This is a genomic window from Cohaesibacter celericrescens (assembly GCF_002866925.1).
Lineage (GTDB): Bacteria > Pseudomonadota > Alphaproteobacteria > Rhizobiales > Cohaesibacteraceae > Cohaesibacter > Cohaesibacter celericrescens.
Window position 1 is genome coordinate 57,672 of the sequence record NZ_PKUQ01000031.1, and the last position, 57,671, is coordinate 115,342.

Consider the following 57,671-nt stretch of genomic DNA (forward strand, 5'->3'; position numbering starts at 1 on the left):
ACAGGCGCAAGTTCGGGAACTGCTCTTTGAGCATCGGCCGCAGGCGGGGCAACAAAAAGGGGCCTACAGTGGGAATAACACCCATATGTAAGTCGCCGGACATCGGCTCGGAAGCTTGTGCGGCCAATTGCACCAGTTCGTTTGCATCCGCAAGCAGATGGCGTGCTCGTTCTACAATTTTTTTGCCCAGCGGGGTCATGATCACCGTCCGCTTGGAACGCTCGGCCAATGACACACCGAGGATGGTTTCCAGCTCTTTGAGACCGGCGCTCAAGGTGGATTGGGTGACGTTGCAGCGCTTTGCCGCATTGCTGAAATGCAACTCGTCAGCAAGAGCAACCAGAAAGGTCAATTGGCGGAGGGATGGACTCATCTTCTAATCGCTTTTTTCGATTATTATCTCAAAAATAACTCATTTTACCAATTATTATCGCGCTGCTAGGGTGCCGTCAACTGATTTAACCATGTCAATTTCTATGGAGATCCAAGATGACAGATAGTGTTTCCGCTCCCGTTGCAGCCCAGGCTTTCCCGCGCCTGAACCAGCGTGCCCCTGAATTTTGCGCACCCACGACTGCAGGTCAAAAGAGCCTGAGAGATTATGAAGGAAAATGGCTCATCTTATTCTCGCATCCCGCCGATTTCACGCCGGTCTGCACCACTGAATTTATGGCCTTTGCCAAACGACAGGAAGAATTCAAGTCGCTCAACACTGAGCTGCTCGGCCTGTCCATCGATAGCCACTATGCCCATATTGCATGGATACGATCAATCAAAGATAATTTTGGCGTCGATATCAAGTTTCCGATCATTGCCGATCTGTCCATGGAAGTTGCCAACGCTTATGGCATGATCCAGCCCGGTGCGTCAGACACATCGGCGGTTCGGGCAACCTTTGTGATCGATCCGAAGGGCATTTTGCGGGCAATGGTCTATTACCCCATGTCCAATGGCCGTTCGATTGATGAGTTTTTACGGTTGATCAAAGCCCTGCAAACATCAGACGCCAACGGTGTCGCGACTCCAGAAGCATGGCAACCCGGTGACAAGGTGATCGTCCCCCCCCCTGCCACAACAGAAGCCGCTGAAAGCCGCGCGTCTGAAGGATATGAGACGATTGACTGGTATTTTTCCCGCAAGGAACTTTAACGCACCGTCAGCCACTACAAACAAAAGGCACTGCACATTTGCCGTGCCTTTTGGCTTTAAGGACCTTTGCGTGTTTGGCAACTTACTCGATGCTCAACGCATTGCCTTTGGGTATGCGGATTTCAAAATGGGCGCCGGGAGCGCGATCAAGCAAGCAGATGGAGCCACCGTGGGCGCGGACCAGTTCGGCGGAAATAGCTAGCCCCAAGCCGGTGCCACCCTGGCGAACCGAGCCTTGGAACGGCATGAATAACGCTTCTTTGGCCATTTTAGGCACGCCGGGCCCTGTATCTGAAATGCCAATAACTGTCTCGGTCTTGTTGTTGCTGGCGGTCAGTTCCAAACGGCGAATCACGGCATCTTCGGTCTCATTTTGCATCACCTGAACCGCGTTGCGACACAGATTCATCAAAACACGAAAGAGCTGGCCCGGATCGGCATAGACCTCGAGCTGATCAGGAATCTGGTTGATGAAGCTTACTTGCGACCCATCACCCAGATCAAGAAAATCGCTGACTTCATCACCCAATTGATGCAGCATCAACAGTCGCTTTTGTGGAGGAGCTTCCTGCGCCTTGCCATAGGAAAGGACCGCGCTGGAATAATCGACAGCTCGATCCAACGCACCCATAATTTTGGGCACCACCCTTTGCACTGTTGGATCTTCCAACATGGACAAGCGATCCGAAAACAACTGGGCTGAGGCAAGGATATTGCGCAAATCATGGTTGATCTTGGACACCGCCAAGCCTAGGTCTGCCAACCGGCGCTGTTTTTGCAGGGTTTTGGCGAGAATCATTTCCATCACCGAAAGCTGCTCTTCGGTCATCCCGATTTCATCGCGTCGACCAGATGGTTTGATCACCGCACTTGCATCCTCGGGATTGGACGTAAATCCCGCCATATTATGCAACAATCGCAGGATTGGACGAACGAGCAAAGCGCGCAAAGAGAGATAAACCAGACCTGCAGTGATAGCGGAAATAACGATAGACAGCAGCAAAATATTGACCGAGAAAGAAACCATCGCCTGACGCAACGGGGTTTCTTCAAATACCAATTCGATCACGCCGAGATCGTTTTGCGATTGACCCACCACGCGAATGGTTCGCCCCTCTCCCCAAAGCAACGTATCGAAAGCAGCCATGATTGATTGGCTGGGGCTCATAGCACGAATGTCGTCATCGCGGGCGATTTGACCGGGCATGTCGACCATAGCCAGCAACCTCCGGCTGCCCTCGGTCCGCAGCGCCAAGGTTTGCACCGCAAGGCGCTCGAGCAATTCATCCTCCAGCGCTTCATCCATCAGATCGTTGGACGATTTGGTGTAGATGAGGGCTGCCACTTCGGCCAGTTCGAGTTTGCGGCTCAGCCAGTCAGCTCGAAATTTCGAAATAGAGGGCACAAAGATCAGCACCTCACTGAGCATGACAAACAAAACAGTCAGCAAGAGCAACTTTGACGACAGGCCAAAGGACGGGTGCGTGGCTTTGCTTTTCGCATCGGCTGTGGATTGGGGTGTCTCGATTACCCCGTTGGGTTCCTTGCTCTGCCTATCCTCATACATTCAGGGCTGCCTTCCGTTTGATTGCCCCAGTCAAAAGTATTTCAGCACTCTGACCTTGGTCTATTCCTATCCTGTTCCTATGTATGCGATGGCAGGTGAGCGTTGGCAAGACCTATCGGGCAAGGCGCCTTTCAAGCTACCTCGCCCAGCGGCTTTGCCGTCGGACATGGTTTTTTCATATTTGTATGACATCTTTCTTGCCCTGCCACTTGGTGTTGCATGCCAACATGAGCCAAAACAAACAAAACAATATAAGAACGGAACCTACATGCAGACCGAATTGCCATATGGCAACAATTCGCTTGTCAGCTTTTCTGAGATTGATAACTGGATCTTCGATCTCGACAATACGCTCTATCCACGTCACATCGATCTGTTCAAGCAGATGGAGGTGAAGATGAGTGCTTATGTGTCGCGTTTGCTGGACATTCCAGAAGAAGAAGCAACCATACTCCGCAAGGGTTATTATAAACAGCATGGCACCACATTGCGGGGCCTGATGATCGAGCATAACATTCAACCAGATGAATTTCTGGAATATGTGCATGATATTGATCACAGCGGGGTCAAGCCAGATCCGCAACTGGCTCAGGCTATCTGTGCCCTACCCGGTAAGCGCTACATATATACCAACGGTACCAATGATCACGCGATGAAAGTCGCCAAGCATCTAGGCATTACGGATTTGTTTGACGATATTTTTGATATCGTCTGGGCCGGTCTCGACCCAAAGCCAAACAGAGCGCCCTATGAAAAATTGCTGGCGCATACCGGCATCAACCCCAAACGCACTGCGATGTTTGAAGATTTGGCGCGCAATCTCAAAGTTCCGCATGATATGGGCATGAAAACAGTTCTGGTTGTTCCCAACCGCACGCGCGAGGTCTTCCATGACAGTTGGGAAGCAAAGGGTGCCGAATCCCCTCATGTTGGCTATGTAACCGAAGATATCGGTGGGTTCCTAAAAGATATGCTGCACGCCATTGGCAGGCAGCCCCAAATGGAAGCCTGCGCAACATGCCCACCTCAAACGGCCCTTCCCAATAGTGAATAAAGCTGTGATTGCCGAGGCTGGACCCCATCAATAAGGCGTATTTCATCCCCGCCTGTCATGCTAAAGGCTTGCGCAGCAGCGGGGCCTCGGCTAGCCATAGAGGCTGAAATGTCTTTTATGGTGCCACCAGGAGGTCTTGATGGCTTATGATACAATCATCGTGGATAGCCGCGATGGGGTCGGACTGATAACACTCAACCGCCCCAAAGCGCTCAACGCTCTTTCGTCAACACTGATTGCGGAAGTTTCCAAAGCTCTCGACGGGTTTGAAGCCGATGAAAAAATCGGGGCCATTGTCATCACCGGTTCAGAGAAAGCCTTTGCTGCCGGTGCCGACATTAAGGAAATGTCTTCTCTGAGCTATATGGATGCCTATCTGGGTGATTTTATCACCCCATGGGATCGCGTGGCGCAATGCCGCAAACCGGTGATAGCCGCCGTTGCTGGCTACGCGCTGGGTGGGGGCTGCGAGCTTGCCATGATGTGCGATTTTATTCTGGCAGCAGACACGGCCAAATTCGGCCAACCGGAGATCACCTTGGGCGTGATGCCCGGCGCCGGAGGGTCTCAACGTCTGACCCGTTTTGTCGGCAAATCCAAAGCCATGGAGATGTGCTTGACCGGTCGCATGATGGATGCCGAAGAGGCCGAACGCAGCGGCTTGGTTTCACGCATTATTCCGGCCGAAGATCTGATCGATGAGGCGATGAAAACTGCCAAAAAGATCGCAGACTTCTCTTTGCCGATTGTCATGATGACCAAAGAAAGCGTCAATCGGTCTTATGAAACCACGCTCAAAGAAGGGCTGTTGTTTGAGCGACGCCTGTTCCATTCGATGTTTGCCACCGACGACCAAAAAGAGGGTATGGCTGCTTTTGTTGAAAAGCGCACAGCCCAGTTTAGCAATAAATGACAGCAGATTTGCCAACACAGGGCGCGCCAAGGTGCGCCTTGCTTGAAATATCACTGCCAATTTAGCATTATATAAAGCAACTAAGCCGCTTTATTGGTGTGGCGGGGCCAATAGGCTTAGGTCTATTGACGCTTGGCCAAAGTTTGACTATAAGCCCCCATTAACAGGCGGCCCAGATGGTGCCGCCTTTTGCTGTCGACACAGTCGCTTGAGTTTCCATGCTTTTGTTTTGGGCATTTTGAGCAGTGTGTCGCATGATGAGAAAAGCAAAACGCAACTCCGTTTTGTCAGGTTTTGCTGCTCGTCCTTCTTGGCCTGTTCAGATTTGAGGGCTGTTGTGATGTAGCGGCGTGAGCGGACCATGATGGTTCCGCATGGATAGATAAGGATAGGCTCAATGGCCAATACCACCTCCGCCAAAAAAGCGGCCCGTAAAATGGTTCGCAAGACAGCTGTCAACAAAGCGCGTCGTACCCGTGTACGCAACACCATTCGCGTCGTTGAAGAAGCAATTGTTGCTGGTGATCAAGCTGTTGCTGCAGAAGCTCTGCGCAAAGCCCAGTCGGAAATGATGACTGCGGTTTCTAAAGGCGTCTTCCATAAGAACACCGCTTCTCGCAAGATTTCTCGCCTGTCCAAGCGCGTGAAAGCAATCGCTGCTTGATTTGTGATATTTTGCATCACGAAAGCCCGGTTTTTTAGCCGGGCTTTTTTGTGACCAAATTTAAGTGTCATAAAACTGTAACTTTCCTTAAGGGGAAGTACGCCTCCACATTGCCAATGTTCACTCTTTGATCTAGACATGAATTGTTGAATCATTTCAACGTCTTAAAAGGTGGATAACTTTTAAGACGTTGTGGAAAGCGATTCTTGGCCGGTCAAGATGGTTGGACGTGAAAAAAAATTGAATCCAATTTTCTGTGACTGAACATGACATCTTGCTGACAGAATCTGAGGAGTCGCAAGGAGATAAGCCCCGTCAAGATCATAGTAAAAAAAGTGCAGAAATTTATTTGTGGCACCAGAGTCAAAGAATCTGGCTTTGGTCTTCTTGCACGCTTTTCACAGGCTGTGTATGGTCACTTCCACTGCGAAGAAAACGGTTGCTGCCAATCCATGAAAGACGCTCTATGTGCGCTTTCAAAACAAACAGGGGCAACCTAATCGAGTAGACTGATTTTATCACCAAACCCGATGCATAGTTGGGTGAACGTGACTTGTGGGCAGCAAGGGGTCAGTCGTTATGTTCGGGCTTTGTTGACTTTATGCATGGATCGCTTCGGCATTCGTGCATCCGCTGCCCATATACAACATGTGTTTAATCTCTTTGAAAGGGTGTGCTTTTTGGGTCCGCCTTGTGGGAGTGTTTGTCTTTGACCGATCCGGATTCCTATGCAGGCGATAAAGAGGTGCTCGAGGCTTGGCATCTTTTGACGCAGAATCCCAATGCCGTGCTCATCGATGTACGGACACATGCTGAATGGTCTTACGTCGGCGTACCGATGTTCGAAGATCCAGCGAGAGACGTCATTCTGGTTGAATGGCTTTCCTACCCTGCGATGCAGGTCAATGCCGACTTTGGGGAGCGGCTGAAGAAAGAGCTCGACGAACGCAATATTTTGCCTGACGCACCTTTGTTTTTCCTTTGCCGATCTGGGGTTCGATCCCTGCATGCGGCTATTGAGATAACCAAAAGCTGGCAGGGGCCGTGTTACAATATCGCTTCTGGCTTTGAAGGAGATATGGATTCCAAGTTGCAACGGGGGCATTGCAACGGTTGGAAGCAGGCAGGCTTGCCTTGGCGACAGTTCTAGAGCGACAATTTTGAGAATCTCAATTGCCGAATGAGGCAGCTTGGGTTAGAAGATGCAACTTGGTCACATTGAAGAGAGCGAGAAAAGATCTCGCCGACATTGCGACTTATCAAGGAATAAGCTGTGTTATGCAGCTATTAGGCTTAGGCTAGAAAAATAATGACAATGCAGCAGACGGCCACAAAGGGAAATGCTAATTTGGAGATGGGTTCGGCGGCTCATCAAACTTTTCCCGGGGCTGACTCCCCAAAAGAGGAGCCTCTAGTGAAAGTGGGCAAAGAAGAATGGGATCGTGTAAAAAAACGGTTGCGGACAGAACTGGGCGAAGACGTTTATTCCAGCTGGTTTGCGGGCGTTGATTTAGAAGATGAACAGAATGGCTTGATCATTCTGTCAGTCTCGACCCGCTTTCTAAAATCTTGGATCCAGTCCCATTACGGGGAACTGTTGATGGCGCTTTGGCGTGAGGAATGCGAGCAAGTGCGCCGCATCGATCTCTATGTGCGTGGTGCTGTTCGCCCTAAACCGGTTCAAAATAAGCCACAAGCACAAGCCGCCAATGCGGCTGGCAAGGAAGGTGGCTTTACAAGGCATCAGTCCTCCATGTCCATGGGACAGGACCATGATCACCTTGGCGGTTCTCCGCTTGATCCGCGTCTGACCTTTGATACCTTCGTGATCGGTCAATCCAACACGCTTGCGCACGCTGCAGCCAAGCAGGTCGCCATGGCACAGCCAGGACAGCCTGTTTCCTTCAATCCTTTGTTTCTTCATGCTTCGGTCGGTTTGGGCAAAACCCATTTGTTGCAAGCAATTGCTTGGGAAGCAAAAAAATCCAACTCCACGGCTAAAGTCCTGTATTTGACCGCTGAGCGCTTCATGTACAGCTTTGTGCAGGCACTTAAGAGCCAGTCGGCCCTCGATTTCAAAGACACATTACGCGATATTGACATCCTGTTGATTGACGACTTGCAATTCCTGCAAGGCAAATCCATTCAGCAGGAATTCTGTCACACGCTCAACAGCCTGATTGATGGCGCCCGCCAGGTGGTTGTCGCAGCTGACCGTCCTCCTGTTGAACTGGAAAGTCTCGATGAGCGCGTGCGTTCGCGCTTGGCTGGTGGTTTGGTGAGCGAATTACAGCCTCTTGAAAAAGAATTGCGTCGTTCGATTCTTGCCGATCGCGCGTCTCAAGCCTCACGTCGGGATCCAAACCTTGCGATTCCCGAGCTGGTGCTTGACCATGTAGCCGGTATTATCCGCTCCAATGGACGTGATCTTGATGGGGCGTTCAACCGTCTGATGGCGCATAATCAGCTGACCGGCGCTCCCATTTCGATTGAAATGGCCGAGCAGGCACTGAAAGATTTGATCCGCTCCAAAGAACCGCGCCGCATTCGTATTGAAGACATTCAGCGCGTTGTGTCCAAGCATTATAATGTCTCGCGCTCAGACCTGCTTTCCTCGCGCCGGACAAGGACCATCGTTCGGCCGCGTCAAATCGCTATGTATTTGGCGAAAATGCTGACACCACGCTCGTTGCCTGAAATCGGTCGTCGCTTTGGCGGCAGGGATCACACCACGGTATTGCACGCGGTGCGCAAGATTGAAGAGTTGGCATCATCCGATAATACATTGCAGCAGGAAATTGAAATGTTGAAACGGAACATTTCCGATTAGGCACCTGCCTGCTTGAAAAATGGTTTGCGCTTCAGCGCTGCCTGAAAACAAGTCCCGCTAATACCAAAAGAAAAATGAGGGGATCGAGCCAGATTTGGCACGATCCCCTTGCCATATGGACCCTTTCGGGGCAAAGTTGCAGCCCCGCCCCTTGAAGGTCTTGGCTAGGGCACGCGTATTATTTGTAAAGAAGTAGGGAAATCTGGGATATGAAAGTCACTCTCGAGCGGGCAACCCTTTTGAAGTCGCTGAACCATGTCCACCGGGTCGTCGAACGGCGCAACACCATTCCGATCCTGTCGAACATTATGCTGCGAGCAGAAGGTGGCGATCTGGTTTTCAAAGCCACCGATCTAGACTTGGAAGTATTGGAAACCGCACCCGCGATGGTCGAAGTCGGCGGCGCGACCACAGTTCCGGCTCATATGCTTTATGACATTGTCCGCAAATTGCCGGACGGGTCTGAAGTCACGTTGGAGACCAACGAAGACCAGACGTCTATGGCGATTGTTGCGGGCAGATCCCGTTTCACCTTACAGATTTTGCCGGTTACCGACTTCCCCGATATCACAGCGGGCGAATTTACCCATCGATTTTCGATTCCGGCGATGGATCTCAAACGCCTGATCGATCACACCCAGTTTGCCATCTCAACTGAAGAGACCCGTTATTATCTCAACGGTATTTATGTGCATAGTCTGGAGCTGGATGGGCAGTCCACTTTGCGCGCCGTTGCTACAGACGGTCATCGCCTGGCGCAGGCACAATTGGCCGCACCAGAAGGCGCTTCCGGCATGCCCGGTGTAATCGTGCCACGTAAAACCGTGTCCGAAGTGCAAAAGCTGATTGAAGATCCAGAAGCCAACATCGCTGTGGAATTGTCCGAGACCAAAATTCGCCTGACAATCGGCCCGGTTGTGCTGACCTCCAAGTTGATTGACGGCACCTTCCCCGACTATGAGAAAGTCATTCCCAAGGGCAATGATAAAATCATGAAAGTGGAAAATAGCCTATTTGCTCAAGCTGTTGATCGTGTTTCTACCGTCTCCAACGAACGCGGGCGGGCGGTTAAATTGAGCCTTGAGCAGGGTCGCCTTGTGCTGTCCGTGTCGAACCCCGATTCGGGCACTGCGACTGATGAGCTGGCCGTTGAGTATGATGCTGAAGGAATGGAAATCGGCTTCAATGCACGCTATTTGCTCGACATCACAAATCAATTGGAAAGCGATAGCGCCTTGTTCCGCTTGGCTGATTCCGGCTCACCGACACTCATTCAGGACGAAGGCGATATCAATACGCTTTATGTCTTGATGCCGATGCGGGTTTAGGCCGAACACATATCCGAAAGAAGGGCGCATCATGCGCCCTTTTTGACTCAATGACAGGACGACGGCTTTCATGACTGAGGCAGACCACCCGGCACCGACCGCGCAGGATGTTGCTCATCCGGTCGACAAGGTCTCGGTTTCGTCCGTCTCTCTATCAGATTTCCGCAATTATACCTCGCTCACCCTGCCCTTGTCCGGACGCCATGTTGTGCTGACAGGGGCCAATGGATCTGGCAAGACCAATTTGCTGGAGGCTATCTCCTTTCTCTCCCCGGGTCGAGGCTTGAGGCGGGTTGCCTATCCAGAGATTGCCCGCGAGGGCGCAACCGGCGCCTGGGCCGTTTCGGTCAATCTCGACACCCCCTATGGCGACGTGAAGCTCGGCACAGGGCTGCAACCGGGCCCTGACGGCACGCTACAGCGGCGCATCCGCATCAATGGGGCCTCTGCGAAATCAGCAGAAAGCCTATCTGATCATATCGCGGTTCTTTGGCTTACTCCGATGATGGACAGCATGTTCACCGGTGCCGCCTCGGAGCGCCGCAAATGGTTGGATCGCATGGTTCTAGCCATCGACAAAAGCCATGGCACACGGGTCAATGCTTTTGAAAAAGCCATGCGCCAGCGTAATCGTCTGTTGGAAGACGCCCCTCAAGAAGCGGTATGGCTGGATGGCATCGAAGCGCAAATGGCAGAGTATGGCTCGGCCATTGCGACAGCGCGAGCAGAAATGGTTTCACTGCTCAATCGGTCTTTGGCTATTCTCCATGGCGAGGCAGGCACATCCGCTTTCCCCAACGCACTGCTCGATCTTGATGGAATGTTGGAGAAAGAGGCGTTTGTGCGCCCTGCGGTGGAGAGTGAAGAACATTATCGCAGTGTGTTGGTACAGATGCGCCGCCGGGACCGGGCAGCAGGTCGTACATTAGAAGGCCCCCATCGGTCCGACCTCATTGTCCGACATGCGCCCAAAAACATGCCAGCGTCAAAATGCTCAACCGGCGAGCAAAAAGCCTTGTTGCTCGGAATTGTGCTCGCGCATGCCCATTTGGTATCCGAACGGCGCGAACGAACCCCTTTGGTGCTGCTGGATGAAGTTGCGGCACATTTGGATGAAAGCCGCAGGCTTGGGCTGTTCGATTTGTTGGATCGGCTTGGCTGCCAGGCATGGGTCACCGGCACTGATGATGCTGTTTTTGCACCGCTACAAGCGCGCGCAGAGCGGTTTCACGTGGACAATGGCATGATAACGGCAATCGCGTCAGCAGAAAAGGGATAGGGCATGGCCAGATCGAATCGCAAAATCCGATTCGCGAAATCGAAAAATAGCGTGCTTATTTTGGTTCTGTCTATTTCGTCCTTGTTGTTGCTGCTTTCCAACGGGGGCAAGATTGGGGGCAGTGACGATAATGTGCTCAAACGTGGCCTTGATAGTGCACAAATTCGGCGCGACGGCATGAAACTCTATATCGGTAATTGTCTCAGTTGCCACGGGGTTCATGGGCGAGGAACCAGCTTTGGCCCTCCCCTTGTCCATCGCTCCTATGGTGCATCGGAGTTATCCGATCAGGCCTTTGCCCAAGCCGTTCATTATGGCGCCCCCGAGCGCCTTTGGCACTTTGGTGAGATGAAGCCTCTCAAGGAGCTTAGCCAAGTTCAGGTTGCGCAAATTCTCGCCTATGTCCGCGCCCAACAAACTGACGCGGAAATTCGTTGATTTTCGTGCTATTTAGGGCACAATTTTGCGCATCCAGAGGGCTTTTCTCAAACTCTCCACAATACGGACGCAGATAGCCCGACTTGTCACCTAGGCGTGGTTGAATGCATTGAAAAACCGCGTATAAGTGTGTGGTTAGCCGCAGATTAAGGATGACTGATTCGCATGAGCGATACCGATGACATTGCCGCAGGCGCAGAGTATGGCGCCGACTCCATTAAAGTCCTAAAAGGCCTGGATGCCGTTCGCAAACGCCCGGGCATGTATATCGGGGATACCGACGATGGGTCGGGCCTGCATCACATGGTTTATGAGGTGGTGGACAACGCCATCGATGAAGCCTTGGCAGGTCACGCTGATCTGGTCACGGTAACGCTCAATGCTGATGGCTCTGTCACTGTCACGGATAACGGACGTGGCATACCGACGGATATACATACCGAAGAGGGTGTTTCTGCAGCCGAAGTGATCATGACGCAGTTGCATGCGGGTGGTAAATTCGACCAAAATAGCTATAAGGTTTCTGGCGGTTTGCACGGCGTTGGCGTTTCGGTGGTAAATGCGCTATCGACCTCGCTCAAATTGCGCATCTGGCGGCAAGGCAAAGAACATGAGATCGAGTTTGCACACGGTGAAGCGGTCTCTCCTCTCAAGACACTTGGCGACGCAAACGGCAAAAAGGGCACCGAGGTTACATTTCTGCCCAGCCCCGAAACATTCACCCACATCGAATTTAAGTTTGCAACGCTCGAGCATCGCCTGCGTGAGCTGGCCTTTCTTAATTCCGGTGTCCGCATATTGTTGACCGATCTGCGCAGCGCCGATCCGGTTACAACAGAATTGCTGTATGACGGCGGCTTGGAAGCCTTTGTTACGTGGCTGGATCGCGCCAAAAAACCGATGATCGAAAAGCCCGTTTCTCTGATTGCCGAAAAAGATGGCATCACCGTCGAAGCCGCGCTTTGGTGGAATGATAGCTATCATGAAAATGTGCTGTGCTTTACCAACAATATCCCTCAACGCGATGGCGGCACCCATTTGGCCGGTTTCCGCGCGGCGTTGACCCGTCAGGTCACTGGTTATGCCGAAAGCTCGGGGCTGCTGAAACGTGAGAAAGTCAATCCAAGTGGCGATGATTGCCGCGAAGGCCTGACTTGCGTGCTGTCGGTTAAAGTGCCGGATCCCAAGTTCTCGTCCCAGACCAAAGATAAATTGGTCTCAAGCGAAGTGCGACCCGTGGTGGAGAATCTGGTCAACACTGCTCTCAAAGAATGGCTGGAAGAAAACCCGGCCGAGGGCAAGGTGATCGTGTCCAAAGTGGTGGAAGCTGCTGCAGCCCGCGAAGCCGCACGCAAAGCTCGTGAGCTGACCCGACGCAAAGGTGCGCTGGATATTGCTTCGCTGCCCGGGAAATTGGCTGACTGTCAGGAACGTGATCCTGCCAAGTCAGAATTGTTCCTTGTGGAAGGGGACTCAGCCGGCGGATCTGCAAAACAGGGCCGCTCTCGCTCCAATCAAGCCATTTTGCCATTGCGCGGTAAAATCCTTAATGTGGAACGCGCCCGTTTTGACAAGATGCTATCGAGCCAAGAGATTGGCACGCTGATCACCGCTCTGGGGACCGGCATCGGCAAGGAAGAATTCAACGCCGAGAAACTGCGTTATCATAAAATCATCATCATGACCGATGCTGACGTCGACGGCGCTCACATCCGGACCTTGTTGTTGACCTTCTTTTTCCGGCAAATGCCAGAATTGGTCGAATCTGGGTATTTGTATATCGCCCAGCCGCCGCTCTATAAAGTCAAACGCGGCCAATCAGAGCAATATTTGAAAGACGAACGCGCCTTTGAAGATTATTTGATCGATGCAGGCATAGATGAAGCCGTTTTGGCAACCGGTGCCGGTTCCGAACGTGCCGGACCCGATTTGCGGGCCCTGCTGGATGAAGCCCGCAATTTCGCGGCCAGTCTAGACGGTTTGCATTCGCGTTACACCCGTTCGGTGGTTGAACAAGCTGCAATCAGCGGATTGTTTGATCGAACCTTGATGGACGACAGTGCTGACGCACAAGCCGAGGCACTAGCCCGTGTGGCGCGCCGTTTGGATCGGATCGCAGAGGAAACCGAGCGCGGCTGGACAGGCAAAGTGCAAGATGACGGTAGCTTTCTGTTTGAACGTGAAGTGCGCGGCGTGAGAGAAGTGGCCTTGCTTGATATTGCATTGTTACACTCAGCGGATGCCATCAAATTGAACAGACTGGGTGGCGAGTTAAGAGATGGGTTTGACAAAGGCACCATCATGCGTCGGCGCGAAAAAGAATATGTCATTCACGGACCAAGTGCTCTTTTGGATCAGGTGTATGAGTTGGGTCGCAAAGGCATTTCGATGCAGCGCTATAAAGGGCTGGGCGAAATGAACGCCGAGCAACTTTGGGAAACCACACTGGATCCTGAAGCCCGTACTCTGTTGCAAGTTCGCGTTCAAGAAGCTGATGATGCGGATGACATTTTCTCCAAATTGATGGGTGATGACGTCGAGCCGCGGCGCAATTTTATTCAAGACAACGCTTTGAACGTCGCTAATCTGGACGTGTAGTAAGACCGACATGACAAATTGGGGCCAGAGCTGTATAGTAGGCCCCAATAAACAATTCACTTGCCTATCTGTGCAGGCCTTAACCGAAGCAATTTGTTTTGGTAGAGGACCGACTGCCAAGCAAGCCAAAGGGGGAATTTTATGAATGTCATAGTGACCCTCCAGGCCACCGACATCTAGCTAGATGTTAAGAGTGCCTGGATCATCCGGTCTTGCCGAAAGGTTTGCACCGAAAGTTTCTTGCCTTCTAAAGGCAAGTCAATGACATCTTTTGAAGATTTTTTGGGTAAAGCACCTGAAACCAAAACGGGCTGGACCCTGTCCACTCTAGGCTTTACACCCTATTTTTCCAACCAACTCGATATTGAGGACCTTGAAACCCTAACACCCTATCGCATTTTTGAGATTCAACGCTCAATCGTGATTGGAATGGGTGAAAATGGTTCACGACCGCTTCGCACGCCGCACAAAGTTCCAACCTCGAATTATGGCGTTGGTGACTGGGTGATGGCAGACCACACCGACCAAATCGTCAAACGGTTAACACCCAAAAGCGTGTTGAAACGACGCGCTGCTGGCTCAGATGTTTCTGAACAGATCATGGCTACCAATGTAGACGTTCTGTTCATTGTGTCCTCATGCAACGATGATTTTAATCTAGCTCGTCTAGAGCGTTTTTTGGCGCTTGCCAAAGACGCGGAGGTCATACCCGTCATCCTGTTGACCAAAATTGATCTCTGTGAAGACGCTGAACAGTTTGTGGATCAGGCAAAAGAGTTGATGGGTGACCTAGAGGTACTAGGACTAAATGCCAAGGACCCAGACGTCGTATCCCAATTGATCCCTTGGTGCGGCAAAGGGCAAACCGTTGCGATGGTTGGCTCATCAGGTGTAGGGAAAACCACGTTGCTGAATGCATTGGCAGGTCGTGACGATGCAACCAAGAGCATTCGCGAGGGCGATTCCAAAGGACGGCATACAACCACCTTCCGGTCACTGCATCAAACTGTTCACGGGGCTTGGCTGGTTGATACGCCCGGCATTCGTGCCTTGCGTTTGCATGAAAAAAGCACCGGTATCGAACAAGTGTTCGATGACATTGTTGATCTCGCAAAACAGTGTAAGTTCAATGATTGCAAGCACGTTTCGGAACCGAAATGTGCTGTCCAAGCCGCCATCAAAAAGGGCAATCTAGACCCGCTACGCCTCGAACGTTGGCGGAAATTACAAACGGAAGACAATCGCAATTCTCAAACAATTGCTGTGAGCCGCCGGCGCGCGCGAGAGTTTGGAAAAATGATCAAAAGTGCCACCAAGGAAGCGGACAAATTAAAGGGCCGCGATCGGGACGACTGACATAAAGAGCTTGAGCGTCTTTAAGAAAAGGGTGCTGATTGCACCCATTTTAAAACGAGCAATAAGAGGGAGAGCAACAAGCTCCTCCCTCGATCGTCCCCAAGTCAAACCTAACTGTTTAGTATCGAGCATCTCCATTATGTCACGAAGCAGGCATTGGAACAGAGCAAAGCAACTCGTTACTTAAGTATTTTCATCGGCATGACTTGAAGCAACGCTTTTTGTGTGAAGCGATCACGGGAATTTTAGGGTATCAAAACCAAGGACCCTGTGGTCTTGCGTCCAGAAAGATCAATATGCGCTTGGGCAGCATCTGCCAAGGCATACTCAATCGGTGCTCCAATTTTAACGCCTCCAGAGGACATGACAGCAAAAAAATCATTGCTCGCATTCTCCAAGGCCTCACGTGTCGCAACAAAATGTGCGAGAGTGGGGCGGGTGACCATCAAAGACCCTTTGGCCGCTAAAATGCCCAGGTTGACACCCTCCACTGGGCCTGACGCATTGCCAAAACTGATCATCAAACCCCGTTGGCGTAAGCAATCAAGACTGCCTTCAAAAGTATCCTTGCCTACTCCATCAAAGACAACCGGGACTTTTGCACCACCGGTGATTTCCAAAACTCGTTCCGGAACCGACTCGGTACGATAATTGATGACATGATCACAGCCCAAGTTGCGCACCAGATCAGCTTTTTCTTCTGACCCGACAGTGCCGATGACCGTCGCGCCAAGCGCCTTGAGCCATTGCACGGCAATGGATCCAACTCCCCCTGCCGCAGCGTGGAACAAAACGGTTTCGCCCGCTTGAACCGGATAGATCTGGCGAATGAGATATTGCACCGTAAGCCCCTTGAGCATGGATGCCGCCGCTTTTTTGGCTGAAATACTGGTGGGCAAGAGAATCAGAGTATCAGCGGATACGACATTGTGGGACGCGTAGGCACCAATTGGCCCTGAGCAATAGGCAACCCTGTCACCAACAGCCATATGATCCACGCCCTCACCGATGGCTTCGACAATGCCAGCGGCTTCACCACCCAGCCCTGAGGGGAACGATGGCAAGGGATACAGGCCCGTGCGCATGTATGTGTCAATAAAGTTTACGCCGATGGCCTCGTGCCGAACCAGAACTTGCCCGGCAAGCAAATCAGGAATGTCCCGCTCGACCAGTTTCATATTTTCCGGGCCACCATGGGCTTCGATTTCGATGCGGGTCATTTTGCTCATTGGTTTCTCCATCGTTACTGTTTCAGAGCGGAAATCCAAGTTAGGCCAAATGCAGCAAATTGCAATGCCTTACCGGGGCCGCATTTACTATCTTGGTATCAGTTGTTCATTGGAAAGAATTTGGTGACGGCCTCGTGTTAAAAGAAACAATCGCAACAGCCGGACCAAGCTATGCCAAAGCCCGATTTTAACACTGCGCCCAAACACAAAAAGCGATCTTCACGTTCGTTGCCGTTGATTATGTCTGCCGGTTTTTTGGCATTGGCGACAGGTGCCTTTGCGCTGACGCTGTCCGGGCTATGGATTTGGCTCGGTGCCTTGGCTTGGGCTTTTGCTGGCCTTTTGTTGGCGACGGGGCTCATTCGTTCTGTTTCAAATCCCACGCCACAGCTGGACAAGATGGATGCCATGCGGTCTCAACTGCGGCGATTGGATCATGCATGCGAGAATTTGCAGGATCAGAATTGGGAACTAAGAGAGGCCGAACAAAAATACAGAGCCTTGCTCAACCGGCAAGGGGACATCATTTTACATTTGAGTGATGACGGCAGCGTGCACTACGCCAACAGTGCTTTTGACATGTATTTTGATGCCAGCCAAATCGGGACCCCCTTTCTGCCAGATGCCGGATGTATCGATGGGGAGACACTGGACCCCGTCAATGTTGGCACCGACCCCATGTGGGAACGCCAAATCGACACCCTGCAAGGACCTCGCTGGTTCCGCTGGACAGAAACCCTGATGAGGTCGACACAAAAAGACAAAGGCTTACGGTTGCTCATCGCGCGCGACATTACCGCGTTCAAAAAGGTCGAGGCAGCAAGCAAGGCCAAATCCCGTTTTCTTGCGACCATTTCTCATGAAATGCGCACACCGCTAAATGGCATTATCGGCATGGCTACTTTGCTGGAATCCACACAATTGACGGCCGAACAAGGCAGTTACAGCCAAGCCTTGCGTCAGTCAAGTACAGCCCTTTTGGCGTTGGTCAATGATGTGCTTGATCTGTCGCGCATCGAAGCGGGCAAGTTCACCCTGAGCCATGAATGGGCATCTCCGGCACGTCTGATGGAGGATGTGGTTGAACTACTGGCTCCTGACGCACAGGAAAAGGGACTGTCCGTTGCCTCTTGGATTGGGCAAGACGTGCCAGCCAAATTGCTGATTGATGCTGTGCGCGTGCGCCAAATACTGGTCAATCTCTTGGGAAATGCGATTAAATTCACCCAAACTGGCGCGATCAATCTGTCCCTAGATTGCAAGTCTGCGCCCGAGGATGGGGAAATGGCTACTATTTTGCTGTCTGTTCGGGATACAGGGCCGGGCATTGCCGATGATTTACAGGACCTGCTTTTCGAAGAGTTTGAACAAGCCGATACCACCAGAACCCGCCACCATGAAGGCACGGGACTGGGGCTTGCTATTTCCCGTCGTCTGGCAAGAATGATGAATGGTGACATTCTATTGTCGAGCGTTGAAGGCAAAGGATCAACCTTCACGCTTGAATTGTCCGCGTCTTGGATTAATGAGGAAAATAAAGGTATAGAGGCATTGACTGGAGACAGTCAGGCATCAATCGGTGACATGCTGGTTGGTATCGATCTGACGGAAGCAGATCGGCGCGCCCTTTATTCGTATTGCCAAGACTGGAGCATTGAGTTCCGAGCCTATACCTTGGCGCAGTGGCAGGAAGTTGGGCAAGCGATCGCCCCTGACCACCTGCTCATCAATGGTGCAAATCCGGATAAGGCTGCCAAAATCATTGCCGGCTTCGATCCCTTTCGTGGCGGCAGCCTCACACGCCCCCTTCCCCAGAGCCGCATCATTCTTCTGGAGCCGGGAGAGCGGCATGTGATTGCGCAGATGCGCGATTGTGGCATCAGTGCCTATCTGGTCAAACCCATGCGGCAAGCGTCCTTGCGTTTGGCGCTCTTGGGTCACCCCTCAGGCAGATCAGCCGATGATTCGGTTGCTCTCGATCAGACGGTGCTTAATGAAAAGATGCATGCGGCCACTCCCGTTGTTGCAATATCCCCAATCCTTGAAACCGAACGTCATGATGCAAAGCGCATTCTTTTGGTCGAGGACAATGAAATCAACGCGCTTCTTGCCCGCAAAGTCCTACTAAAAGCCGGCATGGATGTCAGTCTGGCACAATCTGGCACCGAGGCCTTGGCGCTGTATGAAACCGGCCCTGCATTTGATCTTGCGCTGCTGGATCTTCATATGCCGGATATGGATGGCATGACCTTATTCGATGCATTGGAACAGCTTGACACCAGCCTGCAACGGATGGTGCCCAAACTTGCTTTTACTGCGGATGCTCTGGAAGAAACGAGGCAATCTTGTCTTGATCATGGGTTCAGCGCCTTCATTGTCAAACCGGTCGAACCACAGAGCTTGGTGAATATTATCGAGGAAACTCTTCGTAAGACCAAGTAACGTCATAAATCTGTACAAATAGGAAGCTATCGCTCCTTTGAACAACGACATTTGGTCTCTAGCCTGCTGAATATCGATAAATAAAAAGCAAGTTCAGTGGTGTATTGACACTTAAACCACTTGATTGTTGGCTCAAATGATCGCCGATTGGATCTGAAGACCGCCACAGTTTCATCTTATGGCTTGCGACAAGATCAGGAACAGGCCAAAATTGTATAAACAGCGGGCGCACGCTGGAACACCTCATTTAAAGGTGTGGGAAAAAGGGGACGGAAAAGATGGCAATGCTCGACAAGGACTCCGCTGCTTCCATGCAGAAGGACACTTTTAGCGTCACCCCTGTCATCAAACCCAATCTGCCCAAAAAAATCCTCACTGCACTGCGCCGGAACAGACTAAGAGATGGTCGCCCAATCAGTTCCACTCCAATCACGCTGGGACGTGTCGGCTCCCTTGAGATTCGCCTTGCCCAAACAGAGCGCGAAATCCGCAAGGCCCAACGCTTGCGCTACAAAGTGTTTTACAAGGAAATGGCTGCCAAACCGGATAGTCACACCAAATTCACTCGGCGCGATGCCGATGCTTTTGATGCAATCTGCGACCATCTTTTGGTGCTGGATCACGATTCACCCAAGAAGAAATTCCGCCGTCGCGAGCCGCGTATTGTGGGCACCTATCGTTTTTTACGGCAAGAAATGGCCAACCTATATGGCGGCTTCTATTCTGCTTCCGAGTTTGATATTCAACCGCTTTTGGATGCCCATCCAGATCGCCGGTTCCTTGAGTTGGGTCGATCATGTGTACTCAAAGACTATCGCACCAAACGCACAATCGAACTTTTGTGGCAGGGCATTTGGGCCTATGTGCAAATTCACAAAATCGACGTCATGATCGGCTGTGCCTCCTTGCCCGGAACTGATCCGGAAGAGCTGGCAGAACCTCTGGCTTTCCTGGCAAAGCAAGGCAAAGCGCCAGAGGACTGGCGAGTTGATGCATGGCCGGACATCCGCGTACCACTCGAGCAGATGGCACCCAAAGACGTCAATGACAAAAAAGCACTGCGTCAATTGCCCCCTTTGCTTAAAGCCTATTTACGCATTGGCTGTTATTTTGGCGACAGTGCAATGGTGGACTATCAGTTTGGAACCACTGACGTTTTCATCATCATGCCGGTGGACAAAATAGATCCGAAATATGTCCAGCATTATAGCACCAGCAATGTAAAAGAGGCTGTCGCCCGACATAATTAGGCACCTCCTGACATTTTGCAAAAGCAAACGCACCATTTGTAGTTTTATCGTCGGGTGAAAGATGCCAACAGAACCGCCAACTCGGCCTGTCGGTGTGTGCCGGTTTTTTTCAGAATGTCTTTGAACTGTTGCCGAACCGTATGCAAACTGACACCGCGACGGGTTGCGATCTGTTCCAAGGGTATCCCGTTCACAAACCAGGCCGCAACATCGGCTTCTGCGGCCGTCATGCCAAACCCGTCCATATAAAGGGATCGCTCCAGTTCGGTTGCCTCGGTGGTGTCGTGTATCACGACCAAAACCAGCCCTTTTGCTGCACCCAAAAATTGCTCTCTTTTAGGCAAAGGCGAGACCATAATAATATAGGCAGGAAGACCGGACGGGCGCGGGGCAGCCAAGATACCACCACCCGTAGGCAGGCTATTGCGTGCTGCGCCTCCAGCTAATTTCAATAGATTGGAAAATTTCACCCTACTTTTTCTGTCTTGCAAAACAAGCTCATTGCGTAAGGTCGATATTCCGTCTGCCTTTTGCAGAATTGGGTCGATCAGATTATTACTCAGTACGATGCCAGCATCGGGATCAACAACAAGCGCGGCACTCCGGCTACGGGCTAGATTGTCGATCAATAGCTTTTCCGAAGACAGACTCTCTCCCATCGCCAAAGCGACATGTGCCGACAGACGCAAAGGCTCGATAACCGGTTTGAGTTTTTCAAAATCCCGCCGTGTGGCATGCCCTCGTTTTTTATCCCAAATCAAAACCATAGCGCGAGAAATTGACTCGTGGTTGATCAGACGGATAGCCAAACGATAGCGAATATCAAATTGCGCGAAGGTCTTGTAGAACGCACTGTTATCCATCCCCGCTTCATCGATAAAATCATAGTCGGTGATTGTGCTCCAATTGGGATTGGCCGCGGCATGGAGGACCGGTTCGCTGGTAGGACCAAACTTTATGAACTCTTCATCAACGCCCTTTAGGGTCGTCCGACTCCAGATGGCGTTATCCTGACTGTGATCAATGCTGGATAGCTGACTGCCAATCGTATTCATGTGTTTGTTGAGTAAAAGTTGCAAATCAGCCCACGCTTCTGGCCTTAGCGCGGCTTGTCTTATTGCTTGCTGTATCGCTTCCATATTGGCACCACCCCCCAATCGTGCCCCGTCTCTCAACGGTTGTGAAAGATTGTCGCACAGGTGCGACGTTGTATACAAGCCCGCAATGAAAGGAAGCGGACATGGCTTACTTTTCAAAAAAAGAGCCATCTGAAAAGATGGCTCTTTATGGATCGTTAGGCGCTTGGTCCCTGGCACCAGATCGCGGTGATCATGAACCCAGATTATATGCGGCCAATGCTGCCATATTGACAATATCGACGTCCCTTGCGCCGAGTGGCAAAATTTGCACAGGCTTATCGAGACCGACAAGCAACGGCCCCATGATGGTGGCTCCGCCCAGTTCTTGCAGCATTTTGGTGGAAATGGACGCAGCATGGAACGCTGGCATCACCAACACATTGGCTGCACCTGACAAACGGCAGAAGGGGTAAGCGGCCATGAGGTCGGGGTTCAAAGCCACATCGGCAGCCATTTCCCCGTCATATTCAAAATCAACCCGACGACGTCCCAGAATGCCGACAGCCTCTCGCAGACGGTCGGAACGCTCACCTTCAGGATGTCCAAAGGTTGAATAGGCCAACATAGCGACCCTTGGCTCGATACCCAGTTTGCGAGCAACACCCGAGGCTTCCTCTGCAATATCGGCCAATTGTTCGGCGCTGGGCATATCATGTACGGCCGTATCAGCGACCAAGACAGTACGGTCCTTGCAAAGCGCGATGGTCACGCCGATTACCCGATGGCCCGGATGGGGATCAATGACCTTCTGGACATCTTCCAGAACGATGGAGTAATTACGGGTCACACCCGAAATCATCGCATCAGCATCCCCCATTGCAACCATGGAGGCCGCGAAGATATTGCGGTCATTGTTCACCATGCGCAAACAGTCGCGATAAAGATGCCCTTTGCGTTGCAAGCGACGGAACAAATATTCGGCATATTCATCGCCACGCTCGGACAGACGTGCATTGACCACTTCGATGCCGGGGCGATCAAGGTCGATGCCAGCCTCTTCTGCAGTCTTGCGAATCAAGCGATCACGCCCGACCAGTATCGCAGTCCCCAATTCTTCGTTGACGAAGGATATTGCGGCACGCATGACGTGCTCTTCTTCTCCCTCGGCAAAGACCACACGCTTTGGATTGCGACGCACTTTGTCATAAATCCGCTGCAACGTGTTGGCCAATGGGTTCCGACGGGCATTCAATTGATTGGCATAGGTGTGCAGATCAACAATGGGCCGGCGTGCAACTCCGCTCTCCATCGCAGCTTTGGCCACGGCAGGCGGAATGGCGCTAATCAGGCGTGGATCAAACGGCACCGGAATGATATATTCGGGACCAAATTTGGGTCTGTTGCCCTGATAGGCGCTGGCCACTTCGTCAGGCACATCCTCGCGGGCCAACTCGGCCAGGGCATGGGCCGCCGCGATTTTCATGTGATCGTTGATTTCAGTCGCACGCACATCAAGCGCCCCACGGAACATATAGGGGAAACACAAGACATTGTTGACCTGGTTGGGATAATCAGAGCGCCCTGTCGCAATGATGGCGTCATCGCGAACGGTTTGAACTTCTTCCGGCGTGATTTCAGGATCGGGGTTGGCCATGGCAAAAATGATCGGCTGAGGAGCCATTACGCTGACCATTGCAGGTGTCAGAGCTCCTTTGGCAGACACACCAATGAACACATCAGCACCCGTCAGCGCATCTTTCAATGAGCGTGCCTTGGTAGATACCGCGTGGGCGGATTTCCACTGGTTCATACCCTCTAGGCGCCCCTGATAAATGGCACCTTTTGTATCGCACAGGATAACATTTTCATGGGGAACGCCCATGGCCTTGAACAGTTCGATACAAGCGATACCCGCAGCGCCTGCTCCGTTGCAGACAACTTTGGTATCTTTGATATCGCGCCCTGTCAGATGCAATGAATTGATAAGACCGGCAGCGGCAATGATGGCGGTGCCGTGCTGATCGTCATGAAAAACCGGGATATCCATCATTTCTTTGAGCTGTTGCTCTATGATGAAGCATTCCGGGGCTTTGATGTCTTCCAGATTGATGCCACCGAACGAGGGTCCAAGATACCGTACGGCGTTTATAAAAGCATCAGGATCTTCTGTGTCGATTTCCAAGTCAATGGAATCAACATCGGCAAAGCGTTTGAACAGCACCGCCTTGCCTTCCATAACCGGCTTGGACGCCAGCGCACCCAAATTTCCAAGACCCAGGATAGCTGTCCCGTTGGTGATCACCGCCACAAGATTGCCGCGAACGGTATAATCAAAAGCGCGGGACGCATCCTCGGATATAGCACGCACCGGTGCTGCTACGCCGGGAGAATAAGCCAGAGACAAATCTCGCTGCGTTGCCATTGGCTTGGTCGCGACGATCTCCAACTTGCCCGGGCGCCCTTTTTGGTGAAATAGAAGCGCCTCCTCATCAGTAACCGATACGCCTAATTTTACCTTATCTTCTGCCATGTGGCTTACCTCCGGTCAATTTTTGTAGATAGGCCCAGCAGATCCCTGTGCTCGGGTGAGCCACATTGGATGTCCTGTCCTTTGGTTTGGGGTTCCTTGCAGATTTCAAAACAGATCTTGCAATCAGCGAGCTCGTTTATGTTCGCTGCGGATGCCCAATGCGCGGACCTGATAACTCGCATGGATATTGAGATTAATATATGCGAAAAATCAAATGCATTTTTAATTTATCATCTCAAGCAACCAACGGTCGCAAAAAATTGGAATGGCTAGGATACAATAAAAACGGCCTATCCCTTAGTTATGCACATTACGTCTTCATTCCCCCAGAAACAATCAGCCAAAAGGTGGCAGTTTGTAGTCTCGCCGGTTGCGAGTTGATAGGTTGCTATGCAATCACCTCGTCACAGCCCGAATATAGCCACGCTGTTGCAACACATTTCAGGAAGCCAGATCAGTTTCATGTCCGACAAGACATCCCCCTCCGAAGACAAAAAAACAGCTGCCTCCTATAAACCGACTCCCATGATGGAGCAGTTTCTAGAGATCAAAGGTGCCAATCCCGACAGTTTGCTTTTTTACCGCATGGGCGATTTTTACGAGCTGTTTTTCGATGATGCGGTGCAAGCATCAAAAGCGCTGGGCATAACATTGACCAAGCGCGGCAAACATCTGGGGGAAGACATTCCCATGTGCGGGGTGCCGGTTCATGCGGCAGACGGCTATCTCGACCGGCTTATTGCGCTCGGCTACAAAGTATCTGTTTGCGAACAGACCGAAGACCCGGCAGAAGCTAAAAAACGTGGTGCAAAATCTGTCGTACGCCGCGATGTTGTTCGATTGGTGACGCCGGGGACTTTGACAGAAGAAAGCCTGCTTGACTCAGGCAGTTCTAATTATCTCGCGTCGGTATCACGTGTTAAAAATGGCGACGAAGGCCATCTGTACGGGCTGTCATGGCTCGAGCTTTCGACAGGCGACTTTGGTGTCTTACAGCTGGATCACCTAAGGCTTGGAGCAGAGCTTGCTCGCCTTGATCCACGCGAAATAATTGTTTCCGATCACATGTTGATGGATGAAGATTTTCAACCTCTAAAAGACATGTTGCGCACCAGTATCTCACCGGTTCCCCGCGCTTTCTTTGACGGATCGACCGCTGCGGATCGTCTGATGGGCTATTTTGGGCTATCGACATTGGACGGCTATGGCCATTTTGAACGAGTCGAATTGATGGCAGCCAGCGCTGTGCTGGCTTATGTCGAAAAAACCCAGCTGGGTGCCCGTCCTCCCTTAAATCCGCCACAGCGAGAATTGTCTAGCCGTACCATGTCTATCGATGCGGCCACACGGGCCAATCTGGAGTTGGTGCGCACCTTGTCAGGAGATAAAAAAGGCAGCCTCCTGTCGGTCATCGACAAAACCGTCACCGGTGGTGGATCACGCTTACTGGCGGCAAGATTGGCTGCACCGCTGGCTCAGCTGGACGGAATCATCGCACGTCAAAACTCGATCGCATGGTTCCTGCAACAAACCGGCTTGCGGGAAGATTTGCGAGAAGGCCTTAAAGCCGCCCCCGATATGCCGCGCGCGCTATCCCGCTTGTCTCTGGATCGTGGCGGACCGAGAGACCTGGGGGCCATCCGCTCGGGCTTTTCCGCTATTTTCGCTCTGCTATCTCACATCGGATCTGCAGCACAAAGCGAACCTCTACCGCAAGAAATCGGGGACGCGGCGACAGCCCTACAAGCGATGCCAGAGATGCTTGGGCAGTCGCTTTCAGAGGCCTTGAATGACGAATTGCCATTGCAAAAGCGCGATGGTGGCTTTGTGCGCACTGGCTATGATGCCGGATTGGATGAATTACGCTCCTTGCGGGATGAAAGCCGCAGAGTTATCGCATCATTACAGGCTGATTACGCCAATGAGACCGGCATCAAAGCCCTCAAGGTCAAGCACAACAATGTTTTGGGTTACTTTCTTGAGGTCACAGCCAACAATGCGGACAAGATGATGTCTGCGCCTTTGAACGAGCGCTTTATTCATCGTCAGACACTGGCCAACGCGGTTCGGTTCACCACCACGGAGTTGGCTGATTTAGAGGCTCGCATTGCCTCTGCCGGTGCAAAAGTGATCGCAATTGAGTTGAGCATTTTTGACCGTTTACGCGATCAGGTTTTAGCTGCTGTGGACCTTATTCAAAAAGCTGCGCGCGCCTTGGCAACCCTTGATGTCTCCACGGCGCTTGCCTGTCTTGCCGACGAACAAAATTACTGTCGACCGCTGATGGATGACAGCCTTGCCTTTGAAGTGTCCGCCGGTCGTCATCCAGTGGTAGAGTTGGCCTTGAGCCGTGATGGCGGCGATCCATTTGTAGCCAATGATTGCGACTTGAGCCCTCAGGCAGGTCATGACAACGGTCGAATATGGCTGATGACAGGCCCCAACATGGCCGGTAAATCAACTTATTTGAGGCAAAATGCGCTGATTGCCATTCTAGCACAAATGGGGTCCTTTGTTCCCGCAGACCAAGCCCATATAGGCTTGGTGGATCGGTTGTTTTCACGGGTTGGGGCGGCGGATGATTTGGCGCGCGGACGCTCCACATTTATGGTGGAAATGGTCGAGACGGCAGCCATTCTCAATCAGGCCGGTGAACGCTCACTGGTCATTTTAGACGAAATTGGTCGTGGCACATCAACCTTTGATGGCTTATCCATCGCTTGGGCGACTATTGAAAGCCTGCATGAGGTCAATCGCTCCCGTGCGTTGTTTGCCACCCATTATCATGAGTTGACCGTACTGCACGAAAAACTGCCGCGCCTCAACAATGCCACGGTCAAAGTCAAGGAATGGCAAGGGGACGTAGTGTTTTTGCACGAAATCGTGCCCGGTGCGGCCGATCGGTCTTATGGCATCCAAGTAGCAAAATTGGCTGGCTTGCCTGACGTGGTCATCAATCGTGCCCGTGATGTATTGGAATCACTTGAAGAGGGAGATCGGCAATCGCCCGCTTTGACCATTGATGATTTGCCTCTTTTTTCAGCAACAGCTCAAAAAGAAGTCAATAAGGAAACGGATTTTCTACGGGATGCTCTTAACGGGATCAACCCTGATGACATGAGCCCACGTGAAGCTCAGCAAGCCCTATACCGGCTCAAGGGCCTTGTCTGAGACCAATGGAAAGAACTTGACGCCCTGCGATATCGGGTCGAACATTGGCGCGAATATTGCTTCACTGCACTGTCCACATAGCAATCTGTTGTGCTCGGTTGCGCTATCCATGGGTTCGTCCCCGAAAAACAAGGCAAAGACTATGCATATTTCTCCTCATACCGATCATTTGATCGATGTTGACGCCACCCGCGCCAAGATGGAGCAAATCGTCGCCGACAAAGGTGGGGATGCCAAGGATTTCGAAACGCGGGCCGAGATCCTAGCTTTGCTCAAAGAGATGTTGCAGGCAGGAAGAGACCGTGCCGAGCAGCTTTTGCATGAAGACGGCCTTGGCATCTTATGTGCTATTCGATTGTCCTATCTGGAAGACCAGATCATAACCCTGATCTACCGCTTTGCCATTGAACATGTCTATCCGGTCAACAATCCTTCGGCATCGGAGCGTCTGGCTGTCGTGGCTGTTGGTGGCTACGGCCGCGCGACATTGGCCCCCCATTCAGATATCGATCTTTTGTTTCTATTGCCCTACAAACAGACCCCTTGGGGTGAAAGTGTCGTTGAATATATTCTGTATATGCTGTGGGATCTGGGCCAAAAGGTCGGCCACGCCACCCGCACACTGGATGAATGCGTGCGGTTGTCTCGTACCGACATGACCATCCGCACCTCCATTCTCGAAGCGCGCTTCATTGATGGCGAAAAACCGCTTTATGACGGCTTGATCGACAAATTCGACAAAGAAGTGCTGCGCAATACCAGCGCGGAATTCATTGCTGCCAAACTGGCCGAACGGGATGCCCGCCACACCCAACAGGGCAACTCGCGTTATATGGTTGAGCCTAACATCAAAGAGGGCAAGGGTGGACTGCGTGATCTGCAGACGCTGTTCTGGATAGGTCAATATGCCTATCGCGTGCGCAGAGGCAAAGACTTGATCAAGGCAGGGGTGTTTACCCAAGAGGAATACACCCGCTTTAAAAAGACCAACAACCACCTTTGGACGGTGCGTTGTCATTTGCATTTTCTCACCAACCGTCCCGAAGAGCGCGTAACCTTTGATGTGCAACGCGAGCTTTCCAGCCGGATGGGTTATCAACCGCGCCCGGGCCACAGCGCCATCGAACGTTTTATGCGACACTATTTCCTGATTGCCAAAGAAGTGGGTGAGATCACCCGCATTTTCTGCGCTGCTCTGGAAGAAGATTTTGGTCAACAAGCACCGGGAATCAACCGCTTCTTTGCTGCCATCCCTTTCCCCAATCGATATAGCAAGCGCAAGATTCGGGATGCGGAAGGATTTTTAATTGACCACGGTCGTATATCAGTGGTGAGCGAGACCGTCTTTAGCGACAATCCTGTGAATTTGCTGCGTATCTTTGAATTGGCGGATACCGAGAACCTGTCTTTTCATCCCGATGCCATGCAGGCGATCCATCATAATTTGCGTTTGATTGATAATGATTTGCGCAACAATCCAGAAGCCAATGCAACCTTCCTTCGCATTCTGACCTCGCGGCGCGACCCTGAAAGCGTGTTGAGACGCATGACTGAAGCAGGCGTATTGGGCCGGTTTATCCCTGAATTTGGCCAAATCGTCGCTATGATGCAGTTCAACATGTATCACCATTATACGGTGGATGAACATTTGTTGCGGGCAGTAGGCATCCTGTCTGAGATTGAAAAACAGGAACTGGAAGAAGAGCATCCTCTGGCGCATGACTTGATCCCCAACATCAAGGATCGTGTTGTGCTCTATGTTGCTGTGTTCCTGCATGATATCGCCAAGGGCCGGCCGGAACGACACTCACCAGCGGGTGCTGCTGTGGCGCAAGAGCTGTGCCCTCGCTTGGGACTGAATGAAGAACAAACCGAAAAAGTGGCTTGGCTGATCATGGAACATCTGACCATGAGTCAAGTGTCCCAAACCCGCGACTTATCGGACCGGAAAACCATCCTTGATTTCTGCAATGTTGTGCAGACCTTGGAAAAAATGCGCATGCTCTTGATCCTCACTGTGGTCGACGTCAAGGCGGTTGGACCCGGTGTCTGGAATGGCTGGAAAGGCCAGTTGCTGCGAACGCTCTATTCTGAAGCCGAGCCAATCCTGACTGGTGGTCACTCACAACAAAGCCGCGATAGCCGCGTTGCGCGCATCAAGGATCAATTGTCCACACAGCTTGAAGGCTGGAGCCAAAAGGAAATCGATCAGTATCTCGATTTGCATTATTCCGCCTATTGGCTGCGCACCGATGTAGCCAATGCCGTTCTCCATGCGGAACTAATCCGGGAGGCCGACAAGAAAAATCAAAAAGTTGCTACGTCCATCAAGGCTTACGAATTTGAAGCCATCACAGAAATCACCATTCTCGCACCTGACCATCCTAGATTGCTGTCAATGATTGCGGGGGCCTGCTCGGCGGCGGGGGCCAATATTGTCGATGCGATGGTCTTCACCACCACCGATGGGCGCGCGCTGGATACCATTCTTATCAATCGCGAATTTGATGAAGACCGCGATGAACGCCGACGCGCCAACCGCGTGGTCGATTTGCTGGTACAGGTCTTGAGGGGCGAAACACGTTTGCCGCCACTTGTGGATCAAAAGGAAAGCCACAAAAAGCGCTTCAAAACCTTCCGCACCAAACCAAAAGTATCAATCAACAATGATTTGTCCAATCAGGCGACCGTGGTTGAGGTGGAAGGACTGGATCGCTCGGGGCTGTTGTCTGCTTTGACACGTACACTCTCCGCGCTCAATCTGGACATCGCATCGGCGCACATCTCCACTTTTGGCGAGCGCGTGGTTGATGCTTTTTATGTCACCGATTTAACAGGTGCAAAAATCACCAATACGGACCGGCAAAAAGCCATTGAGGCCAGCATGATCGAAGCCATGATTGGTCCTTCCAAGCCAAATCAGGGCAAAGGCAAGCGCAAGGGAAAAAGCTAACAAACCGGTGAATTGCCTTTGATCCGCTTCTCAAGCAAGCCATAAGTCGATATAGCAGTCTCTTGGACTGTGGGACTGCTGTGCCTGACGGTAAGAAGTGAAGGATCATGCGATGTCGATGCTGAAGAATTTCGCCACTGTCGGCGTGGCGACCCTGTCCAGCAGGGTCTTGGGATTTGTCCGCGACATTTTGATTGCAGCCAGCCTTGGGTCCGGACCCATTGCTGACGCCTTTTTTGTTGCTTTTCGCTTGCCCAATCTGTTTCGCCGGTTGTTTGCAGAAGGGGCCTTTAACTCGGCCTTTGTGCCGATTTTTGCCGGATCATTGGAAGACCAAGGCAAAGATGGTGCGCGACGCGTGGCTGAAGAGATTATGGCAGGATTGTTGCTTGTCTTGCTGATTTTCACAGCCCTTGCTGAATTGGCAATGCCGTTGATGATTCACCTGCTGGCCCCCGGCTTCACTGAAGACCCGAGCAAGTTCGATCTGGCGGTGGTGTTGACACGCATCACATTCCCCTATCTGATCTGTATGTCCCTGATCGCTTTCCTGTCAGGCATTCTCAATTCACTGGGCAAATTTGCTGCCGCCGCCTTTGCGCCCGTACTGCTTAATGTAGTGTTGATTGCGACGCTTATGCTGGTTTTGTTTGTCGGTGCTGACAACAGTCCGCTCGCTGGATATTACCTCGCTTGGGGCGTGTTCCTGGCCGGATTTGTTCAATTGGCCGCCCTCGTTTGGGCCTTGCTGCACGCCAAATTCCCCTTGTCTTTTCGAAAGCCCGCCAATACCGCCAATGTCAAGAAATTGCTCAAACTGGGCGTTCCGGGCATTATCGCTGGTGGCGTGACGCAACTCAATATTACCATCGGCACAATCATCGCCTCTTTTCAGGCTGGCGCCGTATCTTACCTGTATTATGCTGATCGGGTGTATCAATTGCCTCTGGGCGTGGTCGGCATTGCTATCGGGGTGGTGTTATTGCCCGATTTGGCGCGCAAAGTACGCGCCGAGGACAAAACCGCCGTTGACAACGCACAGAATAGGGCGATGGAATTTGCCATGTTTTTAACGCTGCCAGCCGCCGTGGCGCTGGCCGTGGTGCCCGAACAGATCATCGCGGTGTTGTTCCAGCGCGGGCAATTCAGCACTGACGACACTCATATGACGGCCCTCGCCCTGTCCGCCTTTGCCTTTGGACTGCCTGCCTTTGTACTCAACAAAGTACTGTCTCCAGGCTTTTTTGCACGGCATGACACCCAAACGCCGATGAAATTCGCAGCCATCGCGATGATCATCAATGTCATTGGGTCGCTGGCGTTGTTTCCCTATATCTCCCACATGGGCATTGCCGTGGCCACCACCATCGCGGGTTGGATCAACGCGCTGTTGCTTGGAGTTACCCTCTGGCGGCGCGGGCATTTCCGTGCCGACGGTCTGTTGATGCGGCGGTTGGCCATGTTCCTGCTGTCCTCGCTCGTCATGGGAGCCGGTGTCTGGTGGTTGGGGCAATTGTTGGCCCCGTGGTTTGAAGATTCACTCTTGCTTACACGTATCACAGGGTTGGTTCTGTTGGTGGGGGCAGGTATAGCGCTGTTCCTCATAGCCTCTCTGGGCACAGGGGCGATATCCTTTTCCGAATTAAAACGCCGGTTGCGTCGCAGAGCATAAAGCAGGCGAAAACCAACCAAAATACCTTGCAAGCTGTCCATGCTTGTCCGATAACTCCTCTTGTCTGACGCCTATTCCACCCGACAAATCGAGTGATCTTCTGCAATAGGCTCTCCTTTGTACCCTCCCCCCTCGCGCTTCCACCCGCTTGGGCAACATTATGAGGCATATCATGGCCACCTTTGAGCCACGCGTTTTTTCCGGCATTCAGCCATCAGGCAACCTGCATCTGGGCAACTATCTTGGTGCAATCACCAAGTTTGTCGATTTACAGTCTTCCTACAATTGCGTCTTCTGCGTTGTTGATCAGCATGCCATCACAGTCTGGCAAGACCCCGAAGGTTTGGTCCGGCGCACACGCGAAGTAACAGCGGGCTTTCTTGCCTCTGGCATCGATCCGGAAAAGCATATTGTTTTCAATCAGAGCCAAGTTGCAGCCCATGCACAATTGGCGTGGGTGTTCAACTGCGTGGCACGTATGGGTTGGCTCAACCGCATGACCCAATTCAAGGATAAAGCAGGCAAAAACCGTGAGAATGTTTCGACCGGACTGTTTGTCTATCCCAATCTGATGTCTGCCGATATCCTGATCTATAAGGCAACCCATGTGCCGGTTGGCGAAGATCAGAAGCAACATCTTGAGTTGGCGCGCGACACAGCACAGAAATTCAACATCGACTATGCAGAGCGCATCGCTGCGCTGGGGTATGGAGTGGAAAATATTGGCCGGGACGTAACCACCGATCCTGAGCAGATATTCTTCCCACAACCAGAACCGCTGATTGGCGGCCCTGCTCCTCGTGTGATGTCGTTGCGTGACGGTTCCAAAAAAATGTCGTCCTCAGACGCGTCAGACAAAGCACGCATCAATATGACCGACGATGAAGACACCATTGCGCTGAAAATTCGCAAGGCCAAAACCGACCCTCAAGCCCTGCCAAGCGAAGTGGATGGCCTTGAGGGGCGGGCTGAAGCCTCCAATCTCGTCGGTATTTACGCGGCCCTTTCAGGGGCGTCCAAGGAAGATGTCTTGGGTGAATATGGCGGCTTGGAATTTTCCAAATTCAAGCCAGCTCTGATTGAGCTTTCTGTCAGCAAGCTTTCGCCAATCACAGGAGAAATGCGCCGCTTGATGGACGATGCATCCTACATCGATGGCGTCTTGGCCAAAGGGGCCGAGCGGGCGGAGGCCATTGCCAACCCTATTCTTGATCAGGTCAAAGACATCGTCGGCTTCATTCGCAGAAAATAGCGCCGTCAACCGGATCAAATGAACCAACAAGGCCCGACTTGCCTGTATCAGGGCAGACTCGGGCCTTGTTTTGGTTAAAGCATGCACAGTGGAACCCACAAGAATTACGGGCTGTGTAAAAAGCCCCTCTTGCCCAAAGGGGCCGGACATGGCAGGCTCATTCTATGAATATTAAACGCACAATTCACGATGAAGGCCATTTCCGGAAGTTTCTCGTTATCGTTGACGAAACAAAGGAATGTGACAGGGCCATTAGTTACGCTGCCTATCGCGCTGCTGCGACGGGTGGGGCGCTGATAATGATGGTCGCCATCGAGCCCGGTCATTTTCAGCATTGGCTTGGCGTGAAAGAAATCATGCTGGCCGAGGCTCTCGAAGCGGCTCAGGAAAGACTGGCGCAATTCAAGGAACGTGTGGAAGAGATTTCCAACGTCCCCTCAGAGTGCGTGGTCCGCGAAGGAAAAATCGCGGAACAGATCTTGGCTCTCATCGAAGAAGACGAGGATATCGGCATTCTCGTTCTGGCTGCAGCTGTCGATTCCAAAGAAGGACCCGGTCCTTTGGTCTCCTCTATCTCCAATCAATCCGGCAAGCCGTTCCCGCTTCCGGTGACCATTGTTCCTGGCAACCTGTCTGACGAAGACATCTGGGCTATTTGCTAGGCCTGTTTGGTTCCGTTTGAGATTCGTGATTTCATAAGAAATCACGTGCCTTTCGAGCAATCGCGCGTGCTTTTTTCTTGATCTTTGTGATAGAAGTTTTATCTGACATAATAGAAGCCACTTATTGCATGCTGACCGACGCATGCACACCGCCACACACAGCGATGGTGCCGGAGCAAATCCAGCGATCTTGGTATCACTTGAATTGTGTCAAGCACTTGAAACAATGCGTTGCTCTACCGCCTTAATGACCAGAGGTGAGAAGAAAGCGCTCGAGAAGGAAAACATATGTTTATTCAAACTGAAGCGACCCCCAATCCGGCTACGTTGAAATTTTTGCCCGGCAAAGTCGTTCTTGAGGAAGGCACCATGGATTTCCGCTCCGAGGGCGAAGCTGCTGTTTCTCCTCTGGCCGAAAAACTCTTCACCATTGACGGAGTTGATGGTGTATTTTTCGGGTTTGACTTTGTTTCTGTGACCAAGGGCGATGCCGACTGGCAACATATAAAACCTGCCATTCTGGGCGCGATCATGGAACATTTCATGTCCGGCGCTGCTATTTTGAAACAATCTGACACCTCGACTCCAGCTGAGGAAGATTTTGACGCAGCGGACGCAGAAACGGTGGCGACCATCAAGGAATTGCTGGAAACGCGTGTTCGGCCTGCTGTTGCTCAAGACGGTGGCGATATCACCTTCCACGGCTTCCGCGATGGCATCGTCTTTTTGCAAATGCGCGGCGCCTGTGCAGGATGCCCTTCTTCGACAGCCACGTTGAAACATGGCATTGAAAATCTTCTGCGCCATTTTCTGCCAGACGTTCAGGAAGTTCGCTCCGTTTAACACTTCCCTTTAAAGCCAGCGTTTTACCCTTATTAAGACGCAGTCAGGATTGGTCAATCGTGACAATAAAAAAGCGAATCTGCCTGGCGCTGGATACAGCGCTGGATGCCTGTTCCGTCGGATTGGCCATACAAGAGCCTACCACTGATGTCTTATTTGAGTCACTGACTGAGACATTATCTGGCCGCTCACTTGATCTGACACGTGGGCATGCCGAACATTTGATGGGTGAGCTCGCTTTATTACTAGAGCAAAATGGGCTGGCCTACCAAGATGTGACCCGGATCGCGGTGACGGTTGGTCCGGGCAGCTTTACCGGCCTGCGGGTCGGGTTGGCAACTGCGCGGGCCTTGGCGCTAGCGCTCAACGTGCCGCTGATTGGCGCATCAACGCTAACGGCGATGGCTCTGACAGCGCAAAAGAACGGCTATGTTGGGATCATGGCACCGGTCATTGATGCGCGTCGCAATCAGATTTACGGTCAAATATTTGATGTGCCCGCTGTAGGTGGAGATTTGAATGCCCTCAGCCCAGCTGCGGCGATGAGTGCGGATGCCTTTGCGAATCTGTGTAAACTGCATTCCTGCCTCTCCTTCACCGGCTCAGGCGCCTCATTGATGCCTGCGCGCTGCGAAAATGCGGCCCTCTTGCGCTCGTTGGCCTTCACTTGGCCTGATATGGATGTGCTTGCGCAATGGGCGCTCAATCAGGACGAGCCAAGCACGCCCCCATCTCCGCTATATTTGCGCGCTCCAGACGCCAAACCGCAAGCCTCCAAGGCAATCGCACGACGGTAACACATCCCCTCTTCGACAAATTGCGATCTGGTAACATCCCCTGCCGGATGGAACAATGGAGTGACTTGCACTATAAGCAAGCTGGTTAAAAAGATAAGACTGCTGGGGAACGGGTGATCTTTCCACATAAAACAACCTCTTTGGTGACAAACGCCACATTCGAAGACATTTCTGTCCTCACGGCCATTCATCGCCGTTCTTTTGAACGAGGCTGGTCTGCCAGCGAATTTCAATCCCTTCTTGGTGACAAGTTGGTGAATTGCTTGGTGCTGCGCCGATCCGGTTTTCGGATTAAAGATCAAATTATCGGATTTGTTTTGACACGATCCGTGCTTGATGAGTCAGAAGTTTTGACCATCGCTATGGACCCGGATTTTCGAAAAACCGGTGGTGGGCGGCATTTGATGACGGATTTGATGCGCAAGCTGTATGGAGATCGGGTTGCAAAACTCTTTCTTGAGGTGGACGTGAGCAACAAACCTGCGCTATCTCTTTATCAAAATCTGGGTTTTGAAAAAGTCGGTGAGCGCAAGGGATATTATCATAGCGACACGGGCAATCCTTCTCTCGCCTTGATAATGCAAGTTGAACTGACCGCGACACCCCGCCAGCACGGCAATCAAGCGGGGGGCAAAGAGGCATAATCACAATGACAGTAAATAAAAAGACAGCCATTGAGGATCTGTGTACCAACGCAGGCATGCGCATGACTGAGCAGCGACGGGTGATTGCCCGTGTGTTGGACGACGCGTTTGACCATCCCGACGTTGAAGAATTATATGCCCGCGCCGTGAAGATCGACGACAATATATCCATTTCAACGGTTTATCGCACTGTGAAGCTGTTTGAAGATTCTGGCATTATTGAGCGCCATGATTTTCGCGATGGGCGTTCGCGCTATGAAACAATCACTGAAGAGCACCATGATCACCTGATCGACTTGCGCACCGGTAAAGTGATTGAGTTTCGCGACGAAGAAATAGAGCGCCTACAGGTTGAGGTGGCACGACGACTTGGTTTTAAACTGGTTGACCACCGGCTCGAGCTTTATGGTGTGCCGATCGAAGATACCGACAAGTGATACGCATTCATTGTGACAACGGGGACGGTGCGGAGTTCCTGCGCGCAGACCAAAACCAAGGCATTTAGAATGAAGTCTCGGCGGCCTCCATTTTCCCTGTCCACGGCGCGTGCCTGCATTGCTGCGGTCATCATTTCTGTTGTTGCGTTGTTTCTTATACCGTTTCAATATCTGTCGGTGGTGCTCAATCTGCCAAGCAAGCGCTGGATCCCAATTTTATTTCATCGGATCACATGCCAAGTGATAGGTATCCGCAAAACAGTCAATGGGGCGTGCATTAACGACGGCGCGGTGTTGATCACAGCCAATCATTGCTCTTGGCTCGACATCAGCGTGTTGGGTAGCCTTCAGCCTCTTTCATTCATTGCCAAATCAGAAGTGGCCAGTTGGCCGATATTTGGCCTGTTTGCCAAGCTTCAGCGGTCTGTTTTTGTCAATCGCACCAAACGCTCCAAAACCGGTGATGTGGCCAAAGAAATCGCCAAGCGACTGAAGGATGGTGATGCCATGGTTCTGTTTGCGGAAGGCACATCGTCGGATGGAAATCAGGTGCTGCCCTTTCGCACCGCTTTGATTGGAGCGGCAAAGACAGCAATGATGGCCGATCCAAACGCCACAATAGGTACGGATGATGCGGCGCCGGTCCAGCCTGTGTGGATTCAGCCTTTGTCGATTGCCTATACACGCTTGCATGGATTGCCTATGGGGCGCCAATATCGTCCGCTCGCTGCTTGGTATGGAGACATGGACCTTATGCCTCACCTTTGGATGCTGCTCAAGGAGGGCGCGCTAGATGTTACGCTGACCTTTGGCGAGCCCATCCCATTCGGTGCCGATGCCGACCGCAAGCAAGCCGCCCTCAAAGCCGAACAAACCGTACGTACAAATATGTTGCACGACTTGCATTATTGCCGTGACAAACGCCACCAATAGAGCCTCCCCACCATGCTTGACCGCGCCAATGTCCGCCAAAAGGCAAAATTGAGTCACCAGTCTTTGGCCTTTTGGCTTTGCAAAGTGGCCAAAACGCGCTAAAGGGGATCGCTATTGTGGAGCCTTTCGACGTTCCCTTTCTCTTCTCTTGCCGGATAATGCCAATATGACTGCCTTTAAAGACAAAAAAGTCTTTGTGAAAACCTATGGATGCCAAATGAATGTCTATGATTCCGACCGGATGGCGGACTCTTTGGCAACCAAGGGCTATAGCCCCACTGAGGATATGAACGAGGCGGATCTGGTAATCCTGAACACCTGCCACATTCGCGAGAAAGCGGCCGAGAAGGTCTATTCCGAGCTGGGGCGCATTCGTAAGGTGAAGGAAGCAAGGTCCAAAGCAGGCAAAGGCGAGATGAAAATTGGCGTCGCCGGTTGTGTGGCGCAGGCCGAAGGGCAAGAAATCATGCGTCGTGCGCCGGTGGTGGATCTTGTCGTCGGGCCGCAGGCCTATCACAAGCTGCCTGATTTGTTGGACAAGACAGGTGACGGCGGGCGTGTGATCGATACCGATTTTCCTCTGGAAGACAAATTCTCTGCCCTGCCGAACGCCAAAAAAGAAGTCACCCGCAAACGCGGTGTCAGTGCCTTTCTCACCGTGCAAGAAGGGTGCGACAAATTCTGCACCTTCTGCGTAGTGCCCTATACGCGTGGATCTGAAGTGTCACGTCCGGTTTCTCAAATCGTTGCTGAAGCGAAACGGTTGGCTGAGGCTGGCGTACGCGAAGTCAACTTATTGGGACAGAATGTAAACGCCTATCACGGCGAAGGACCGGACGGAGCGGATTGGGGGCTTGGGCAGTTGCTGTTCCGACTTGCGGAAATCGATGGGCTTGATCGGCTGCGTTATACCACCAGCCATCCCCGCGATATGGATGATGCCTTGATGGCCGCGCATCGGGACCTTCCCAGCGTGATGCCCTATTTGCATTTGCCTGTGCAATCGGGATCAGACAAGATTTTGGCCGCAATGAACCGCCAGCATACCTATGATGATTATGTGCGGCTGATTGAACGCATTCGCACGGTTCGGCCTGACATTGCTTTGTCCGGTGATTTTATTGTTGGTTTCCCCGGTGAAACAGACGATGACTTTGAAGACACCATGCGCATCATCCGCGAAGTGACTTACGGCTCGGCTTTTAGTTTCAAATATTCACCACGCCCCGGGACACCTGCCGCTGACAGCGACGAGCAAGTGGCCGAGACCATCAAGTCCGAGCGACTTGCTCGACTGCAAGCCCTGCTAACCGAACAGCAGAAAGCCTTCAATGCCTCAAAGATCGGGACTGAAATGACCGTACTTTTGGAGCGCAAAGGACGTGAGCCGGGTCAGCTGGTTGGCAAGTCACCTTGGCTGCAAGCTGTGCAAGTTGACGCACCGGAAGAAATGATTGGTGAAATTGTCACAGTTACCATTGATAGTATGGGCAGCTTTAGCTTGTTCGGAACCATGATAGGTCATCCCCTGTGAAATTGGGATGGCTGTTAGAGGGGCTTTCGGACAACGCCTTCTTCTATCTAAAGACGTTTGAAGGGATAAACGTTTGAGCGATCAACGCCGCGACAAGAGCAAGAACCGCAAGGCCAGCAAGGAACGGGACCTACGCGGTCTGGATCCTTTAAAAGATCATAAAAAACAACGTGACAACAGAGTCGGAAAGCCGTTTTCTGCGGCTTCTGATATGGGTCACATCGTGCTTTCCTATGACGATAACCGGCTCGCTGTCGATTTGTTTGGCGAATATGATCAAAATCTTGCGCGCATCGAACAGAAGCTGAAAATCGAGGTCATTGCTCGCGGCAATCGCGTTACCATCAAGGGGCCAAGCGACTTGTGTGATCAGGCCAAAATGGCGCTTGATTCGCTTTATCGCCGTTTACAAGACGGTGAAGTCATCGCGCAAGCCGATGTGGATGGTGCCATTCGCATGGCACAGGCTGCCGATGAACAGCTGATATTGCCCGAAATGGAAACAGAGGGGGGTGAAGGTGCCGGTAAAATGCACTTTGCCCAAATCGCAACGCGCAAAAAGAAACTGACCGCACGCACTGCGACGCAGGATGCCTATATCCGCGCCATGGACCGCGCTGATCTTATATTTGGTACAGGGCCTGCTGGTACCGGCAAAACCTATCTGGCGGTGGCCTATGCAGCGGCATTGCTAGAGCGTGGTATTGTCGAGCGTATCATTCTCTCACGACCAGCGGTGGAAGCGGGCGAACGGCTCGGCTTTTTGCCCGGTGACATGAAAGAAAAAGTCGATCCCTATCTGCGTCCATTGTATGACGCGCTGTATGATATGATGCCGCCTGACAAGGTGGAACGGGAGCTTGATGCCAAGGTGATCGAAATCGCACCACTGGCATTTATGCGTGGTCGCACCCTGTCCAATGCAGTGGTCATTCTCGATGAAGCCCAGAACACCACGTCTATGCAGATGAAGATGTTTCTGACACGTCTGGGTGAGAATTCCAAAATGATCGTCACCGGAGATCCCAGCCAGGTCGACCTGCCAAAGGGTGAGCAATCCGGTCTTGTGCAGGCCATGGAATTGCTCAGTGATATTCCATCCATCGTGCGCGTGCAATTCACCGCTGAAGATGTGGTTCGCCACGAATTGGTTATGCGTATCGTCAACGCCTATGACGAAGATTCTCGCCAAAAGGCCATCGCTCGGCGGATGCTCGGACGTGGGTCGTCGCAAAATATCCAAGCAGAAGAACAGATTGCAAATCTGAAGTTCGAACAGTCTGCCCCGCCAGACGTTCAGGCCTCCGAGGCTGACCTATGAAGGATGGGCAACAGCCAGACACCGCTTTGATCAAGGATTGCCTGATCGAATCTAATCTCTGGCAAAGTGCGTCCGGCCTTGAGGCGGCCATTGAAACCGCACTTGATGCTGCGCAGTGTTATGTGGTCGAGTGCGAAGACATCCGCTTTCTACCAGAATGCGAAGTTTCTTTGGTGTTTATGGATGATGCGTCCATCCGTAAGCTCAATGACGAGCACCGAGGCAAAGACCAAGCCACCAACGTATTATCTTTCCCGATTGATGAAGATGCGGACTGTTACGGGCCAATGTTGGGTGACATTGTTTTTGCATTTGAAACCATAGAGCGAGAAGCGCATGAATTGGGACTTGCATTCACGGCCCATCTAACCCATCTCTGTATTCATGGTTTTTTACATTTGCTAGGATATGATCACATAGATCCGATTGAAGCCGACAAGATGGAGCAGGTCGAAGTGGCTATTCTTGCCCGGTTGAATTTTGCAAACCCATATGAGGGTACGATACCCTTGAATATGCTGGATTGACACAATGAAACTGACCGTCAATCAGCCCAGTCAACATTGGATTGAGGGCGCATCTGCATGCAGTGCGCCGAGACACATATGAACGACCCTGCCCTTTCTGATCCATCGTTACCCGCCGTAGATGACGGGCCTATCGAAGAAGATTTTCCACCTCACAGCGAAGAGGCGTCCTCGCAGACGAACGGAAATTGGTTCAACCGTTTGACACAGAGCTGGATCTCTCGGCTGACAAACACCTCGTTGCGCTCGCAAATGGAGGGAGCACTGGCCGACGACAGTGGTAGCGACCAGACATTTTCCACCGAAGAAAAAGCGATGTTACGCAACATTCTCGCGTTGCGCGAAATGCGCGTCGATGACGTGATGATTCCGCGAGCCGACATTGACGCGGTGGAAGATGATATCTCCTTGGGCACCCTATTGGCGATTTATCAAGACGTAGGCCACTCCCGCTTGCCGGTTTATCGCGAAACGCTTGATGATCCCGTGGGCATGGTGCATATCAAGGATATGGTTGGTCTCATGACTCAGGAAGCCAACATCACACTCCCAGAAGAGGACAACGCAATCGATTCAATGGAAGGCGCACCACGCACCTCCGATTCAGACGACACAAAGGCGCTCGCCAACCATTTGCGCAGTTTGGACAATATCGATCTGGACCGTCCCTTGAAAGATCTTGGCGTTATTCGAGACATTTTGTTTGTACCGCCCTCCATGCCTGCGGTTGATCTAATGGCGACGATGCGGGCAGCCCGAACCCAAATGGCGCTTGTCATCGATGAGTATGGTGGCACAGACGGCCTAATTTCTCTGGAAGATGTGGTCGAAACCGTGGTGGGCGACATTGAAGACGAGCATGATGACGAGGATGAGGTTTTCATTGCCAGCGCAGGGCCCAATTTGTTCATTGCGGATGCCAAGGCCGATCTGGAAGACGTGGTCGAAACCATTGGCACCCCTTTGCCGCTTGATGATGAATCGTTGGAAGATGTGGTCACATTGGGTGGGTTCATTTTTACCCACATTGGCCGCATTCCCGTGCGCGGTGAATTGATAGCTGTGACCGACGGGCTGGAATTTGAAATCATGGAGGCAGATCGTCGTCGCATCAGGCGTGTCAAAATTCGCATCAAACCGACCAAAAAACCACTTAAACGCCCGTTGGAATTGTCAGGCGACCCCCAAAAGGATGCCAAGACTTCCATACCCCCATCTGCTTCCGAAGCCAGCTAACGCTCCTGAGAGTAGGTCGTTTGTGGACGAGATACGCCTTCGCAGCCGTATTTGTGACCGTTAGATGGTCTTCGGGCTTGACCTTTTTTCACCAATTCCGATTTTGGAAGAGAGCATCTGCACCCCTGATTCGGCGGTCTTCATCCTATGCCACACTTCATATCCAATCTGATTTTTCTTGATGGCTGGCGGCGGCATGGTCTCGCTTTTGTCGCAGGTGCAGTGGCCAGTTTAGCCCAGCCGCCTTTGGCGCTGTTCCCGCTTTTATGGGTATGCGTGCCACTTCTGGTCTGGTTGCTGGATTCCGCCTCCCTTGGCAAAAACTTCAAAGCCTCGGCGTGGGCGATGGCCAAAGTCGGTTGGCTGTTTGGGTTTGGCTTTTTTCTGGTGACATTCTATTGGCTTGGTGCGGCCTTTTTAGTGGAGGCCGACAAGTTTGTGTGGGCGTTGCCATTGGCAATTTTGCTACTTCCTGCCGGATTGGCCTTGTTTTGGGCGATGGCATGCGGACTTTCGGCATGGGTCTGGTCCGCGTCGCCGCTCAGGGTTATTTGGCTGGCTCTCGCTCTTTCGGCCATGGAATGGATGCGCGGCACTGTTCTGACCGGCCTGCCCTGGGGTGGTTTCGCTCCTGCTTTGGCATCCAACAGCGTGATGATGCAAGCGCTGGCGCTGGTTGGCCCCAATACAATGACCTTGTTTGCTGTGCTCTTGTTTGGCCTGCCGGTGTTTCTGTTCGGAGACCATCAAAACCGCAGATTGGGGTGGCAATTGGCGACGGTTACCGGTCTGCTTTTCATCGCCCAGCTTACCTATGGCGCCTATCGTCTGGCTCAACCGATGCCCCAACAGGACCATGCCTCGGTGGTAAGGCTTGTTCAGCCAAACATCCCCCAAGTTGAGAAATGGAAATTCGAAAACAGATCCTGGATCTTTAATCGCCTCATAGCCATGACCACTCTAGACAGCGAGGAGACGCCTGTCGATTCAGTCGATCTGGTCATCTGGCCAGAATCCGCCATTCCCTTTTATTTGATTGAAGACCCCGAAGCACTGGCCACCATTGCCCGAGCTTTACCTGAAGATACAGGTTTGATAACCGGAGCACTAAGGCGAGAACGGAGCGAAGTGGGGGGCGAGACGGTTTATAACTCTATTTATCAAATGGCGTCCGACGGTACGGTCCTATCTGCCTATGACAAAGTCCATCTGGTACCGTTCGGGGAGTATTTACCAAAACAATCATGGCTTAAAGCGATTGGATTGGAACAGCTCACGGCCCAAAAATCAGGCTTTACAGCAGGCACCAACCGCCGCTTGCTGCGCGATGCCAATCTGGGCACGATTCTTCCCCTTATATGCTATGAAATCGCCTTCTCCGACGAAGTACAAGCCTTTCCCGAGGGGGCCGATTGGATCATCAACGTTACCAATGATGCCTGGTTTGGCGCGACGATCGGCCCAAAGCAACATCTGCATTTGGCGCAAATGAGGGCGGTCGAAAGCGGCTTGCCGGTGATCCGCGCCGCCAATACTGGCGTATCAGCAATTATCAGCGGCAAAGGACAGATTCTACACCAAATGCCACTGGAAACGGAAGGCATCATTCAAGGTAAGTTACCTTCAAAACTCCCGATAACGCTCTACAAACAGTGGGGAAATTGGATTTTTGCAAGCCTTTGGGCATTTTTATACATTGCAACGGCAAGTATTCGCAGAAAATTAAGATAGCAACACGCGCATCAATTGACACAGACATGGAATACACGGCACTATTGCAGCACCCCGACTGCTCAAGCGAAAGGCGCGATATAAGTGTCACGGGGAAACCATGGGGTGCGGACCCCGTACGATAACCAGCAGGCATAATAAATTGCTATCACAAAGAGCAATATGCCACACAATAAAGAGAGCCAAATGGCCAGTAAAAAAGCACCAAACCCAATCGACATTTATGTCGGCAGCCGCGTTCGGCTACGCCGCATGATGCTATCAATGAGTCAAGAAAAACTGGGTGAGCATCTGGGAATTACATTCCAGCAAATCCAGAAATATGAAAAAGGCACCAACCGTATTGGCGCAAGCCGTTTGCAGCATATCGCAACTACACTTGAAGTGCCCGTTGCCTTTTTCTTTGAAGACGCTCCCGGTTCCCCACAAGAAGCTGCCGGTTTGGCCGAATCCAAAGCAGAGAATTTTGTCATCGACTTTCTCTCTTCTTCAGAAGGGCTGCAGCTCAATCGTGCTTTTGTTCAGATTAAAGATCAAAAAGTGCGCCGAAAAATCGTTGAATTGGTCCGCGAGATCGCCAACGACAAGAATGACGACTAAGATTTCGGCGTCTTTATCTTGACGTGACGCTCGTTTTCGTCTTTCTAGCACTTAACTTTGACCAAGAGATGGAAATCATCTCTTGGTTGACATGTTTAGGTAGGCTAGAAAGACAACTCCTCATGGCTCGAAAAGAATATTTGTTTACCAGTGAGTCCGTATCCGAAGGGCATCCGGACAAAATTTGTGACCGCATCTCCGATGCCATCGTCGACGAGTTTCTCAAAGTTGATCCATATGCACGCTGTGCAGTCGAGACCATGGCCACTACCAATAAAGTTGTGTTGGCAGGCGAGGTTCGTGGACCAGCTGAAGTGGACGGCCATTTGATGGAAAAAACCGCGCGACGGGTCATTAAAGACATTGGCTATGCGCAAGACGGGTTCCATTGGGAAAAAGCCTCTATAGATGTCTATGTACATGAACAGTCGGTTGATATTGCCCAAGGCGTAGACGAAGCTGATGGCAAAGACGAAGGGGCCGGCGATCAGGGCATTATGTTTGGTTACGCGGTCAATGAAACCGAAGAGCTCATGCCAGCTCCCATCCATTATGCTCATAAAATTCTCCGCCTGATCTCGGAAGCCCGCCATGATGGCTCCGAAACACGCCTTGGTCCAGATGCCAAAAGCCAGCTGACATTGCGTTATATTGATGGCAAACCAGTAGATGTAAGATCCGTTGTGCTCTCTACCCAGCACTATGACGCGTCTCTTTCCTCCAGCGACATTCGGGACATTGTTGCACCCTATATCGCCAAAGCACTGCCGGATGGTTGGCTGACCGATGAAACCGAATGGCACGTCAATCCGACTGGCAAATTTGTCATTGGCGGACCTGACGGCGATGCGGGTTTGACCGGTCGTAAAATCATTGTCGACACTTATGGCGGTGCCGCCCCTCATGGTGGCGGGGCTTTCTCCGGCAAAGACCCAACCAAGGTTGATCGTTCTGCGGCTTATGTTGCCCGTTATCTGGCAAAGAATGTGGTTGCAGCTGGCTATGCAGATCGCTGCTCCATTCAGTTGGCCTATGCAATTGGCGTGGCCAAACCTTTGTCTCTCTATGTTGATACCTACGGTACCGGCACCGTGCGGGATTCTGTCATAGAGGCCGCGTTGTGGGACAGCATGTCACTGACACCACGGGGCATTCGCACCCATTTGGGTCTGAACAAACCCATCTATGAACGCACAGCTGCCTATGGCCACTTTGGTCGTCAACCAACAGACGACGGAGGCTTCTCTTGGGAGAAGATCGATCTGGTCAATAAAATTCAAGCATCAATCGGCTAAGCCACGCGCGATTGTTGCACTTGGCTTATAGGTTACAAAAACTGTTCGGCCCGTTTTGATAAAAGCGGGCCGACTTTGTCTTTTCACTGCTTCACCACCCTCTGTAACGCGTAACTTATTCCCTTCAGAACCAGATACACAGCACATATGAGCCAATCTTTGACCAACAGCCCCAAATTTCGCCCAGCGCAATCGCGTATGATCGAAGAGCAGATTGCCACAGCCTTCTTCGGCCGCCGCAAGGGTAAAACGTTAAGTCCGACTCAGCAGAACCTGATACAAGACCTGCTGCCAGCACTCTGCCTTAACCCGACCAAACCGATTGATGACATTCATACAGTGTTTGATCACAACCCCAGTGAGATTTGGATGGAAGTTGGATTTGGCGGTGGGGAGCATATGGTTCGTCAGGCCCAAAACAATCCGCATGTTGGCATGATCGGATGTGAACCTTTCATCAATGGTGTGGTTAAAGCGCTTGCTGCGATGAGTGAAGCCTCCATTGGCACCATCCGCCTGTATGACGAGGACGCTGCGCATATTCTTGATTGGCTACCAGATGCATCGCTGGATCGATTTTTCCTGCTCTATCCCGATCCTTGGCATAAAAAACGCCACTGGAAGCGACGTTTCGTCTCTCACAAAAATCTGGGACGAATCATTCGCGTATTAAAGCCAGGGGGTATTTTCCGCTTCGCATCTGATATCGACACCTATATCGACTGGACACTGGACCATGTTGCGTCTCACGCCAGTTTGCAAGAAGAATGCTCTGATCCATCGGACCGTCTGGATGCCTGGTCTGACTGGCAGCGCACCCGATATGAAGAGAAGGCCTTTCGCGAAGGACGAAAACCGCAGTATTTGAGCTTTGTTCGAAAATAGAAACGCCACCCGCCATCACTAGGGCTTGCCTTACGATGCGCTTTTGGTGTATATAATTCTCAAAATCTAGACTGGTTGTTTAGAGTGGGCCCTAAAGGACCCGCTCTTTTTTGTTGGTCGGCCTCCAATGAGGCGAAAAAATCTGGTAATATGGATAGGTCAGCCTTTCGGCGGCGCGTATCAATATCTTCGCGCTTATGAAGCTTCAAAGGCCGGTCCGAAGTGGACACGGTATTTCGAACCGAATGGGTTCAAAATCCTTGTAGAAAAGTTGCAGACACGGTCTATTCAATTGGCCAGTGTCACGGAATGGAGACAGGCTTTCCCCATGGTTGAGAGCAGTCAAATTGAGGCAGGTAGAGAACCTCGCCTCGTAAGTCAAAAGGGCCTTGAGGCCAGAGTTTCTGCCATCATTGAACCAGTGATCGAGGATCTAGGGTTTGATTTGGTGCGCGTTCGTATCACCGGAGAACATGGCTGCACCGTACAGATCATGGCCGAAATGCCTGATGGTACGATGACAATCGAAGGATGCGAGACCATAAGCAGGGCTATATCACCAGCGTTGGATGTAGAAGATCCGATCGACAAGGAATATCACCTTGAAGTTTCTTCTCCCGGTGTTGACCGCCCCTTGGTTCGCAGACGTGATTTCGTGGCATGGGCCGGTCACGATGCAAAAGTAGAATTGGCCACACCAATTGAGGGCCGCCGCCGATATCGTGGCATCCTTGATGGTGTTGTTGAACAGAATCTGAAAATGATTTTGCCAGATGTACCGCAGGGAACAGATCCCAATGTACTGGTGCCTTTGGACAATTTGTCTGAAGCCAAACTGGTGATGACAGATGAATTGATGAAGCTGGCGCTCAAAGCTCAGCCGGATAACGTAGTTGATTTGGCAGAAGACCTGTCAGCCAACAGGCAAGAATAGGAGACGCTGAGAATGGCAATCAGTGCAAACCGTCTTGAACTTCTGCAAATTGCAGATGCAGTGGCGCGTGAAAAATCGATTGACCGCACGATCGTTATCGGGGCAATGGAGGACGCAATTCAGAAAGCTGCGCGTTCTCGCTATGGTCAAGAAACAGAAATTCGCGCAACGATCAACCCGCGAACTGGTGAAACCCGTCTTGAGCGCTTGCTTGAAGTTGTTGAAGTGGTTGAAGACTATTCAACCCAGATTGCTTTAGTCGATGCACAGGAAAAACACCCTGAAGCCAAGCTTGGTGACAATGTCGCTGATTTGCTTCCTCCGTTGGAATTTGGGCGGATATCCGCCCAGTCAGCCAAGCAAGTGATCGTACAAAAAGTACGTGAAGCCGAGCGTGACCATCAGTATGAACAATTCAAAGATCGTCTGCATGAAATTGTCAACGGTCAGGTCAAGCGGGTCGAATATGGCAATGTTACCGTAGATTTGTCTGGCAGCGAAGCAATCGTGCGCCGTGACGAATTGATTGCACGTGAGTCCTTCCGTCCTGGTGATCGCATTCGTGCCATTATTTATGATGTGCGTCGTGAACAACGTGGACCTCAGGTTTTCTTGTCTCGCACCCATCCGCAATTTATGGCCAAACTGTTCGCACAGGAAGTGCCAGAAATTTATGATGGCATCATTACCCTGAAATCAGTGGCCCGCGACCCCGGCTCCCGCGCCAAGATTGCTGTGGTTTCCTCCGATAGCTCGATCGATCCGGTCGGTGCTTGTGTGGGTATGCGCGGGTCTCGTGTTCAAGCTGTGGTGAATGAACTGCAGGGTGAAAAGATTGATATCATTCCTTGGTCAGAGGATCCAGCGACCTTTATCGTCAACGCCTTGCAGCCTGCTGAAGTGGCTAAAGTTGTTTTGGATGAAGATTCAGAGCGCATTGAAGTCGTGGTTCCCAATGACCAATTGTCTTTAGCTATTGGGCGTCGCGGTCAAAATGTTCGTCTTGCTTCTCAGCTAACCGGCTGGGACATCGACATTATGACCGAAGAAGATGAATCAGAGCGCCGCCAAAAAGAATTCAACGAACGCGCCCAACTGTTTATGCAGGCACTGGACGTTGATGATATCGTGGCTCAGCTTCTGGCGTCTGAAGGCTTCTCTTCTATTGAAGAAGTTGCCTATGTTGATGCAAGTGAAGTGTCCGACATTGAAGGCTTTGACGAAGAAACAGCAGTTGAACTTCAGGCCCGTGCCAATGAGTTTCTAGAAGCTCAAGCACAAGTGCAGAATGAAGAGCGGATTGCCCTTGGCGTGTCTGACGATCTTCTGGAGATTTCAGGCCTGACGATGCCGATGTTGGTGGCTCTTGGTAAAGATGACATCAAAACAATTGAAGATCTAGCCGGTTGCGCAACCGACGATCTTGTTGGCTGGACTGAACGCCACAATGGGGAAGTCAAACGTTTCAAAGGATCTCTGTCTGATTTCGATATTTCTCGTCAGGAAGCCGAAGACATTGTGATGCTCACTCGTGTCGCTGCAGGTTGGATTGAACCTTCCGAATTGTTGACTGAAGAGGAAGCTGCAGAATATGAGCAGATGGAAGCCGACGATGAAGGCGACCTTCCAGACACAACGGAAGAAGAAAATGAGGGCGAAACGTCAGAAATGACGTCGGCCAATCCTGTTTCAGGAGACGAAGAGAAAGCCTAAGAGTAGAATCTTTGGCTTTCATCGCAACAAGATTTGACAATATCGGCTTGGAAAGGATAAACCGTGCCGCGAAAGAGCGAACAGACAACACGACAATGTCTGGTTACACGGGATGTCCTTCCCAAGAGTGAAATGATCAGATTTGTTCTGGCACCAGATCGAACTGTTGTACCAGATTTCAAAATGAAGTTACCCGGGCGCGGTGTCTGGGTGACCGCGGATCGTAAAATTGTTGAACAGGCTGCAGACAAAGGACTGTTTGCACGCGGTTTTAAGGAAAAGACACAGAGCTGCGAAGGTCTGACCCAATTGGTTGCAGAACAGCTGGAAAAAGGCTGTTTGTCGTCTCTTTCTATGACTCGAAAAGCCGGACAAATTGTTACTGGTTTTGCCAAAGTCGAATCCGCCATTGCACAAGGTGGCACAATTGGCTTAATACATGCGGCAGATGCCGCTGAAGACGGCCAGAAAAAATTGGCTCAGGCCATGCGACGCCATTTAGGCAGCGACCGCGAATTACCCATTGTTCGCAGGTTCAGCGCCGATGCGCTCAGCAAAGCTCTGGGACATGGAAATGTAGTACATGCAGCTTTGCTCGCAGGAACAGCAAGCAAAAGCTTTTTGAAACAGGTTGCGATGCTTCAAGCCTATTCGCAATCAAAAGACCGAGATTTTGACAGCGACCGGGACACCGGGCCCGCTGCACACGCCTCTTGATAGAGGTAGCGAAGGATATTGACCGAGAAATGAGCAACGAAAATAACAACGACAACAGCAACGACCCATCTGAAAAAAAGACTTTGTCTTTGGGTAAAAGTGTAGGGACGGGTACCGTACGCCAGAGTTTTTCGCATGGCCGCTCCAAAGCGGTTGTTGTCGAAAAACGAAAGCGCCGTTTCAATGCACCGGCTGACGCCAAGCAGACCGCAAGGGCTGCAACTGGTGAACCAGCTCAGGCTACGCCTGAAGCTCCTGCCAAAACAGCAGCAAAGCCGGCACGCGCGCCAAACCAGGCCAAGGGAGGGCCATCGCAAGGTGGTAACCAAAACCGTGGTGCAGGTGCTGGGCAAGGTGGCAAAGGCCAACGCCAAGGGCAACGCAATCGCGCCGGTGGCGGCGGTGGACAGGCTGCATCTGCATCCGGCCAGCGCAATCTGACATCTTCTGAGAATGCAAAACGTCTTCAGGCGCTCGAAGCTGCGAAATCTCGCGCTCGCGAAATGGAGATCCGCAAAAAAGAAGATGAAGCACGTCGCATTGAAGAAGATGCTCGCCGTAAAATCGAGGAAGAAGCAAAGCGCAAGGCTGCCGAAGAGGCTGCTCGCGAAAAAGCTATTCTAGATGCTCAGAAAGCAGAAGAAGAGAAAAAAATACGCGAAGCTGCTGAAGCTGCGAAAGCTGCTGAAATAGCAAAATCGCCGACGAAACCAACACCTCGCTCTGACAGCAGACCTGCTCGGACCGGAGATCGCCCTGCTGGAAACCGCCCAGCTCGCACTGGGGAGCGCCCCGCTGGTGCACGCCCAGGCGGTGGACGCCCTGGCGGAGCAGGAGATCGCCCTGCTGGAAACCGTCCGGCAGGCGGTGGCAGACCGGGTGGCGGACGACCAGCTCCTGCAAGCTTTGCAACGGCAGCTCCCGATCCGACAGCCGAGGGCAAGCCAGGTGCCAAAACCATCAAGCCGGTGCCGAAGAAACCACGTCCAGAGGATGCGACCCGTCCGGAACAACCAGCCAAGCCGCGCACCGATGATCGCCGCCGTGGCAAGTTGACCTTGTCAAATGCGCTCAATGAAAATGAGCGTCAACGCTCACTGGCATCCATGCGTCGTCGCCGTGCCAAGCAACGTGGCGCGCAGAATGATGTGCCGCGCGAAAAGGTTTTCCGCGAAGTCATTATTCCTGAAACCATTACGGTTCAAGAATTGGCTCAGCGTATGACGGAACGTGCCGTGGACGTGATCAAAATTCTGATGAAACAGGGCCAAATGGTCAAAACGGTCGACATACTTGATGCCGATACCGCGCAACTTGTGGCCGAAGAACTGGGTCACGCTGTGAAACGTGTATCCGAAGCCGATGTTGAAGAAGGCTTGTACGAGCGCAAAGACAGCGACGAGAGCATGGAACCCCGTCCTCCTGTGGTCACGATTATGGGTCACGTTGACCATGGTAAGACCTCTTTGTTGGATGCTCTGCGCCACGCCAATGTTGTAAAAGGCGAAGCCGGTGGCATCACCCAGCATATTGGTGCCTATCAAGTTGAGCAGGATGGTCAAAAGATCACTTTCATCGATACTCCGGGTCACGCAGCCTTTACTGAAATGCGTGCACGTGGTGCGAAATCCACTGACATCGTCATTCTTGTAGTGGCTGCCGATGACGGCGTCATGCCGCAAACCATTGAAGCGATCAACCATGCCCGCGCTGCTGAAGTGCCGATCATCGTTGCCGTGAACAAAATGGATTTGCCAGCTGCCGATCCGTCGCGTGTCCGCAACGAACTGTTGCAGCATGGTGTGTTTGTTGAAACCATGGGCGGTGATGTTCTTGAGGTTGAAGTATCTGCCCTCAAACAAACGGGGCTCGATACTCTGTTGGAAGCCATCCTTATTCAGTCCGAGATGCTTGAATTGAAAGCCAACCCGGATCGTGAAGCTGATGGTGTGGTTGTTGAAGCCAAACTCGATAAAGGACGCGGTCCAGTTGCTACCGTGCTGGTTCAACATGGAACCCTGAATGTTGGCGATATTGTTGTTGCTGGCGAACAATGGGGTAAAGTACGTGCACTGGTTGATGACCTTGGTGATAAAGTGGACAACGCGGGTCCATCCAAACCGGTTGAAATCTTGGGCTTCTCCGCAGCTCCAGATGCTGGCGATCAGTTCGCTGTGGTTCAGACCGAAGGACGTGCGCGTGAAATTGCTGACTATCGCATTCGCAAGAACAAAGATTTGGCCGCTGCAAAAGCCAACCGCGGTTCGCTTGAACAGATGCTTAATCAGCTGAAAGATTCTGATCTGAAAACCTTCCCGCTTGTCATCAAAGGCGACGTGAAGGGCTCGGTTGAAGCAATCATCGGCGCACTGGACAATATCGGCAACGAAGAAGTCTCAGCGCAGATCCTGCACTCCGGTGTTGGTGGCGTGACAGAGTCCGATGTAACCCTTGCTGAAGCATCTGGCGCACCAATCATTGCCTTTAACGTTCGTGCCAATGCACAAGCCAAACAGGCAGCTGAACAAAAGGGCGTTGAAATTCGATATTACAACATTATCTATGATCTAACAGATGATGTGAAATCGGGTATGTCTGGTTTGCTGTCTCCAGAAGTACGCGAGACCTTCATTGGTTACGCCGAAATTCTGGAAGTCTTCAACATCACCAAAGTTGGTAAAGTGGCTGGTTGTCGTGTTACCGAGGGTGTGGTTGAGCGAGGCACTGGGGTCCGTTTGCTGCGTGACAACGTGGTGATCCATACTGGCAAGCTGTCCACCCTTAAGCGCTTCAAAGATGAAGTCAAAGAAGTGGTTGTTGGACAGGAATGTGGTATGGCCTTTGAAAAATACGAAGATCTTCGCGCTGGCGACCGGATCGAGTGTTTCCGCGTGGAAGAAATCGCTCGCTCGCTTTAAGACACGTGACGATCTGTTAACAGTGATAAAAGAAGGTCGAAGCAATCGCTTTGACCTTCTTCCCTTTTGAAGTAGATGAAGGCTAACGACACAAACAGTCTAAGCCATTCTGGCTGCGGTCGGTCCAACTCCCACCATGGCCCTTAACAATTTGGATGATACTATGGGACGTGGTTCTCACAAGGGCGGTGGTATGCCGTCCCAACGCCAGCTGCGCGTCGGCGAGCTGGTTCGCAAATCTTTGTCTGAATGCCTGACACGCGGCGAAATCAGAGATCCCTTGCTAGAAATGCATGTGATTTCTATTCCCGAAGTGCGCATGAGTCCGGATTTGAGCCTTGCAACAGCCTATGTCATGCCACTTGGGGCTCCCGGGCAAGAGCAACCCATTGTTGATGCCCTTAACAGTCACAAAAAGTATTTACGCGGACGTTTGGGCCGTGACGTTGCAATGAAACATACACCTGACTTGCGTTTTCGCTATGACGAGACCTTCGACGAAGCATCACGCATTGATGCGCTGCTCAGCTCTCCGCTTGTCCAGCAGGACCTACTGAAAAAAGACGACGTCGAAAATGACGACGAGAAGTAGGACCGTACGGCCATGTCAGATAGCGATATAGAAAATAACCCTGCTTCTGAGCAGAACTTCAAGCCAAAAGCCAAACCTAAAAAACAACAGTTCCGTGCGAAACGCCGGACCGACGTTCACGGCTGGGTGGCTTTTGACAAACCCCTGAACATGACGTCAACGCAAGCTGTTGGTGCGATCAAACGCATATTTAATGTCAAGAAGGCTGGTCACGCAGGCACCTTGGACCCATTGGCAACCGGATGCCTGCCGATTGCCATTGGTGAAGCCACAAAAACGGTGTCTTATGTTATGGATGGATTCAAGGAATATGAGTTCACCGTGCGCTGGGGAGAAGAAACCTCAACAGATGATACCGAAGGGGAACTGATAGACAGTTCTGCCCATCGACCAACACGCAGTGAAATCGAAGCAAGCCTTGCTTCTTTTACCGGCACCATTATGCAAGTCCCTCCCATCTTTTCTGCGATCAAAGTCAACGGTGAACGTGCCTATGACCTTGCACGGGATGGTGAGAATTTCAAATTGGATGCTCGACCAATCACCATTCACAAATTGACCCTTATCGACTGTCTCGATGAGGATACTGCTGTTTTTGCCGCTCAATGTTCCAAGGGAACGTATGTCCGTTCTTTAGCGAGGGATATCGGGCGGCATCTTGGAACGCGTGGCCATGTGATTGGCCTGCGTCGGCTCATATCCGGACCATTCAGTGAGGAAATGCTTATTTCACTGGACGATCTTGAAAGCTTGAGCCATAGTGCGCCCGGCGAGCCCGGGCTCGCCAATGCTTTGCTTCCTGTAGAGACCGCGCTGGACGACATCCCGGCACTGGCCGTAAACAGGAATGCCGCAGCAAGGTTACGCCGTGGTCAAACGGTATTGCTGCGTGGACAAGATGCTCCAATCGAAGGTTTTGTTGCCGCCATGAATGCAGGTATGCTCGTGGCGATTTGCGAAATACTCGAAGGGGACCTCTGGCCAAGGCGTGTTTTCAATCTGCCTGAAGGGGCTCCCAGTTTTTCTGGTCCTCCTCAGCCTACAATTTAAGGAGACCTCGATGTCGATTACTGCTGAACGCAAGCAAGAACTGATCAAAGAATATGGCACAAAAGACGGCGACACTGGTTCCCCTGAGGTACAGGTTGCTGTTTTGACAGAGCGGATCGTCAATCTGACTGAGCATTTCAAGTCTCATAAGAAAGACAATCACTCCCGTCGTGGCCTTCTCAAACTGGTATCCCTGCGTCGTAAGCTTCTTGACTATGTCAAAGCCAAAGATGTTGCTCGTTATCAGGACCTGATCTCACGACTGAATCTGCGTCGTTAGTCCTTTAAAAACGCGGCACTCCTAAGCGAGCGCCGCGTTTTTAATATTCAGTATTATTCAAAATGGCTGTTTGGCTATTTGAAATGCAGAAAAAATATTAAATCAGCCATAGTTGTATGCTCTGATTACCATCCATCACAGGCAGGATTGCCAGTGACTTTGTTGGTCTGTCTTTACGATCCGATTAAAGTTTCTTGTTGTCTTGCCCGTGAACGATTTAAACATGCTCCATAATTGTCCGAATTGCCGGAGCATTTACGAAAGGACATTAGAAATGTTCGATATTCAACGCGAAGAAATTGATTGGGCTGGCCAGACACTGGTGCTCGAAACCGGCAAAATTGCCCGTCAAGCAGACGGCGCAGTGCTTGCCACTCTCGGTGGAACCACTGTGCTAGCGACCGTTGTGTCTGCAAAGCAGCCTAAACCCGGTCTGGACTTCTTCCCACTGACCGTCAACTATCAGGAAAAAGCATACGCTGCTGGTAAAATCCCAGGTGGATATTTTAAGCGCGAAGGCCGTCCTTCCGAAAAAGAAACTCTTGTTTCTCGCCTGATCGACCGTCCAATCCGTCCGCTGTTTGTAGAAGGCTACAAATGCGAAACCCAAGTCATCCTCACGGTATTGAGCCATGACATGGAAAACGATCCAGATATTCTGGCCCTAGTTGCAACGTCCGCTGCATTGACCCTGTCCGGTGTCCCATTCAAAGGACCGATCGGTGGTGCACGCGTTGGTTTGATCAATGACGAGTTTGTTCTCAACCCCGCTGTTGACACCATGGAAGAATCCAAACTGGATCTGATCGTTGCTGGTACCAGTGACGCAGTTCTGATGGTTGAATCCGAAGCCCAGAACTTGCCAGAACAGACCATGCTCGACGCGGTAATGTTTGGCCACAAAGCCTTCCAGCCTGTTATTGAAGCCATCATTCGATTGGCTGAAAAAGCTGCTAAAGAGCCTCGTGATTTTGTCACTCCAGACAATTCCGAACTGAAAGCCAAAGTTGCTGAACTTGTAGGTGCCGAACTGGCAGAAGCCTATAAAATCACATCAAAAGGCGAACGCCGCGACGCCATTGATCTTGCAAAAGCCAAAGTGATTGAAGCTTTTTGTGACCCAGAAAATGCTGACGCACCCGCCACTTCATTGGTTGGCGACGTGTTCAAAAAAGTCGAAGCTGGCATTGTTCGTGGTCAGATCATTGAAACAAGCAGTCGCATTGATGGTCGTGATCTCTCAACTGTGCGCTCGATTAAATCTGAAGTAGGCATCTTGCCCCGCACCCACGGTTCCGCACTGTTTACCCGCGGTGAAACGCAGGCAATGGTTGTTGCGACACTGGGAACAGGAGACGATGAGCAGTTTGTTGATGCGCTGGATGGGACTTACAAAGAACGGTTCCTGCTGCATTACAACTTCCCTCCATACTCTGTTGGTGAAACCGGCCGTACCGGCTTTACTGGTCGTCGCGAAGTGGGTCATGGCAAGCTTGCATGGCGTGCTGTTCGTCCCGTACTGCCAGCCCACCATGATTTCCCATACACCCTGCGTGTTGTTTCAGAAGTGACCGAATCCAACGGTTCGTCTTCCATGGCAACCGTATGTGGTACTTCTTTGTCACTTATGGATGCCGGTGTACCGCTCAAGTCACCTGTTGCTGGTATCGCCATGGGTCTGATCAAAGAAGGCGAAAAATTTGCTGTTCTTTCCGATATCCTGGGTGATGAAGATCATCTTGGGGATATGGACTTCAAAGTGGCTGGTACCTCCGAAGGCATCACTTCTTTGCAGATGGACATCAAGATCGACGGCATCACCGAAGAGATCATGAAAATCGCTTTGGAGCAGGCCAAAGGCGGTCGCTTGCACATTCTTGATGAAATGAGCAAAGCGCTGAACGAAGCCCGTCCAGAAGTTGGCGAACATGCTCCTCGCATCGAGACCATGAAGATCCCTACCGACAAGATCCGCGAAGTTATCGGGTCTGGTGGTAAGGTTATCCGTGAGATCGTGGAGAAAACCGGTGCTAAAGTCGATATCGCTGATGACGGTACCATCAAGGTTGCTTCTTCTGATGGCGCGGCAATCACGGCTGCTGTCAACTGGATCAAATCCATTGCTGCTGAACCTGAAGTGGGTGTTATCTACAAAGGTAAAGTTGTCAAAACCGTTGATTTCGGTGCCTTTGTAAACTTCTTTGGCGCACGAGACGGCTTGGTACACATCTCCCAGCTTACCGACACACGCACCAACAAAGTGACGGACGTTGTCAAAGAAGGCGACAGCGTATTTGTTAAATTGTTGGGCTTTGATGAGCGCGGCAAAGTGCGCCTGTCAATGAAAATGATTGATCAGGCAACTGGTGAAGAAACAAAACAAGAAGCTGCAAGCGAGGAATAATTCTCGGCATCTTTTGGTTTAATCGAATGAATAGAAAAGCCCGTCAGCTAACGCTGACGGGCTTTTTATTTGTCATTTCATTTAAAATCGGTTGCCGTCGCCGCGGCGATCTACCTGTTCAGGCCTTTTCTCAGTCTGATAGTTCTCCACCGAAGTCATGGCCAAATTTGCCAACCTTCAACACAAAAAAGAGGGCCGAAGCCCTCTTTTACCATTCACATATCCAATCAAGCAAACGGCTTATCGGAGTCACAATTTATCGAAAATGGCAAGATTTTCCAGCGTTGGCATCGAAACACAATTGTAACCGGAATCGACAAAATGACTCTCTCCGGTAACTTTTTTCGACAGATCTGACAACAGATAGAGAGCGGTGCCCCCGACATCTTCGATTGTACAGGTTTCACGCAGCGGGCTGTTGTCACGCTGATAATTATACATCATACGCGCATCAGAGATGCCGGCACCGGCCAGCGTCCGAACGGGACCAGCAGAAATGGCATTCACACGGATGCCTGACGGGCCGAAATCGTTTGCCAAATAACGAACGGATGCTTCCAACGCAGCCTTGGCTACGCCCATCACATTGTAGTTCGGCATAACGCGAATGGAACCAGCATATGTCAGAGTGATCATAGAACCGCCATCGGTCATTAAGTCGGCGGCACGTTTGGCAACCTCTGTGAAGGAGAAGCAGGAGATCACCATGGTGCGCGAGAAATTGTCACGACTTGTATCTGCGTAGCGGCCCTTGAGTTCATTCTTGTCAGAAAAACCAATGGCATGGACGATAAAGTCAATCTTGCCCCATTGTTCCTTCAGTGTTTCGAAAACAGCATCGACTGATTCCAGATCCTCAACATC

Annotated in this window: 45 protein-coding genes (2 of these 45 cut by a window edge); 39 read left to right on the forward strand and 6 right to left on the reverse strand. The window is 51.6% G+C overall.

Translation table 11 applies throughout. The features are described 5' to 3' along the window. Nucleotides 1–373 carry the 5' end (the start) of a LysR substrate-binding domain-containing protein gene (locus C0081_RS14575; RefSeq protein ID WP_101534576.1) on the reverse strand. 536 nt of this gene lie to the left of the window's left edge, so 373 of the gene's 909 nt are visible here — the first part of the coding sequence; it begins with the start codon at nucleotides 371–373; its stop codon lies off the left edge, out of view. A gap of 116 nt (nucleotides 374–489) precedes the next feature. On the opposite strand from C0081_RS14575, the gene C0081_RS14580 reads away from it, so the two are divergent. Beyond that, a complete protein-coding gene (locus C0081_RS14580) occupies nucleotides 490–1,149 on the forward strand; it encodes a peroxiredoxin (RefSeq protein WP_101534577.1) in 660 nt (219 codons plus the stop codon). Between the two features lie 82 nt (nucleotides 1,150–1,231). Here C0081_RS14580 and C0081_RS14585 read toward each other — a convergent pair whose 3' ends face one another. Further along, on the reverse strand, nucleotides 1,232–2,716 hold the full coding sequence (locus C0081_RS14585) for an ATP-binding protein (RefSeq protein ID WP_101534578.1): 1,485 nt from the start codon (nucleotides 2,714–2,716) through the stop codon (nucleotides 1,232–1,234). Nucleotides 2,717–2,771: 55 nt separating this feature from the next. On the opposite strand from C0081_RS14585, the gene C0081_RS14590 reads away from it, so the two are divergent. The 10 genes from C0081_RS14590 to rsgA all read left to right on the forward strand — a co-directional run bounded on the left by C0081_RS14590 (nucleotide 2,772) and on the right by rsgA (nucleotide 15,176). Beyond that, nucleotides 2,772–3,770 (forward strand): pyrimidine 5'-nucleotidase, encoded by a 999-nt coding sequence (locus C0081_RS14590; RefSeq protein ID WP_245417959.1) that lies wholly within the window; start codon nucleotides 2,772–2,774, stop codon nucleotides 3,768–3,770. 139 nt (nucleotides 3,771–3,909) lie between these two features. Then, nucleotides 3,910–4,683, forward strand: a complete 774-nt coding sequence (locus C0081_RS14595; RefSeq protein WP_101534579.1) for an enoyl-CoA hydratase — start codon at nucleotides 3,910–3,912, stop codon at nucleotides 4,681–4,683. A 397-nt stretch (nucleotides 4,684–5,080) separates the two neighbouring features. Next, nucleotides 5,081–5,347, forward strand: coding sequence for a 30S ribosomal protein S20 (gene rpsT / locus C0081_RS14605; RefSeq protein WP_101534581.1), 267 nt, complete (start codon nucleotides 5,081–5,083; stop codon nucleotides 5,345–5,347). 709 nt (nucleotides 5,348–6,056) lie between these two features. Beyond that, complete coding sequence (locus C0081_RS14610; protein WP_101534903.1) at nucleotides 6,057–6,497, forward strand: rhodanese-like domain-containing protein; 441 nt, start codon at nucleotides 6,057–6,059, stop codon at nucleotides 6,495–6,497. 204 nt (nucleotides 6,498–6,701) lie between these two features. Then, the gene (gene dnaA, locus C0081_RS14615; RefSeq protein ID WP_101534904.1) at nucleotides 6,702–8,177 is read left to right on the forward strand and encodes a chromosomal replication initiator protein DnaA; all 1,476 of its coding nucleotides are present in this window, start codon (nucleotides 6,702–6,704) and stop codon (nucleotides 8,175–8,177) included. Nucleotides 8,178–8,386: 209 nt separating this feature from the next. Further along, nucleotides 8,387–9,505 carry a DNA polymerase III subunit beta gene (gene dnaN, locus C0081_RS14620; protein WP_101534582.1) on the forward strand — a complete coding sequence of 373 codons (1,119 nt, stop codon included), beginning with the start codon at nucleotides 8,387–8,389 and terminating at the stop codon, nucleotides 9,503–9,505. Nucleotides 9,506–9,575: 70 nt separating this feature from the next. Then, complete coding sequence (recF, locus tag C0081_RS14625; RefSeq protein WP_101534583.1) at nucleotides 9,576–10,784, forward strand: DNA replication/repair protein RecF; 1,209 nt, start codon at nucleotides 9,576–9,578, stop codon at nucleotides 10,782–10,784. Nucleotides 10,785–10,787: 3 nt separating this feature from the next. Beyond that, entirely contained in the window at nucleotides 10,788–11,222 is a 435-nt protein-coding gene (locus C0081_RS14630) for a c-type cytochrome (RefSeq protein WP_101534584.1), read from the forward strand. Between the two features lie 165 nt (nucleotides 11,223–11,387). After that, complete coding sequence (gene gyrB, locus C0081_RS14635) at nucleotides 11,388–13,820, forward strand: DNA topoisomerase (ATP-hydrolyzing) subunit B (protein ID WP_101534585.1); 2,433 nt, start codon at nucleotides 11,388–11,390, stop codon at nucleotides 13,818–13,820. 261 nt (nucleotides 13,821–14,081) lie between these two features. Further along, nucleotides 14,082–15,176 carry a ribosome small subunit-dependent GTPase A gene (gene rsgA, locus C0081_RS14640; protein WP_101534586.1) on the forward strand — a complete coding sequence of 365 codons (1,095 nt, stop codon included), beginning with the start codon at nucleotides 14,082–14,084 and terminating at the stop codon, nucleotides 15,174–15,176. Nucleotides 15,177–15,421: 245 nt separating this feature from the next. Here the strand turns inward: rsgA and C0081_RS14645 are convergent, their stop codons facing one another. Beyond that, complete coding sequence (locus tag C0081_RS14645; protein WP_101534905.1) at nucleotides 15,422–16,396, reverse strand: quinone oxidoreductase family protein; 975 nt, start codon at nucleotides 16,394–16,396, stop codon at nucleotides 15,422–15,424. Nucleotides 16,397–16,576: 180 nt separating this feature from the next. Here C0081_RS14645 and C0081_RS14650 point away from each other — a divergent pair, with 180 nt between their 5' ends. Then, complete coding sequence (locus tag C0081_RS14650) at nucleotides 16,577–18,847, forward strand: ATP-binding protein (protein ID WP_101534587.1); 2,271 nt, start codon at nucleotides 16,577–16,579, stop codon at nucleotides 18,845–18,847. Nucleotides 18,848–19,125: 278 nt separating this feature from the next. Next, complete coding sequence (gene olsB / locus C0081_RS14655) at nucleotides 19,126–20,097, forward strand: l-ornithine N(alpha)-acyltransferase (RefSeq protein WP_245417960.1); 972 nt, start codon at nucleotides 19,126–19,128, stop codon at nucleotides 20,095–20,097. Nucleotides 20,098–20,141: 44 nt separating this feature from the next. Here the strand turns inward: olsB and C0081_RS14660 are convergent, their stop codons facing one another. Further along, on the reverse strand, nucleotides 20,142–21,236 hold the full coding sequence (locus C0081_RS14660) for a helix-turn-helix transcriptional regulator (protein WP_101534588.1): 1,095 nt from the start codon (nucleotides 21,234–21,236) through the stop codon (nucleotides 20,142–20,144). 190 nt (nucleotides 21,237–21,426) lie between these two features. Beyond that, nucleotides 21,427–23,706, reverse strand: coding sequence for an NADP-dependent malic enzyme (locus C0081_RS14665; protein ID WP_101534589.1), 2,280 nt, complete (start codon nucleotides 23,704–23,706; stop codon nucleotides 21,427–21,429). A 462-nt stretch (nucleotides 23,707–24,168) separates the two neighbouring features. Here C0081_RS14665 and mutS point away from each other — a divergent pair, with 462 nt between their 5' ends. The 26 genes from mutS (at nucleotide 24,169) to pnp (ending at nucleotide 56,807) form a co-directional block, all read left to right on the forward strand. Next, complete coding sequence (mutS, locus tag C0081_RS14675) at nucleotides 24,169–26,877, forward strand: DNA mismatch repair protein MutS (RefSeq protein ID WP_101534591.1); 2,709 nt, start codon at nucleotides 24,169–24,171, stop codon at nucleotides 26,875–26,877. 109 nt (nucleotides 26,878–26,986) lie between these two features. Continuing rightward, nucleotides 26,987–29,830 (forward strand): [protein-PII] uridylyltransferase, encoded by a 2,844-nt coding sequence (locus C0081_RS14680; RefSeq protein ID WP_280952881.1) that lies wholly within the window; start codon nucleotides 26,987–26,989, stop codon nucleotides 29,828–29,830. A 112-nt stretch (nucleotides 29,831–29,942) separates the two neighbouring features. Further along, entirely contained in the window at nucleotides 29,943–31,502 is a 1,560-nt protein-coding gene (gene murJ, locus C0081_RS14685; RefSeq protein ID WP_101534593.1) for a murein biosynthesis integral membrane protein MurJ, read from the forward strand. Between the two features lie 172 nt (nucleotides 31,503–31,674). Next, a complete protein-coding gene (trpS, locus tag C0081_RS14690) occupies nucleotides 31,675–32,754 on the forward strand; it encodes a tryptophan--tRNA ligase (RefSeq protein ID WP_101534594.1) in 1,080 nt (359 codons plus the stop codon). Between the two features lie 164 nt (nucleotides 32,755–32,918). After that, nucleotides 32,919–33,416 (forward strand): universal stress protein, encoded by a 498-nt coding sequence (locus tag C0081_RS14695; protein WP_101534595.1) that lies wholly within the window; start codon nucleotides 32,919–32,921, stop codon nucleotides 33,414–33,416. A gap of 288 nt (nucleotides 33,417–33,704) precedes the next feature. Beyond that, the gene (locus C0081_RS14700) at nucleotides 33,705–34,259 is read left to right on the forward strand and encodes a NifU family protein (protein ID WP_101534596.1); all 555 of its coding nucleotides are present in this window, start codon (nucleotides 33,705–33,707) and stop codon (nucleotides 34,257–34,259) included. Nucleotides 34,260–34,318: 59 nt separating this feature from the next. Then, nucleotides 34,319–35,056 (forward strand): tRNA (adenosine(37)-N6)-threonylcarbamoyltransferase complex dimerization subunit type 1 TsaB, encoded by a 738-nt coding sequence (gene tsaB / locus C0081_RS14705; RefSeq protein WP_180966909.1) that lies wholly within the window; start codon nucleotides 34,319–34,321, stop codon nucleotides 35,054–35,056. Between the two features lie 113 nt (nucleotides 35,057–35,169). Beyond that, complete coding sequence (gene rimI, locus C0081_RS14710; protein ID WP_101534598.1) at nucleotides 35,170–35,700, forward strand: ribosomal protein S18-alanine N-acetyltransferase; 531 nt, start codon at nucleotides 35,170–35,172, stop codon at nucleotides 35,698–35,700. A gap of 5 nt (nucleotides 35,701–35,705) precedes the next feature. Further along, nucleotides 35,706–36,137, forward strand: a complete 432-nt coding sequence (locus C0081_RS14715; protein WP_101534599.1) for a Fur family transcriptional regulator — start codon at nucleotides 35,706–35,708, stop codon at nucleotides 36,135–36,137. Nucleotides 36,138–36,206: 69 nt separating this feature from the next. Then, nucleotides 36,207–37,070, forward strand: a complete 864-nt coding sequence (olsA, locus tag C0081_RS14720) for a lyso-ornithine lipid O-acyltransferase (protein WP_210200518.1) — start codon at nucleotides 36,207–36,209, stop codon at nucleotides 37,068–37,070. A 166-nt stretch (nucleotides 37,071–37,236) separates the two neighbouring features. Continuing rightward, on the forward strand, nucleotides 37,237–38,604 hold the full coding sequence (gene miaB / locus C0081_RS14725; RefSeq protein ID WP_101534600.1) for a tRNA (N6-isopentenyl adenosine(37)-C2)-methylthiotransferase MiaB: 1,368 nt from the start codon (nucleotides 37,237–37,239) through the stop codon (nucleotides 38,602–38,604). A gap of 211 nt (nucleotides 38,605–38,815) precedes the next feature. Next, on the forward strand, nucleotides 38,816–39,925 hold the full coding sequence (locus tag C0081_RS14730; RefSeq protein WP_101534908.1) for a PhoH family protein: 1,110 nt from the start codon (nucleotides 38,816–38,818) through the stop codon (nucleotides 39,923–39,925). Continuing rightward, on the forward strand, nucleotides 39,922–40,452 hold the full coding sequence (gene ybeY / locus C0081_RS14735) for an rRNA maturation RNase YbeY (protein WP_101534601.1): 531 nt from the start codon (nucleotides 39,922–39,924) through the stop codon (nucleotides 40,450–40,452). The genes C0081_RS14730 and ybeY overlap by 4 nt, the downstream gene beginning before the upstream one ends. A gap of 78 nt (nucleotides 40,453–40,530) precedes the next feature. Beyond that, nucleotides 40,531–41,688: a transporter associated domain-containing protein gene (locus C0081_RS14740; protein ID WP_180966910.1), complete on the forward strand. Its 1,158-nt coding sequence runs from the start codon at nucleotides 40,531–40,533 to the stop codon at nucleotides 41,686–41,688. A 147-nt stretch (nucleotides 41,689–41,835) separates the two neighbouring features. Further along, complete coding sequence (lnt, locus tag C0081_RS14745) at nucleotides 41,836–43,419, forward strand: apolipoprotein N-acyltransferase (protein ID WP_101534603.1); 1,584 nt, start codon at nucleotides 41,836–41,838, stop codon at nucleotides 43,417–43,419. 186 nt (nucleotides 43,420–43,605) lie between these two features. After that, entirely contained in the window at nucleotides 43,606–44,019 is a 414-nt protein-coding gene (locus tag C0081_RS14750; protein WP_101534604.1) for a helix-turn-helix domain-containing protein, read from the forward strand. Between the two features lie 122 nt (nucleotides 44,020–44,141). Continuing rightward, nucleotides 44,142–45,314: a methionine adenosyltransferase gene (gene metK, locus C0081_RS14755; protein WP_101534605.1), complete on the forward strand. Its 1,173-nt coding sequence runs from the start codon at nucleotides 44,142–44,144 to the stop codon at nucleotides 45,312–45,314. A 198-nt stretch (nucleotides 45,315–45,512) separates the two neighbouring features. Beyond that, entirely contained in the window at nucleotides 45,513–46,199 is a 687-nt protein-coding gene (gene trmB / locus C0081_RS14760; protein ID WP_101534909.1) for a tRNA (guanosine(46)-N7)-methyltransferase TrmB, read from the forward strand. Between the two features lie 328 nt (nucleotides 46,200–46,527). Next, a complete protein-coding gene (rimP, locus tag C0081_RS14765; RefSeq protein WP_101534606.1) occupies nucleotides 46,528–47,133 on the forward strand; it encodes a ribosome maturation factor RimP in 606 nt (201 codons plus the stop codon). 12 nt (nucleotides 47,134–47,145) lie between these two features. Then, nucleotides 47,146–48,846 (forward strand): transcription termination factor NusA, encoded by a 1,701-nt coding sequence (nusA, locus tag C0081_RS14770; protein WP_101534607.1) that lies wholly within the window; start codon nucleotides 47,146–47,148, stop codon nucleotides 48,844–48,846. A gap of 63 nt (nucleotides 48,847–48,909) precedes the next feature. After that, nucleotides 48,910–49,563: an RNA-binding protein gene (locus C0081_RS14775; protein WP_101534608.1), complete on the forward strand. Its 654-nt coding sequence runs from the start codon at nucleotides 48,910–48,912 to the stop codon at nucleotides 49,561–49,563. Nucleotides 49,564–49,592: 29 nt separating this feature from the next. Then, nucleotides 49,593–52,481: a translation initiation factor IF-2 gene (gene infB / locus C0081_RS14780; RefSeq protein ID WP_101534609.1), complete on the forward strand. Its 2,889-nt coding sequence runs from the start codon at nucleotides 49,593–49,595 to the stop codon at nucleotides 52,479–52,481. A gap of 163 nt (nucleotides 52,482–52,644) precedes the next feature. Further along, a complete protein-coding gene (gene rbfA, locus C0081_RS14785; protein ID WP_101534910.1) occupies nucleotides 52,645–53,073 on the forward strand; it encodes a 30S ribosome-binding factor RbfA in 429 nt (142 codons plus the stop codon). Between the two features lie 12 nt (nucleotides 53,074–53,085). After that, entirely contained in the window at nucleotides 53,086–54,123 is a 1,038-nt protein-coding gene (truB, locus tag C0081_RS14790) for a tRNA pseudouridine(55) synthase TruB (protein ID WP_101534610.1), read from the forward strand. Nucleotides 54,124–54,133: 10 nt separating this feature from the next. After that, nucleotides 54,134–54,403 (forward strand): 30S ribosomal protein S15, encoded by a 270-nt coding sequence (gene rpsO / locus C0081_RS14795; RefSeq protein WP_101534611.1) that lies wholly within the window; start codon nucleotides 54,134–54,136, stop codon nucleotides 54,401–54,403. 274 nt (nucleotides 54,404–54,677) lie between these two features. Then, nucleotides 54,678–56,807, forward strand: a complete 2,130-nt coding sequence (gene pnp / locus C0081_RS14800; protein ID WP_101534612.1) for a polyribonucleotide nucleotidyltransferase — start codon at nucleotides 54,678–54,680, stop codon at nucleotides 56,805–56,807. Between the two features lie 249 nt (nucleotides 56,808–57,056). Here pnp and fabI read toward each other — a convergent pair whose 3' ends face one another. Beyond that, on the reverse strand, nucleotides 57,057–57,671 hold the 3' portion of the coding sequence (fabI, locus tag C0081_RS14805) for an enoyl-ACP reductase FabI (protein ID WP_101534613.1). 192 nt of this gene lie beyond the right edge of the window; only the last 615 of its 807 coding nucleotides appear in the window; the start codon falls outside the window, past its right edge; it ends in the stop codon at nucleotides 57,057–57,059.

What these genes read in the sequence shown, in the direction of transcription:
- rpsT (WP_101534581.1), top strand. Translation starts at nt 5,081, where the DNA reads ATGGCCAATACCACCTCCGCCAAAAAAGCGGCCCGTAAAATGGTTCGC.
- C0081_RS14595 (WP_101534579.1), top strand. Translation starts at nt 3,910, where the DNA reads ATGGCTTATGATACAATCATCGTGGATAGCCGCGATGGGGTCGGACTG.
- gyrB (WP_101534585.1), top strand. Translation starts at nt 11,388, where the DNA reads ATGAGCGATACCGATGACATTGCCGCAGGCGCAGAGTATGGCGCCGAC.
- trmB (WP_101534909.1), top strand. Translation starts at nt 45,513, where the DNA reads ATGATCGAAGAGCAGATTGCCACAGCCTTCTTCGGCCGCCGCAAGGGT.
- recF (WP_101534583.1), top strand. Translation starts at nt 9,576, where the DNA reads ATGACTGAGGCAGACCACCCGGCACCGACCGCGCAGGATGTTGCTCAT.
- C0081_RS14695 (WP_101534595.1), top strand. Translation starts at nt 32,919, where the DNA reads ATGAATATTAAACGCACAATTCACGATGAAGGCCATTTCCGGAAGTTT.
- ybeY (WP_101534601.1), top strand. Translation starts at nt 39,922, where the DNA reads ATGAAGGATGGGCAACAGCCAGACACCGCTTTGATCAAGGATTGCCTG.
- dnaN (WP_101534582.1), top strand. Translation starts at nt 8,387, where the DNA reads ATGAAAGTCACTCTCGAGCGGGCAACCCTTTTGAAGTCGCTGAACCAT.
- C0081_RS14645 (WP_101534905.1), bottom strand. Translation starts at nt 16,396, where the DNA reads ATGACCCGCATCGAAATCGAAGCCCATGGTGGCCCGGAAAATATGAAA.
- C0081_RS14715 (WP_101534599.1), top strand. Translation starts at nt 35,706, where the DNA reads ATGACAGTAAATAAAAAGACAGCCATTGAGGATCTGTGTACCAACGCA.
- C0081_RS14740 (WP_180966910.1), top strand. Translation starts at nt 40,531, where the DNA reads ATGAACGACCCTGCCCTTTCTGATCCATCGTTACCCGCCGTAGATGAC.
- lnt (WP_101534603.1), top strand. Translation starts at nt 41,836, where the DNA reads ATGCCACACTTCATATCCAATCTGATTTTTCTTGATGGCTGGCGGCGG.
- rbfA (WP_101534910.1), top strand. Translation starts at nt 52,645, where the DNA reads ATGGGACGTGGTTCTCACAAGGGCGGTGGTATGCCGTCCCAACGCCAG.
- C0081_RS14585 (WP_101534578.1), bottom strand. Translation starts at nt 2,716, where the DNA reads ATGTATGAGGATAGGCAGAGCAAGGAACCCAACGGGGTAATCGAGACA.
- murJ (WP_101534593.1), top strand. Translation starts at nt 29,943, where the DNA reads ATGTCGATGCTGAAGAATTTCGCCACTGTCGGCGTGGCGACCCTGTCC.
- dnaA (WP_101534904.1), top strand. Translation starts at nt 6,702, where the DNA reads ATGGGTTCGGCGGCTCATCAAACTTTTCCCGGGGCTGACTCCCCAAAA.
- nusA (WP_101534607.1), top strand. Translation starts at nt 47,146, where the DNA reads ATGGCAATCAGTGCAAACCGTCTTGAACTTCTGCAAATTGCAGATGCA.
- C0081_RS14580 (WP_101534577.1), top strand. Translation starts at nt 490, where the DNA reads ATGACAGATAGTGTTTCCGCTCCCGTTGCAGCCCAGGCTTTCCCGCGC.
- C0081_RS14680 (WP_280952881.1), top strand. Translation starts at nt 26,987, where the DNA reads ATGGGTTCGTCCCCGAAAAACAAGGCAAAGACTATGCATATTTCTCCT.
- C0081_RS14700 (WP_101534596.1), top strand. Translation starts at nt 33,705, where the DNA reads ATGTTTATTCAAACTGAAGCGACCCCCAATCCGGCTACGTTGAAATTT.
- C0081_RS14730 (WP_101534908.1), top strand. Translation starts at nt 38,816, where the DNA reads ATGGGTCACATCGTGCTTTCCTATGACGATAACCGGCTCGCTGTCGAT.
- trpS (WP_101534594.1), top strand. Translation starts at nt 31,675, where the DNA reads ATGGCCACCTTTGAGCCACGCGTTTTTTCCGGCATTCAGCCATCAGGC.
- C0081_RS14630 (WP_101534584.1), top strand. Translation starts at nt 10,788, where the DNA reads ATGGCCAGATCGAATCGCAAAATCCGATTCGCGAAATCGAAAAATAGC.
- olsA (WP_210200518.1), top strand. Translation starts at nt 36,207, where the DNA reads ATGAAGTCTCGGCGGCCTCCATTTTCCCTGTCCACGGCGCGTGCCTGC.
- truB (WP_101534610.1), top strand. Translation starts at nt 53,086, where the DNA reads ATGTCAGATAGCGATATAGAAAATAACCCTGCTTCTGAGCAGAACTTC.
- metK (WP_101534605.1), top strand. Translation starts at nt 44,142, where the DNA reads ATGGCTCGAAAAGAATATTTGTTTACCAGTGAGTCCGTATCCGAAGGG.
- rimP (WP_101534606.1), top strand. Translation starts at nt 46,528, where the DNA reads ATGGTTGAGAGCAGTCAAATTGAGGCAGGTAGAGAACCTCGCCTCGTA.
- pnp (WP_101534612.1), top strand. Translation starts at nt 54,678, where the DNA reads ATGTTCGATATTCAACGCGAAGAAATTGATTGGGCTGGCCAGACACTG.
- C0081_RS14650 (WP_101534587.1), top strand. Translation starts at nt 16,577, where the DNA reads ATGCCAAAGCCCGATTTTAACACTGCGCCCAAACACAAAAAGCGATCT.
- C0081_RS14660 (WP_101534588.1), bottom strand. Translation starts at nt 21,236, where the DNA reads ATGGAAGCGATACAGCAAGCAATAAGACAAGCCGCGCTAAGGCCAGAA.
- C0081_RS14665 (WP_101534589.1), bottom strand. Translation starts at nt 23,706, where the DNA reads ATGGCAGAAGATAAGGTAAAATTAGGCGTATCGGTTACTGATGAGGAG.
- infB (WP_101534609.1), top strand. Translation starts at nt 49,593, where the DNA reads ATGAGCAACGAAAATAACAACGACAACAGCAACGACCCATCTGAAAAA.
- miaB (WP_101534600.1), top strand. Translation starts at nt 37,237, where the DNA reads ATGACTGCCTTTAAAGACAAAAAAGTCTTTGTGAAAACCTATGGATGC.
- olsB (WP_245417960.1), top strand. Translation starts at nt 19,126, where the DNA reads ATGGCAATGCTCGACAAGGACTCCGCTGCTTCCATGCAGAAGGACACT.
- mutS (WP_101534591.1), top strand. Translation starts at nt 24,169, where the DNA reads ATGTCCGACAAGACATCCCCCTCCGAAGACAAAAAAACAGCTGCCTCC.
- rpsO (WP_101534611.1), top strand. Translation starts at nt 54,134, where the DNA reads ATGTCGATTACTGCTGAACGCAAGCAAGAACTGATCAAAGAATATGGC.
- rsgA (WP_101534586.1), top strand. Translation starts at nt 14,082, where the DNA reads ATGACATCTTTTGAAGATTTTTTGGGTAAAGCACCTGAAACCAAAACG.
- C0081_RS14750 (WP_101534604.1), top strand. Translation starts at nt 43,606, where the DNA reads ATGGCCAGTAAAAAAGCACCAAACCCAATCGACATTTATGTCGGCAGC.